At 50.3% G+C, this 57,671-nt stretch carries 45 protein-coding genes and 1 tRNA gene (2 of these 46 cut by a window edge); 25 read left to right on the forward strand and 21 right to left on the reverse strand.

Annotation, left to right across the window (positions count from 1 at the left end; all coding sequences use genetic code 11):
* The 3 genes in view from ABD852_RS07040 to ABD852_RS07050 are tightly spaced (at most 15 nt apart) and all read left to right on the forward strand, a layout consistent with a single transcriptional unit that may run on beyond the window.
* Positions 1–1,836, forward strand: partial view of a SusC/RagA family TonB-linked outer membrane protein gene (locus tag ABD852_RS07040; protein WP_345027524.1) — the 3' portion only. The gene continues 1,089 nt to the left of window position 1, outside the view; only the last 1,836 of its 2,925 coding nucleotides appear in the window; its start codon lies beyond the left edge, outside the window; the stop codon is at positions 1,834–1,836.
* 11 nt (positions 1,837–1,847) lie between these two features.
* Complete coding sequence (locus ABD852_RS07045; RefSeq protein WP_345027525.1) at positions 1,848–3,662, forward strand: RagB/SusD family nutrient uptake outer membrane protein; 1,815 nt, start codon at positions 1,848–1,850, stop codon at positions 3,660–3,662.
* A gap of 15 nt (positions 3,663–3,677) precedes the next feature.
* The gene (locus tag ABD852_RS07050; RefSeq protein ID WP_345027526.1) at positions 3,678–4,646 is read left to right on the forward strand and encodes a DUF1735 domain-containing protein; all 969 of its coding nucleotides are present in this window, start codon (positions 3,678–3,680) and stop codon (positions 4,644–4,646) included.
* A gap of 78 nt (positions 4,647–4,724) precedes the next feature.
* Here ABD852_RS07050 and dnaK read toward each other — a convergent pair whose 3' ends face one another.
* Both dnaK and ABD852_RS07060 read right to left on the reverse strand, forming a co-directional pair.
* Positions 4,725–6,638 carry a molecular chaperone DnaK gene (gene dnaK / locus ABD852_RS07055; RefSeq protein WP_345027527.1) on the reverse strand — a complete coding sequence of 638 codons (1,914 nt, stop codon included), beginning with the start codon at positions 6,636–6,638 and terminating at the stop codon, positions 4,725–4,727.
* A gap of 224 nt (positions 6,639–6,862) precedes the next feature.
* A complete protein-coding gene (locus ABD852_RS07060) occupies positions 6,863–7,204 on the reverse strand; it encodes a hypothetical protein (protein WP_345027528.1) in 342 nt (113 codons plus the stop codon).
* 109 nt (positions 7,205–7,313) lie between these two features.
* Between ABD852_RS07060 and ABD852_RS07065 the strand changes: the two genes are divergently transcribed.
* Positions 7,314–7,862, forward strand: coding sequence for a TlpA family protein disulfide reductase (locus tag ABD852_RS07065; protein ID WP_345027529.1), 549 nt, complete (start codon positions 7,314–7,316; stop codon positions 7,860–7,862).
* On the opposite strand, the gene ABD852_RS07070 is transcribed toward ABD852_RS07065, so the two are convergent.
* Positions 7,850–10,630 carry a CHAT domain-containing protein gene (locus ABD852_RS07070; protein ID WP_345027530.1) on the reverse strand — a complete coding sequence of 927 codons (2,781 nt, stop codon included), beginning with the start codon at positions 10,628–10,630 and terminating at the stop codon, positions 7,850–7,852. The two genes, ABD852_RS07065 and ABD852_RS07070, sit on opposite strands and share 13 nt — an antisense overlap.
* Before the next feature lie 44 nt (positions 10,631–10,674).
* Here ABD852_RS07070 and ABD852_RS07075 point away from each other — a divergent pair, with 44 nt between their 5' ends.
* Complete coding sequence (locus ABD852_RS07075) at positions 10,675–11,334, forward strand: HAD family hydrolase (RefSeq protein WP_345027531.1); 660 nt, start codon at positions 10,675–10,677, stop codon at positions 11,332–11,334.
* Between the two features lie 30 nt (positions 11,335–11,364).
* Here ABD852_RS07075 and ABD852_RS07080 read toward each other — a convergent pair whose 3' ends face one another.
* Positions 11,365–12,627, reverse strand: coding sequence for an asparagine synthetase B (locus ABD852_RS07080; protein ID WP_345027581.1), 1,263 nt, complete (start codon positions 12,625–12,627; stop codon positions 11,365–11,367).
* A 170-nt stretch (positions 12,628–12,797) separates the two neighbouring features.
* Here ABD852_RS07080 and ABD852_RS07085 point away from each other — a divergent pair, with 170 nt between their 5' ends.
* The 7 genes from ABD852_RS07085 to ABD852_RS07115 all read left to right on the forward strand — a co-directional run bounded on the left by ABD852_RS07085 (position 12,798) and on the right by ABD852_RS07115 (position 20,658).
* On the forward strand, positions 12,798–14,045 hold the full coding sequence (locus ABD852_RS07085) for an ABC transporter permease (protein ID WP_345027532.1): 1,248 nt from the start codon (positions 12,798–12,800) through the stop codon (positions 14,043–14,045).
* Between the two features lie 148 nt (positions 14,046–14,193).
* Positions 14,194–14,277: transfer RNA gene (locus ABD852_RS07090), tRNA-Leu, on the forward strand.
* A gap of 626 nt (positions 14,278–14,903) precedes the next feature.
* On the forward strand, positions 14,904–15,125 hold the full coding sequence (locus ABD852_RS07095; RefSeq protein WP_345027533.1) for a helix-turn-helix domain-containing protein: 222 nt from the start codon (positions 14,904–14,906) through the stop codon (positions 15,123–15,125).
* Between the two features lie 3 nt (positions 15,126–15,128).
* Positions 15,129–17,849, forward strand: a complete 2,721-nt coding sequence (locus ABD852_RS07100) for an ATP-binding protein (protein WP_345027535.1) — start codon at positions 15,129–15,131, stop codon at positions 17,847–17,849.
* On the forward strand, positions 17,846–19,228 hold the full coding sequence (locus tag ABD852_RS07105; protein WP_345027536.1) for a hypothetical protein: 1,383 nt from the start codon (positions 17,846–17,848) through the stop codon (positions 19,226–19,228). Before ABD852_RS07100 ends, ABD852_RS07105 begins: the two co-directional genes overlap by 4 nt.
* Positions 19,209–20,240 (forward strand): DNA cytosine methyltransferase, encoded by a 1,032-nt coding sequence (locus ABD852_RS07110; protein ID WP_345027537.1) that lies wholly within the window; start codon positions 19,209–19,211, stop codon positions 20,238–20,240. The genes ABD852_RS07105 and ABD852_RS07110 overlap by 20 nt, the downstream gene beginning before the upstream one ends.
* Before the next feature lie 31 nt (positions 20,241–20,271).
* The gene (locus tag ABD852_RS07115; protein WP_345027538.1) at positions 20,272–20,658 is read left to right on the forward strand and encodes a very short patch repair endonuclease; all 387 of its coding nucleotides are present in this window, start codon (positions 20,272–20,274) and stop codon (positions 20,656–20,658) included.
* A gap of 132 nt (positions 20,659–20,790) precedes the next feature.
* On the opposite strand, the gene ABD852_RS07120 is transcribed toward ABD852_RS07115, so the two are convergent.
* Positions 20,791–21,186, reverse strand: a complete 396-nt coding sequence (locus ABD852_RS07120; protein WP_345027539.1) for a helix-turn-helix transcriptional regulator — start codon at positions 21,184–21,186, stop codon at positions 20,791–20,793.
* Positions 21,187–21,384: 198 nt separating this feature from the next.
* Between ABD852_RS07120 and ABD852_RS07125 the strand changes: the two genes are divergently transcribed.
* The 4 genes from ABD852_RS07125 (at position 21,385) to ABD852_RS07140 (ending at position 23,985) form a co-directional block, all read left to right on the forward strand.
* On the forward strand, positions 21,385–22,209 hold the full coding sequence (locus ABD852_RS07125; protein ID WP_345027540.1) for a hypothetical protein: 825 nt from the start codon (positions 21,385–21,387) through the stop codon (positions 22,207–22,209).
* A gap of 87 nt (positions 22,210–22,296) precedes the next feature.
* The gene (locus tag ABD852_RS07130; protein WP_345027541.1) at positions 22,297–22,554 is read left to right on the forward strand and encodes a UPF0175 family protein; all 258 of its coding nucleotides are present in this window, start codon (positions 22,297–22,299) and stop codon (positions 22,552–22,554) included.
* A 177-nt stretch (positions 22,555–22,731) separates the two neighbouring features.
* Entirely contained in the window at positions 22,732–23,025 is a 294-nt protein-coding gene (locus tag ABD852_RS07135; RefSeq protein WP_345027542.1) for a PIN domain-containing protein, read from the forward strand.
* Positions 23,026–23,568: 543 nt separating this feature from the next.
* Positions 23,569–23,985 (forward strand): hypothetical protein, encoded by a 417-nt coding sequence (locus ABD852_RS07140; protein ID WP_345027543.1) that lies wholly within the window; start codon positions 23,569–23,571, stop codon positions 23,983–23,985.
* Positions 23,986–24,005: 20 nt separating this feature from the next.
* On the opposite strand, the gene ABD852_RS07145 is transcribed toward ABD852_RS07140, so the two are convergent.
* Positions 24,006–25,745: a serine hydrolase domain-containing protein gene (locus tag ABD852_RS07145; protein WP_345027544.1), complete on the reverse strand. Its 1,740-nt coding sequence runs from the start codon at positions 25,743–25,745 to the stop codon at positions 24,006–24,008.
* A 469-nt stretch (positions 25,746–26,214) separates the two neighbouring features.
* Here ABD852_RS07145 and ABD852_RS07150 point away from each other — a divergent pair, with 469 nt between their 5' ends.
* Both ABD852_RS07150 and ABD852_RS07155 read left to right on the forward strand, forming a co-directional pair.
* Positions 26,215–27,240: a winged helix-turn-helix domain-containing protein gene (locus tag ABD852_RS07150; protein ID WP_345027545.1), complete on the forward strand. Its 1,026-nt coding sequence runs from the start codon at positions 26,215–26,217 to the stop codon at positions 27,238–27,240.
* A 394-nt stretch (positions 27,241–27,634) separates the two neighbouring features.
* Positions 27,635–29,275, forward strand: coding sequence for a hypothetical protein (locus ABD852_RS07155; RefSeq protein WP_345027546.1), 1,641 nt, complete (start codon positions 27,635–27,637; stop codon positions 29,273–29,275).
* A 34-nt stretch (positions 29,276–29,309) separates the two neighbouring features.
* Here the strand turns inward: ABD852_RS07155 and ABD852_RS07160 are convergent, their stop codons facing one another.
* On the reverse strand, positions 29,310–31,016 hold the full coding sequence (locus ABD852_RS07160; protein ID WP_345027547.1) for a hypothetical protein: 1,707 nt from the start codon (positions 31,014–31,016) through the stop codon (positions 29,310–29,312).
* Positions 31,017–31,244: 228 nt separating this feature from the next.
* On the opposite strand from ABD852_RS07160, the gene ABD852_RS07165 reads away from it, so the two are divergent.
* Entirely contained in the window at positions 31,245–31,490 is a 246-nt protein-coding gene (locus ABD852_RS07165; RefSeq protein WP_345027548.1) for a hypothetical protein, read from the forward strand.
* A gap of 1,081 nt (positions 31,491–32,571) precedes the next feature.
* Here the strand turns inward: ABD852_RS07165 and ABD852_RS07170 are convergent.
* Complete coding sequence (locus ABD852_RS07170) at positions 32,572–33,996, reverse strand: AAA family ATPase (protein ID WP_345027549.1); 1,425 nt, start codon at positions 33,994–33,996, stop codon at positions 32,572–32,574.
* Between the two features lie 316 nt (positions 33,997–34,312).
* On the opposite strand from ABD852_RS07170, the gene cmoA reads away from it, so the two are divergent.
* The 5 genes from cmoA to ABD852_RS07195 all read left to right on the forward strand — a co-directional run bounded on the left by cmoA (position 34,313) and on the right by ABD852_RS07195 (position 41,017).
* Positions 34,313–35,059, forward strand: coding sequence for a carboxy-S-adenosyl-L-methionine synthase CmoA (cmoA, locus tag ABD852_RS07175; RefSeq protein ID WP_345027552.1), 747 nt, complete (start codon positions 34,313–34,315; stop codon positions 35,057–35,059).
* The gene (locus ABD852_RS07180; RefSeq protein WP_345027553.1) at positions 35,056–35,778 is read left to right on the forward strand and encodes a methyltransferase family protein; all 723 of its coding nucleotides are present in this window, start codon (positions 35,056–35,058) and stop codon (positions 35,776–35,778) included. Before cmoA ends, ABD852_RS07180 begins: the two co-directional genes overlap by 4 nt.
* Before the next feature lie 101 nt (positions 35,779–35,879).
* The gene (locus ABD852_RS07185) at positions 35,880–37,262 is read left to right on the forward strand and encodes an alpha/beta hydrolase family protein (RefSeq protein ID WP_345027554.1); all 1,383 of its coding nucleotides are present in this window, start codon (positions 35,880–35,882) and stop codon (positions 37,260–37,262) included.
* Between the two features lie 130 nt (positions 37,263–37,392).
* Positions 37,393–40,365: a sensor histidine kinase gene (locus ABD852_RS07190; RefSeq protein ID WP_345027555.1), complete on the forward strand. Its 2,973-nt coding sequence runs from the start codon at positions 37,393–37,395 to the stop codon at positions 40,363–40,365.
* 31 nt (positions 40,366–40,396) lie between these two features.
* Complete coding sequence (locus tag ABD852_RS07195; protein WP_345027557.1) at positions 40,397–41,017, forward strand: response regulator; 621 nt, start codon at positions 40,397–40,399, stop codon at positions 41,015–41,017.
* 310 nt (positions 41,018–41,327) lie between these two features.
* On the opposite strand, the gene ABD852_RS07200 is transcribed toward ABD852_RS07195, so the two are convergent.
* From ABD852_RS07200 to ABD852_RS07210, 3 genes are all read right to left on the reverse strand, one after another.
* The gene (locus ABD852_RS07200; protein WP_345027558.1) at positions 41,328–41,573 is read right to left on the reverse strand and encodes a hypothetical protein; all 246 of its coding nucleotides are present in this window, start codon (positions 41,571–41,573) and stop codon (positions 41,328–41,330) included.
* Entirely contained in the window at positions 41,567–41,752 is a 186-nt protein-coding gene (locus tag ABD852_RS07205) for a hypothetical protein (RefSeq protein WP_345027559.1), read from the reverse strand. The genes ABD852_RS07200 and ABD852_RS07205 overlap by 7 nt, the downstream gene beginning before the upstream one ends.
* A gap of 113 nt (positions 41,753–41,865) precedes the next feature.
* Positions 41,866–43,602, reverse strand: a complete 1,737-nt coding sequence (locus ABD852_RS07210; RefSeq protein WP_345027561.1) for a tetratricopeptide repeat protein — start codon at positions 43,600–43,602, stop codon at positions 41,866–41,868.
* Positions 43,603–43,857: 255 nt separating this feature from the next.
* Between ABD852_RS07210 and ABD852_RS07215 the strand changes: the two genes are divergently transcribed.
* On the forward strand, positions 43,858–44,172 hold the full coding sequence (locus tag ABD852_RS07215; protein ID WP_345027562.1) for a rhodanese-like domain-containing protein: 315 nt from the start codon (positions 43,858–43,860) through the stop codon (positions 44,170–44,172).
* Positions 44,173–44,237: 65 nt separating this feature from the next.
* Here the strand turns inward: ABD852_RS07215 and ABD852_RS07220 are convergent, their stop codons facing one another.
* The 10 genes from ABD852_RS07220 to ABD852_RS07265 all read right to left on the reverse strand — a co-directional run.
* Positions 44,238–45,044, reverse strand: a complete 807-nt coding sequence (locus ABD852_RS07220) for an endonuclease/exonuclease/phosphatase family protein (protein WP_345027563.1) — start codon at positions 45,042–45,044, stop codon at positions 44,238–44,240.
* Between the two features lie 89 nt (positions 45,045–45,133).
* Positions 45,134–46,117 (reverse strand): Gfo/Idh/MocA family protein, encoded by a 984-nt coding sequence (locus tag ABD852_RS07225; RefSeq protein WP_345027564.1) that lies wholly within the window; start codon positions 46,115–46,117, stop codon positions 45,134–45,136.
* A gap of 92 nt (positions 46,118–46,209) precedes the next feature.
* A complete protein-coding gene (locus ABD852_RS07230; RefSeq protein ID WP_345027565.1) occupies positions 46,210–47,739 on the reverse strand; it encodes an ADP-ribosylglycohydrolase family protein in 1,530 nt (509 codons plus the stop codon).
* Between the two features lie 96 nt (positions 47,740–47,835).
* Positions 47,836–49,665, reverse strand: coding sequence for a RagB/SusD family nutrient uptake outer membrane protein (locus tag ABD852_RS07235; protein WP_345027566.1), 1,830 nt, complete (start codon positions 49,663–49,665; stop codon positions 47,836–47,838).
* A 44-nt stretch (positions 49,666–49,709) separates the two neighbouring features.
* Positions 49,710–53,240 carry a SusC/RagA family TonB-linked outer membrane protein gene (locus ABD852_RS07240; RefSeq protein WP_345027567.1) on the reverse strand — a complete coding sequence of 1,177 codons (3,531 nt, stop codon included), beginning with the start codon at positions 53,238–53,240 and terminating at the stop codon, positions 49,710–49,712.
* 197 nt (positions 53,241–53,437) lie between these two features.
* Positions 53,438–54,442 (reverse strand): FecR family protein, encoded by a 1,005-nt coding sequence (locus ABD852_RS07245; RefSeq protein ID WP_345027569.1) that lies wholly within the window; start codon positions 54,440–54,442, stop codon positions 53,438–53,440.
* 168 nt (positions 54,443–54,610) lie between these two features.
* Positions 54,611–55,207: an RNA polymerase sigma factor gene (locus ABD852_RS07250; RefSeq protein WP_345027570.1), complete on the reverse strand. Its 597-nt coding sequence runs from the start codon at positions 55,205–55,207 to the stop codon at positions 54,611–54,613.
* Between the two features lie 174 nt (positions 55,208–55,381).
* Positions 55,382–56,158, reverse strand: coding sequence for a glycosyltransferase (locus tag ABD852_RS07255; protein ID WP_345027571.1), 777 nt, complete (start codon positions 56,156–56,158; stop codon positions 55,382–55,384).
* The gene (locus ABD852_RS07260) at positions 56,142–57,110 is read right to left on the reverse strand and encodes a D-2-hydroxyacid dehydrogenase (protein WP_345027572.1); all 969 of its coding nucleotides are present in this window, start codon (positions 57,108–57,110) and stop codon (positions 56,142–56,144) included. The genes ABD852_RS07255 and ABD852_RS07260 overlap by 17 nt, the downstream gene beginning before the upstream one ends.
* Positions 57,083–57,671, reverse strand: the 3' portion of a protein-coding gene (locus ABD852_RS07265) for a hypothetical protein (RefSeq protein WP_345027573.1). It continues 230 nt past the right edge of the window; only the last 589 of its 819 coding nucleotides appear in the window; its start codon lies beyond the right edge, outside the window; it ends in the stop codon at positions 57,083–57,085. The genes ABD852_RS07260 and ABD852_RS07265 overlap by 28 nt, the downstream gene beginning before the upstream one ends.

Raw genomic sequence — 57,671 nt, forward strand, 5'->3', positions numbered from 1 at the left:
CTCGCTTTCCCGGTGTATGCCAAACAAGGTTCGGAGCTTACCGCCCCGGTTTACGGTGTATCCCAGTTGTTCACCTACAACCCGATCGGTAACCTGGTTAGCAATGGTCAATACACTGAAACCAGCCGAAATGCGGCCGCCAAACTCAATGTTCAGTATGATCTGTCGGGCCTGGCGCCGGGCCTGCGTTCCGAAACCAGCCTCAGTTTTGACCTCGTGAACCTGATCCGGATGGGGAGCGCCGAGCAATATGCAGCCTATACCGTCCGCCCGTTTAAAACCAGTACCGGGGCGGATACGGTCGCGCTGGCGGTGTATCAAAATGCTATCAACGATCCGCAAAGACGGAATCTTCACGACTATTATTACCAGCGTTTCATGGTTTATGAAAAGCTGGATTATGCCAAAACGTTTGGGCGGCATGACGTGTATGCCTCCGGGACCTACCTGCTTTTCCGGGTAGCCAAAGACGGGGTACTGGAGCCTCAGCGGTTCCAGAGCGGGGTATTTACCGGACGCTATACGTTTGATAAAAAATATACTGTTTCCGGAGTGCTTAACCTGACGGGCACCTATAGCTTCAGCAAGGAAAACCGTAATGGGGCGTTCCCTTCGATAGGTCTCGGATGGGTCGTAACCGAAGAGAATTTCTTCAAAAACCAGCGGTTGTTTGACTACCTGAAAGTGAGAGGCGAAGCAGGGATTCTTGGCTTTGAAAGCAACTACGCACCCTTCCATTACCGCGACCGCTGGACGACAAGCACTGGTACCGCATTTGGTCCCGGGCCAACCGGAAGATGGTTCGGAAGCACAACCGACGCCTCTCCCTATGTCACAGTCCCGGCACGTATCGGGAACCCGAACCTGACCTGGGAAAAACGGAAGGAAGTGAACCTGGGCGTGGAGGGAACGTTGCTGGACGGAAGACTGGGTTTTGAGATCAATTACTATAACAACCTTCGCCACGGGCAAATTACGCAGCTCCCTAATTCTCAACCTTTCATTGTGGGGGTTTCAACCAGCCTGCCCAGATACAACCACAACCAGACCCGGTATTTCGGGGTTGAATCTGCCTGGAAATTCAGCGGCGGGAAAAACGATTTTTCCTACACCATCGGCGCTAACTTTACTTTGCCGGGATCCAAAATTATTGAATCCGGTGACCCGGAATATCGCAATGCCTACCAATTCCGAAAGGGGAACCCGGTTGACGCCTACTGGGGGCACCGGTATCTCGGCAAGTTTACAAGCAACTCGGAAGCCAGCCAGGTCCCGCAGCTATATGATCAGCAGCTTGAAGCCGGGGATCTGAAATATGCCGACCTGAATAACGACGGGGTGGTTGACGAACAGGATATGACGGCCATAGGGCACCTGACACCGCGCCTGGTTTATGGCATACACGCAGACCTGAAGTACCGGAATTTCGGCCTTTATATTTTGGGGGGCGGCTGCGCGTTTTATGACATTCCCATGACCAATTCTTATTTCTGGAATGGCTGGGGCGACAACAATTACTCCAATTTTGTGAGAGATAATGTCGGTGGCGCCTATCCCAGGCTGACCTACGAGCGGGTAAACAATAATTTCGTCGCGTCTGATTTCTGGCTGATGAACGGCAATTACTTCAAGATCCAGAACGTGGAGCTGTCTTACGACTTTTCCGACGCCCAGGTAACGCGGATCGGGCTAGGCGGGCTGATGCTATTTGTGCGCGGCGCCAACCTGCTCACCATCTCTGGTGTGAAAGACGTGGACCCGGAATCGGTCAATTCCGGGTTGACGATGTACCCGCTGAACAAAACGCTGACTGCCGGACTGAAGTTAAGTTTCTAAAAGATTCCGAAATGAAAATATTAAAACCAGCCTATTGGCTCTTAGCCCTTCCCGTTTTCTTTTTTTCCTGCAAGGAGTTCCTCGAGCCTTATCCCAATAACGACCGCTCATCGGAAGATATCTGGAATTACCAGGAAAGCGTCCAGGGGTTGGTAGGAAGGGCCTATGATTTTATGTCGCGGGATTACGACACCTATGAAGGTTTTTACCTGGACGGAGCAACCGACGATGCGATCATCACCAATCCTACCCACCCGATGCGCAGGCTTGCTGCGGGGACCATTACTACGGGACAGGATCCTTTTCTTTACTTCTGGGACCGCAGCTACCAGGCAATTTTCCTGGTCAATCTTTTCCTGAAGGACGACCGCGGGTACAAGACTCGTTTCCTGATTGACAGCAAGAAGAATGATGTTTTGCGCCGGCGCCTCAAAGGAGAAGCCCTCGCTTTGCGGGCGTGGTATCAATGGGACCTCCTGAAAAAGTTTGGCGGCAAAAGCAGCGACGGCAGGCTGCTCGGTTTCCCTATTGTGACCCAGCCGCTGGATATCGCCGAAAAGACCAACTATGCGCGCAATACCTACGAGGAATGCGTAAAACAGATCATTGCCGACTGCGATTCGGCCTACCAGTACCTTTTGCTTGCCAACCGGGATTTCCTGGTAAAAGACCAGACCGACCTCCTTTACCTCGGCGGGCGGAACTGGGGCAGAATGGACGGGATCACCACCGTTGCCTTGAAAGCAGACGTATATCTCACGTGGGCCAGTCCCCGGTTTAACCCGCAGAACGACATTGCCAGGTGGGATTCTGCGGCGGTCAACGCCAAGCGCGTGATGGACTTTAAGCTCAGGATCGACGGCGGTGTGTCGGGCGGATTTAACCCGACGGCGGCTATCGACTGGTCGAATCCCAATTCGCCGGAAATCATCGTGGCCGGAAGGCTCATAGCAGCCGACGAGTCCGTTGAACGCCAGTTTTATCCCGGCGGTTTCCAGGGTTCGGGTGTGATGGGGGCCACGCAGGAGCTGGTTGATGAATTTCCGATGGCGAACGGTTTCCCGATTGACCATCCCAAGAGCGGGTTCAATCCCGAAAAGCCTTATGACGGCAGGGATCCGCGTTTTTACCATGCCATTTTCCATAACAATGCTACAGCGCGCCGGAACCATACGGGCGCTGTCATGTACACCTTTGAAAACTGGGAGAATGGCGGCAAAGACGCAGCAGGGGTAAACCTGACCAACAGCCTGAGCAATTACCACATCAAGAAATATATTTTTATGGGGTATAACCGCCTGGATGCCAGTGTGAACAGGCAGCCCCGTTCCGTGTTTTATTACCGCTGGACACACATGGCGCTGGCGTTTGCCGAAGCGGCGAACCAGGTGGTAGGGCCTTTGGATGAAGGGAGATACGGGATGTCGGCGGCTACCGCCCTGCAGTACCTGAGGGCGCGAAACTCGCAGGATGGCCGGCCGGGTATTTCGCCGCGTGTGCCCGCTGCGCCGGATCCGTACCTGGCAGAGACCGCGCAGAAAGGTAAGGAAGCATTTGACAAGCTGGCCCGTGCGGAACGCAGGATCGAGACCTGCTTCGAGGGGAAAAGGTTTTTTGATCTCAGGAGATGGTCGACCGACCTGACACCGCTGAATCCCACCATCCACGGCGTGCAGGTGACCAGGCAGAACGATACGACATTTGTTTACAAGAAGGTTCCGTTGGAACGACATTCATTCTCGTCGGCCTATTTGCCTATTCCCTACAGTGAAATGCTGAGGATGAGCAACCTGGCTCAGAATGAAGGTTGGAATGGCTGGAACTAAAAATAACTGACTATTATGAAAAATTGGGTGAAGTGCCTTTTGATGATCGCCGTTCCCGGCCTTGGCGGCTGCTATGACGATTATATCCAGGATTACGAGTACACGACCATTTATATGCCGTATCAGCACGACGTAAGGACTTTTGTGGTAGGCGAGGGGATGCGTATCAGGGTGGGAGCGGAATTAGGCGGGGTACGCGAAAACAAAGAAGCCAGGAATGCGAATTTCAAGATAGCGCCGGAACTGATTAACCGGGAGAATCTTCTTCTGATGCAGGCGAGTAGTTTTCCCTATATCAAGAATTCGATGCTGGCTGTGGATACTTTGCGCCTGATGCCTGCTAATTTCTACAGTCTCAGCAATGACAACACCATAGAAATCCTGCCGGGGAACCATACCGGGACCATTGAAATCAAGGCCGACTCGGCGGCATTCCTGGCCAATACCGGTACCTTGAAGCCGGCGTTTGCGATCCCGCTGGAGTTGACCAGCGTAGATGCAGACCGTGTGCTTGACGACAAAAAGACGGCAGTGATTGCGTTGAAATACGAAAATATGCTTTTTGGCAATTACCTGCATGGTGGTGTAACGACCGTAAAAGATCCTTCCGGCCAGGTGGTCTCAACGGCGGTTTACCGGACGAGCGTATCGCAGAATGCCAACGAAGTATGGTCGCTGGTGACCGAGTCGCCCCTGTCGCTCTCGGTAGCCCGCTACAGCAATGTGGCTTCTACCAAACCGGAACTATTGCTGACGCAGGAGGGGAACCGCATTCGCGTAGGAAGCGCTACGGGGGCAACCTTTCAGTATGAAGGCGACGGCGAAAGTACTTTTAATGGCGTCCGCAAGCTGCAGGATCGCCGGATATTTCTGAAATACAAGTTTCTGGACGCGGATGGAAATACCCATTTCGCAACCGATACGCTTACTTTCAGAAACCGCATTCGCGACGGCGTGAATGAGTGGCAGGGGAACGGGCAGTAGCATCAAAATCCGAAAGCAAAAGAAAAGCCTGGCATCCGTGAAGGAGCCAGGCTTTTTTTTGTCCGGGCGGGCCCGGTATTATTTTACTTCTTCAAAATTGACGTCGGTTACTTCGCCGTCGTTGTCAGGCGGAGTTCCGGGGTTGCCACCGGCGTTCTGGCTGTTCTGAGCGCCTTCAGCATTCTGAGTGGCTGCGTACAGCTCCTGGGAAGCGGCTTCCCAGGCAGCGTTCAGCTTCGCGAGACCAGCGTCGATCCCGGCCAGGTCTTTTGCCTGGTGGGCAGCTTTCAGCTCTGTCAAAGCGCTTTCAATGTTGGACTTATTGCCTTCAGAAAGCTTGTCCCCATATTCTTTCAACTGTTTTTCGGTTGAGAAGATGGTCGTGTCGGCAGCATTTACTTTCTCGATTTTCTCTTTCTCGAGCTTATCAGCTTCCTCGTTGGCTTTCGCTTCGTCGCGCATGCGTTTGATTTCATCTTCGGTCAAACCGCTGGAAGCTTCAATCCTGATTTTTTGTTCCTTGCCGGTACCTTTGTCTTTCGCAGAAACGTGCAAAATACCGTTTGCGTCGACGTCAAAGGTCACTTCGATCTGGGGAACCCCTCTCGGAGCGCTCGGGATACCATCCAGGTGGAATTTGCCAAGGGTCCTGTTATTGGAAGCCGTCGGTCTTTCTCCCTGTAGGATATGGATTTCCACGGAAGGCTGGTTGTCGGCCGCCGTAGAGAAAGTCTCTGTCTTTTTGCTGGGGATAGTAGTGTTGGACTCGATCAGTTTGGTAAACACACCGCCCATGGTTTCGATACCCAAAGACAGCGGAATTACGTCGAGAAGCAGCACATCTTTCACCTCACCGGTGAAAACCCCGCCCTGGATGGCCGCGCCCAAAGCTACTGCCTCATCAGGGTTAACGCTTTTGGAAGGTTTCTTACCGAAGAATTTTTCCACTTCTTCCTGAACCTTCGGGATCCTTGTAGAACCTCCTACCAGGATAACGTCGTCGATCTGGCTGGCCGAAAAACCGGAGTTTTTCAAAGCTTTTTTTACCGGCTCCATCATGCGCTGGAAAAGGCTGTCTGCCAATTGCTCAAATTTGGCGCGTGAGATGGTCCTTACCAGGTGTTTCGGAATGCCGTTCACCGGGAAGATATAAGGCAGGTTGATTTCGGTCTGTGAAGAGCTGGAAAGCTCGACTTTCGCTTTTTCAGCAGCTTCTTTCAGACGCTGGAGTGCCATCGGGTCATGACGCAGGTCTACGCCCTCGTCTTTTTTGAATTCGTCGGCAAGCCAGTCGATGATCACCTGGTCAAAGTCGTCCCCGCCAAGGTGCGTATCACCATCTGTAGATTTTACTTCAAATACACCGTCGCCCAATTCGAGGATGGAGATATCGAAGGTACCGCCCCCAAGGTCAAATACCGCTACTTTGACATCTTTATGAAGCTTGTCAAGACCGTAAGCCAGCGCTGCGGCCGTCGGCTCGTTGATGATCCTTTTTACTTCGAGACCGGCAATCTGGCCGGCTTCTTTGGTAGCCTGGCGTTCTGCGTCATTGAAGTAAGCCGGAACTGTAATTACCGCCTCTTTTACTTCCTGTCCCAGGTAGTCTTCCGCGGTTTGTTTCATTTTTTGAAGAATGAAAGCAGAGATTTCCTGTGGGGTATATTGACGGTCACCGATTTTTACCCGAACGGTATTGTTCGGGCCTTTCTCGACCTGGTATGCCGCGGTTTTGATTTCGTTACCTACTTCGTCAAACCGTTTTCCCATGAAACGTTTGATCGAGCTTATCGTATTCTGTGGGTTGGTAATCGCCTGGCGTTTTGCCGGTGCCCCAACTTTTCTTTCACCATTTCCATTGTCCATAAAAGCGACCACAGAAGGGGTGGTACGCGCTCCCTCGCTATTAGGTATAACGATAGGCTCATTTCCTTCAATGACCGCGACGCAAGAATTGGTGGTTCCTAAGTCAATGCCGATGATTTTTCCCATTGTGCTGTTATGATTCGTTTTATATTGATCGTTGTTAATCATTAGTGATATGGTCGTTTTAACTAAAAAGCCCATACCAGCGTGCTGGATAAAGAATTGTCCTGCCAGATTGTCAGAAGGGCCGTGACCGCGACAGCTTTCCACCGCCGGCGGGCATACATACTGTCGCAGATCCTGACAAAAAGAAAGGACGGGCGGTTTGTTTTTGGCGCAACGACGGAGGACTATCGCGGCGCTTCACTCAAAATGTAGCGGACGAAGGCAAACCATTTGCGTGTACCGAGGTACGAAAGGTTGCTTTGATTGTGATACGCTTCGCGTTCGAACGAGATATTAAAGTAGGCTTTCAGGTGGCTGCCGTAGAGAGCGAGCCTGACCAGGTATTCCAGGAAATAGAGGAGATAGAAGGGCAGAACGCCGAGTTCGAGCTGCTGGCGAAGGTGAATCTGCTCGTGGTTGACGAGTACTTTGCCCGGGTTGCTGGTCTTGACGAGGATAAACGGAAAGAGCGCCATCCCTTCCACATGCAGCCTCGGCGTCATGAGTATATACCCTTTAAAAGCCATTCCGGTTTCTGATGAATATCCGGTAAATGTAATGTTTTTTGAAAATAATCGGCTTAATTTTGTTGTTTAGCCATATTCGGAAATCTTGATACCCAAATAGTATAATTGAATGAAAAGCAAATCAGGTATTGTAACGGTGGTGGTGCTGGCGGCGTTTGCGGCTATAGTGCTCTATTTTACTTTTGGAGGAGAGGGCAGCGACCCGGTAACGGAGCCGCAGGCGGAAGCGCCGGCCGCGCAGCAGGTGAGTTCGGAACCCTACCTGACAGGTTTGACCGATCTCACCGGAAAGCCGGTTGATATGGAAAAAGACAAAGTTATTTTTCTCAACGTGTGGGCAACCTGGTGCGGCCCCTGTGTGATGGAAATGCCCGGGATTCAGAAGCTTTACGAGCGGTACAAATCGAACGATAAGGTGCGGTTCTATATCGTTTCCGATGAAGACGCTGAAACGATCAATCCTTTCGTAGCGCGCAAAGACTACCAGCTGCCCTTCTATATTTACCAGAACATGTATCCGCCCGTCCTGGACGGAAACGCCATTCCACGGAGCTATATCATTCACAAAGGGCGTGTTCTTACGCAGATGATCGGTGCGGCAGATTGGGATACTCCCGAAACTTACGCGGTTATTGACAAGGCGCTTCAGGATTCCTGAGTGTCTTCCGAGGGGCGTCGACGCCTTTTTTTCTGCACCACGAAAGTGGTATAAAGGGTAATCAGAAAGAGCACTATCCCGGCCGCAAGGCCGAGGTAAACCTCCTTGTCGGTGCTCACACGTGCCGCATTGCCCGTCAGGACCATGCCGGCCCATTCGCCGGGCGGCGTTTGCGGGTGCTTTTGCAGCCATTCCGCTTTGGTTTGCCGCAAAGCCATGTCAAGCGGGCGGCCCTCCAGCACATGCTGGTAGAATGCTTCCAGCCGGGCGAGACTGAGGTCACGGTTTCCTTTCCAGAGCGTGGTGATTACCGAGGCGACTCCAAACGCAGTCAGCTCACGGCTGATGCCGAAGGCCGCGTCCGGTTGCGGGTATTCTCCGTTTTGTTCGGGCGCTTCCGGTAAAACAAGGAGCTGCGTCCTGAATTTAGTATCCCGGAGGGCCGATAGCGGGAGCGCGGAGTCGGAGAAGGCAATGGTGGGTTCCGGTCCTTCAAAGCCGTACCGGGCAAACAATTGCACCACTTTAAAGCCGGGCGCCTCTTTTAAAAATTTGTCGGCGGTAGCCCCCGAACCGGTATACACGGTGGGAAGGAAGAATTTGCTTCCCAGGGCCTTGAGCGTCTCCGAAACGTTCACTACACGCTTGTTGCCGTTGTTATAACTGAATAGTTCCGGGCTCATGCCCAGGAAATTCCGGTGAAACGGAAAGGGGCCTTTGGGCCGAGACGCAACATATAGTTGTGCAGCCGAGTAGGTATAACTGAAGGCGTGCGTCCGGACCAGGAAGTCCGGGCTGGTTTCTGACCGGCTCAGAGCTTCCAAAGGGAGCAATGCGCCGGCTGGTGAAACGATCAGCCTGTTTAAGGGTGAAATGGCAAAGGGCGCCACCATCAGCCGGTAAAGGGCCCCGGATACCTTCAGAAACCGGCCGGAAGCCATGGTGCCGGGTCGAGCCAGCAGGTCGGCGTATTCTGATGCCAATTTCTGGAAATGAGCCGTAGAAAACTTTCGGAGGCTTAGCGTATGGCCGGTTACCAGGAGCCCGAATGAATTTTTGGGGCCTTCGAAATACGCCAGGTAGGCTCCTGTCGGCCCGAGGGGGGCGATGACTTCTTTCCGCAGCACCGCCAGATCCGGGATATCGCTGTCGTTGAGCTGTGCGGCATAATAGGGTGATTCCAGTACCAGCTCCCTGGCCAGGCGGCTACGCGTGTCGATCAGCTGCCGAAGCTTTTTGCTGAATGCCTGGTGATCTTCATATTGGTCCGCGGTCTGAACCAGGGTACGGTATTGTTTGATTTCCTGGTTGAGCTGCCTGTAATGCGACGGGACTATACCGCCCTCACCAGAAAGTTTTTCCGGCAGGCCGAGCTTGTCTTTCAGTAAAAGCGCCCTGTACTTCTCTATAAAATGCAGGGCCTGATCGTTGCGCTTGCCCAGATAACAGGTTTCCAGCGCATTCTGGTAGTGCTCACGGGTGGTTTGTTCCCAGGCCAGGCTGATCAGGCGGCTTTCGTTGTGCCAGGCGATGAGACTTGCGAGGCTGTCGGCAAGCAAGTAGGTTTGTAGCGCCTTGTCAGTAAGGTCGCTTCTCAGCCCGGGTTTTTCGGCGGTGGTCCGGATCGAATCCAGCCAGACATTCGCTTTGCCCACCACTGCGGAATAGAGCTGTAATTTTTCTGCGATAGTCCTGGTCTGGATGAGACCAGGGTTGTCGGTCACGTTTTTCGGGCAAAATTCCGTCACGAGACTTTCAATAGCAATCTGGTAAAAATGGAGTGCCTGCTGACGGTTTCCGGCCGCAGAACAGGCGTCGGCGAGCAGCTGGGCGGCTTCGGCTTTTCGGGTATAGAGCACACTGGTTTCCAATGCTTTCCGGAAATAAAACCGGGCTTTGGTGTAGTCGGGCTCAGGTTGGGAAAGCATGAGCCTGCCCAGTTTGCAGTAGGTATTGGCGGGCAGGTCGGAATTGACAGGCTGGTTTCCGATGAAAGCGATGGACATCAGGTAGCTGTCTTTTGCTTCCGGAATGCGGTTTTGCTGTTTCAGCAGCTCTGCTATTTCGTTCAGAAGCCGGCTCCTGGTTTCGGGGGCCGGCAGGGTCAGGCAAAGCCGGTGCGCCTTGTCGGCTGCCAGGGTAGAATTGTTGGGGTCATTCAGGGCAAAATAAGCACGGGCCTGGAGCAGGTAAAGTTTTACCAGCACCGGGACATCGCCGGCGTTGTGTGCAACAATTTCGCCGGTACCTGTTTCTGTCAGGCATTCCGAAAAACGCCGGGCTTCGTATTCGATTTCCCCGAGGAGGTAGTAGGCGTTTACTGCCTCAGGGGGCATTTTCTCTGTTTTTTGCGCCAGCACGAGGCAGTTGTTCAGGGCGATACGGGCTGCGTCGGGCTTCCCGCGCATTTTCTCGGCCGAAGCCAGGCTGAGGTAATTCCTTATATTGTGGGGCACCGCGCTTTTATTGCCCGGCAACCGGTTGATCCGGATGGCCTCCAGCAGGTACGCTCTGGCGGAATCCGGGCTGTGGAGCTTCAGATAGGTTTCGCCGATCACGCGGTTGGCCCTGGCATGGAGGGAGTCGTTCCGGAAACCGCAATCGGTCAGCTGGCTTTTGACACCCTGGAGATAGGGGAGGAGCCGTGCGTCCGACACGGGAAACATATTTCGGTCCAGCATGTCCCAGAATACCTTTTTGGGCAAACATTGAGCGGACAGAAGTGCGGGTAGAAATACGAGAAAAAGTGTGGCGACTTTTATAGTCATCTGCAAGTTTGCTGATTCGTCCTCAAAATAGGTAAATTTGTGCCATGTCAATTAAAATCGCCGCTATTTTCGATATGGATGGTGTCATTTGTCACACCAATCCGTACCATTCCGAAGCGTTCAGAATCTTCTTTTCGAGGAGAGGCTTCATTCCTACCGATGCAGAGTTTGCCGAGCATATGTTTGGAAAAAGCAACAGCTATATCCTTTCGCATTTTCTGAAGCGTACCATCAAAGGTGACGAGCTGAAAGCGCTTGAAGAAGAAAAGGAAGGGCTTTTCAGGGAGATTTACCGCGATAAAGTGACGCCTCTGCCGGGTCTTATCGATTTCTTCTATGACCTGAAAGCATGCGGATTCAAGCTGGGAGTTGCTACTTCGGCGCCGTTTGCCAACCTGGACATGATCCTCAAAGCGCTTGGCATCACCGGCCTGTTCGAGTCCATGCTGGCAAGCGAAGACGTAATTTACCACAAGCCTGATCCGGAAGTATACCTTAAATCCGCTTCCAACCTGGGGGTAAGCCCCGATTGCTGCGTTGTTTTTGAAGATTCGTTTTCGGGGATAACGGCGGCCACCGGCACAGGGGCAAAAGTGGTCGGCATTCTCACTTCGCATCAGCCGGCAGAATTGCCGCCCTGCCAGCTTTACGTGCCGGACTACACCACGCTAAACGGCGAAAAAATACTGGATTTGCTGAGCTGACCGGGGTTTTCCCTGACCTGCCTTTCCAGGTCAGGTTTTGAGTTTCTTTTTCTTGGCTGCCGGGAAAAGTATATTGTTCAGAATAAGCCGGTAACCTGCCGAATTCGGATGCAGGTTAAGGTCGGTTGGTTCTTCACCCACTTTGTGCTGGTAATCCTCCGGGTCGTGCCCGCCGTAGAAGGTAAAAAAGCCGCGTCCAAAGGTGCTGTGAATGTACCGGGCTTCTGAAACCGCCTTGTTTTCGGCAAGAATTACCACCTCAGGTTTGATATAGCGGCTTTTAAAGGCGGTAGTCTGGCCGAGGAACCCTTTGATCAGCGTGGTATGGTTCTGGGTGAGCATGGTCGGAATGGGGTCCCATTTGGCCGAAAACTGGAACAGGGTAAAGAAGTCATTGTTTTCGTGAAGGCCTCTTTCTTCGGGCTGGTTGTCAATATTGGAGAATTCTATCTCGTAAGCCGGGATAACGACCTGGAAATCGGTAAAGGCGAGGGTGGATTTGTAGTTGAGCTTCTGGTTGGCCGATTGGTCGGCGGGGTCGCCGTCGTACACGCTTTCCACGATATCGAGGCCTTCGGCGGCCAGGGAGACATCGAAGGTGTCGGTGGCGTTGCACATCGCAAACATATAGCCGCCTCCGGAAACAAATTCCGCTATTTTTTTAACCACGGCGAGCTTTAGCTGCGAGACCTTTGAAAAACCATGCTTGGCGGCGATCTCTTCGGCCACCCTTTTCTGCTCCCGGTACCAGGGGAAGTCCTTGAAGTGTATGAATTTCCCGAACTGGCCGGTAAAATCTTCATGGTGGAGGTGCAGCCAGTCGTATTCGGGGAGCTTGTCTTCCAGTACCTCGTCGTCGAAAATTTTGTCGTACGGGATTTCGGCGTAGGTCATCACCAGGGTGACGGCGTCGTCCCAGGGTTGCTTGGTTTTGGGCGTGTAGACGGCTATCCGGGGTGGTTTCTGCAGTTTTACTGCGTCCATATTGACATCGGGTGCGGTTACTTCGCCCAGGATACCGGCGGCATCGGCTTCGGAGATCACTTCGAACGAAACTCCTCTCACGGTCATTTCACGGGCGAAGGCCTGCTGGAAAGGCACCATAAAGCTGCCGCCGCGATAGTTGAGCAGCCAATCGATTTCCACGCCGTAGTCTTTAAGGATCCAGTAGGCTATCCCGTAAGACTTCAGGTGATTGCTTTGCTTCTCGTCCATCGGGATCAGCAGCCGATTGGCAAACAGCGGCTGGGAAAATGACAAAAAAATGATAAACGGAATAATAAGACGGATCATCGGTTTGACTCTTTCGCGCTTCATTTGCAGTTTTACGCTCATAAATCCGAAGCTGGGTTATGGATGCCTTATGTGTCGCCCTTAAATAAGGACCGGAGGTTTAAAATGAACGTTGAAAGTAGGGAATTTATTGGTGGCGAAGGCGGTTCGCCCAAAAAATATCAGAAGGTATGAACCATATAGAAAACGTTCGGGAGGGGATCAGGTCCATTCAGGGCAATGTGTTGAGGACCGTACTGACGGCTATGATCATTGCGATCGGTATTACCTCGCTGGTGGGGATACTGACGGCGGTGGACGGGATCCAGAAATCGGTAAATGCTACTTTTGCCGAGTTGGGGTCCAATACTTTTACCATTGTCAATAATTTTGATCCATGGTCGCGGAACCGGGGGCGCAGTGCCAAGATTAACCCGCCGATTACCTACCGGCAGGCCACGCTGTTTGCCGCTAAGTTCAAGGAGAAATACGATGCAAAAGTGTCGGTGTTTGCCAATGTCAGCGGTGCGGTAGAGGTGAAATTTGCGTCGAAGAAGACCAATCCGAACATCAATGTGATTGGGGTGGACGAAGATTACCTGCCGATCAACGGGTATAAAATCGGCGCCGGGAGGAATGTGAACAAGTCGGATCTCGAAAATTCCATGAACGTGGCGGTGCTCGGCCAGGAGCTGGCCCGCAACCTGTTCGGCGATGCGGATCCGGTCGGCTCGTATATTTCATTCCTGGGGGGGCGGTTCCAGGTAGTGGGCATGCTGGATAAGAAAGGCGAGCTGGGCGGCGGAACCGGGCCGGACCGGGTTTTGCTGGTGCCGCTTACCACGGGTCGCGCGCTGGCCCCTAACCGTGCGCTGACCTACACGATTACGGCGTCGCCGCCCGATGTATTCGAGGGCGAGACGATCCTGGCGGAAGCCGCCGGGCTGATGCGCAATATCCGGAACGACCAGATCGGCCAGGATGACTCTTTCCTGATCGAGCGTGCCGATGCCCTGGCAAAGAACTTTGAAGAAATTACGGGTTACCTCCGGATAGGGGGATTCGTTATTGGGCTCATTACCCTGTTGGGAGCTTCCATTGCCTTGATGAACATCATGATGGTTTCGGTAACGGAGCGAACGCGCGAGATCGGGATACGGAAGTCGTTGGGAGCTACCCCGCGCGTGATCCGCTTTCAATTCCTGAGCGAGGCCGTCATTATCTGTTTGCTGGGCGGTCTCGGCGGACTTCTCCTCGGGTTGGTGATCGGGAACCTGTTGTCGACGGTAGTCAGCCAGGGGACATCGGGCTTTGTATTCCCGTGGCTCTGGATGATACTGGGTATGGTGGTCTGCGTGATTGTCGGGATATTGTCGGGGGTGTACCCGGCGATCAAGGCTTCGAAGCTGGATCCGATAGAGGCGCTGCGGTATGAGTGAGTTGGGGAGGTGTGAGGATAGCGGTTTTTTTAATCGTGATATGAGTTTTAATCAAAAGTGGCTGTTTTGATTAATTTTTTAATCATCAGCAATTGCACAGAATGTTTTTCTCACTACTTTTGCAGTCCCAATGCGCAAGCATTCAGGAGCCCAGGTGGCGGAATCGGTAGACGCGCTGGTCTCAAACACCTGTGGCCGCAAGGCCGTGCCGGTTCGACTCCGGCCCTGGGTACTGAAATCCCCTGTAAATCGTTGATTTGCAGGGGATTTGCTTTTGGTGGGTGGCTAAAAGGGTGGCCCCATATTTTTCGTTGTTTACTCATGTCAGGCATAGGTAGCCCCGACCGGACTGCGGGTGTCCGCGTTTTTGTCGTATAGCACGGTGCAGCTACTTGGCCGCGAAGAATTGCCTATTTACTGAATGTAGACAGGTAGGATCTTTCAAAGCAGCACAAAGCTGGTCCGCTAACCAAAACTTTATAAAAGAGCTTGCTCTCCCGCCCTTGGCTTACGACTTTGAAAATCGTTGTCGTGTAGGATAAATGTGTTGTTTCTCTTTGGATTTGGAGATTTCGTCGTTCAGTCTGTTGTTAGCACTATGGAGAAGCTCAACCTAGAGGTCCATAATGCCTAATAGGTTGTTCATGGCGTTGAAATTTTCCAGTTGCGTGTAGGCGATGGGTTCCGAGACTGATCTAATGTATGTTCTACTAATTTTTAAAATTTTATTTTTCTAAACTATAATTTAGAAAATGTTGACTAAAGTATCTATAGATTGGATTCTATGCAAATATTTGTTTAGCTTTTCTAAACTGTATATAAATAACTCTAAATTTAGGTCTTGAAAATCGAAAATCGATGATGACGGAACTTGGAGTATATTTGGCAAAAAAATCTGCGAGTAAAGCGGAGATTGCCAAGAAAACCGGTATTAGTAAATCTAGGATCAGCGAACTAACGCTTAATCCCTCTACCCAGCTAAGGGTAAGGGAACTTTATTTGATAGCCCTGGCAATTGATGCGAATCCCGGTGAAGTTTTAAAAGAAGTTTGCAAAGACCTAAAACTGGCGCAAAAGTAAAATATGGAATACAGAAACTGCCTCATACTGACTCAATATCGTGAAGGAGGTCAATACAATGATTTCATAGGCAAGTTCTATCATTTTCCCACAAGCGATAAAGAAAATTACTTAAAGCAATTTGAATCACTACCTGCTGAAGTTGTTTACTACGAACCTGATGAAAATGGGAGAGGAGAGTTCTACGGTTATGGACATATAACAAAACCTCCTTTTGAAGACAAACGCGAACCCGGCTATTATTTTGTCGAAATCTTAGATTATAAGCCTTTTGCTAGACCAGTACCTTTCAAGAACGAGAAAGGAGAAATATTGGAAAAACTTTATAACTCCGAATACTACAATTATAATAACGCAGTCCGACGCATTGTACCGGACTTCCTTGATGCCCTTTGCTTAGATGGAAGAATCCAATTATACTTTAAAGCGGATGCACACCTTATAAAGGTGCTCGGAGAGCAACTCATCGGATCGGAAAAGGTGGGTATTCTTGAACTTGTTAAAAATGGCATTGATGCCGGGGCAAGTTATTGTAGAGTTAGGATAGAAAAAGTAGAAGGCATTAAATCTGTGGGGCCCGAGGAGTATGAATTTTCAGAGTTTGAAGGTCCTATTATTGTAATCGAAGACAACGGTGCCGGAATGAATCGTGAAGTTATTGAAAAGGGTTGGCTTCGACCTGCTTCCACAATAAAAACAAACATCAAAGAGAAGCTAAAAGAAGAGAGAAGAAAAGCGGAAGCATCGGGGAAATTAGGGACTTACAACGCTCTGATTGACCAGCTAAAAAAAGAACATAGGGGTAGAATTCCATTGGGAGAAAAAGGTGTCGGTCGTTTTGCTACACACCGACTCGGTCGGAACCTTCTTATTAAGAGTAAGCCCGCATCTTCCCAGTTTGAATATGTTCTAAAGATCAATTGGGATGCGTTCGACAAAGTTTCCGATACAATAGTTGATTTGGATTCGATTGGTGTTGAACTCACGCGTCAGCCACCTAGTCGCGACTACGGCGAAACCAACTCCGGTACGCAAATAATCATTTATGGTGGCAGAGAAGGGTTTGAGTGGGATGAAAAGAAAATTCGCGATATTAATAAGTCCATTCTACGCCTAAATTCCCCTAACCCGAACCCCGTAAGGATAAAAACCTCTTTTCGGGCTTTTGTAGAATGCCCGCAGCTACCCGATTTGGAGGACAAAGAAATATACGCGAGTTTCACGCCTAATTTCAGCCTGGAAGCACTTGTTAACGGAGAGGGTGTTATTGAGGATTACACGTTAAAGTTCTCTCCTCCCAAATCGGTGCCGCTTTCGGAGGAGACGTGGACGGACAGGAATTACGACCTAAAAGTCTCGTCTCCCTATTGGCGCAATGAGAACGGAGAAATTAGGAACCCTGCATGCGGTGGGTTCTACATCCACCTCGATGCCTGGTACAGAAAGTCACCTTGGATTGACGGGCCGGAGACTCGAGAGATGATTTCTTATTTAGACGAATACGGAGGTATATCGATTTACCGAGACGATATTATAATTTTCCCAGCAGAATCCGGTACTAAAAATGATTGGTTGAATCTGTCCAAACGTCATATAAAGCAGGGATTTCGAATCTCATACTATAATATCATTGGAAACATTGAAATAGAACAATCCGAGAATATCGACCTTGTGGATAAGACCAATCGCGAGGGAATGATAGAAAATTTGGCATATAATGATCTTGCTAAACTTGCTGAAACCATCATTCAGAACATTCTTGAGACACGCTATATTGCTAAGCGTGATGAGCATACCGATCTTACCAAAGGGTTAATTAGAGATCCTAAAACCTTAAGTTCCATTGCCAAGCAGAATTCTGTTATTTTGGATGGAATACAAAAAAATTATCCCATTGAGGAAGACCCTTGGAGAATCCTTCACGAACTAGGGGAAACAGTTGATGAAAGGAGGGGGGGATTAGTTAATATAGACTCTTCTATCAAGAATTTGAAAAAGAGCATTGATTTAATCGAAGATGTTCAGGAGCGAATGGCAGAACATGCTGGATTTGGCATAGCTGCTGCTGTATCTATCCATGAAATAACTAAAATTACTGCTAACTTCTATAATGGAATCAGTCAGTTGATTAAGTCAGGTCAGGCAGATAAAGTTCAACTCGAAGACCTGAAAAATGCTTCGGATTCGCTTAAGTCCGAACTCAAGAGACTAAGTCCGTTGAGAGCAATCCGTAATGAAAATCGTAGAGAGTTTACGATTGCCCAATCGATCAAGTATGCTCATGGTGTATTCAATAGAAAGATGAAACAGGAAAGTATTGAGTTCGAATTCGATTCACAAGAAGACTTTTCGCTCTATGCGAGATATTCCACACTAAATCAAGTTTTAGGGAATCTTTTTGATAATAGTATTTATTGGATTTTGGCTTCGGGAAAGAAGCCTAGAAAAATAAAAATTCAACTTAATAACCGTCACCGGACGTTGATTTTTTCTGACTCAGGAACAGGAGTTGACCGTGCAATTAAACCATATATCTTTCAACCCGGGTACAGTATGAAAATTCCTCCAAGTGGCTTGGGGCTGTATATATGTAAGGCATATATGCATTCTATGGGAGGTGATATTCATGAAACAACGGATAGAGAGCGGTTGAGTGGTCTTGAAGGAGCACAGTTTACTATTGAGTTTAGTGGAGTCCCCAAATCAAAAGAACAAGCACAATGAAAAGAAAGATATGCGTCATTGATGATTCTCTGCCTACATCAGACTACCCTGACTTCATCGATGAAACACAACTTCTCCACCAGTCGATTTTGAAATACTTGTGTCATCAACATGAAAGTTGGCCGGAGGAACCTCTTAGAGGGCTTCTGCTTGAAATATTCAAAAATCACAATAACTGGACAATTAGCGGCTTTCTAAATCCAGATTTTTATTTTAACCATGTGGGGGAAGAAATCTATAGCCCAGAAGTAATAATATTTGATTGGGACTATGCTACAACATCGGTTGGTACCGAAGAACATCTTCTGAATATTTTGCAATCCACCTATTCAGTTGTTGGTATTTATACAGGTGCAGATAAAAAAGATGAGATAGAGAGCATTTTGGCTCAACAGAAGTTTACACCGTATATGGAGAGTCGAATCCGCATGGTTGAGAAAGGGGATATTGATTCTGTTTCCAAAATACTAACTGAGGTTAACTTACGCTTCGATAGTCACTTTTCATTCAAGTTAGGACAAGAACTGAAATTTAATGCAGTCAAAGCATTAGATTCAATATTGGTAGATATTGGGGAAATGTCTTTTGATGAGTTCATCTGGACGTTTGGTCATGAAAGAGATGAGAATGAGCGATCTATCAGTATAAATGAATTCATAGAGATATTATCTGAAAAGTTCAGAAATAATCTAGCGAATGCCCATTGGTCGGAAACGACATTCGAAAGTTCAGCACCGGCAAAAGTAACTGAGGAATTGGTTAGAAAGTTATGGTCTTATCGTTTGTATAAATTTCCCAATGATGATTTGGTTCGCGTTGGTGATATCATCTCAAAAGTTGGCGATAACAATGACGAAAAATTTCTTGTGATTTCTTCCGACTGCCATATGAGCCAATTGTGGAAGAAGAATTTTGGATCTCTAACGCTAATTCCACTTTTTGCAAATACTAAAACAAGCAGATCTTTCATAGATAAATTGCTTACCGCTCAAAAGCGCGGCTATATTCGTCAAGCAAAGGCGTCATCAATAACAAACTTATCGGCATTTGACTCTTTAACATTGATAACCAGTATTCCTTCAAAGGATGCGGAGGGAAAAGCGGAGTTTATAGACTACGTGGCTTTTCCTCGTTCGGTTTTTTCCATTGATGTACCGAAACCTGCTAAATTAGAAGAGCATCAGGTCAGACTTCAGGCGCTTCACTATTCACATATTGAAGGTTACACTGGTAAGGGGAGGTTGAGTCTCAACGAACCATTTCGGAGTCCGTTAATACAATACTGTGTTAATGCAGTTACTGGGTACGGTGCCCCTGACTACCCCGATGAACTTCAAACTTCAATTCAAAAGAGATTTGATGGAAACTTTACGGCTTAATTCTATAGACTTGTTTGCCGGTGCGGGTGGTTTAACTGTAGGAATGCACATGGCCGGATTTGAAACAAGAGCGGCTGTAGAAATAGAGTCAGCCGCAGTAAAAGCATATGAATTGAATCACCCTAATTCAAAAGTATTTCCGAAGAATATTCGCGATATTAATGTTAATGATATTCGGGAAATTTTAGGAGATGAACCATTGCACCTGCTTGCTGGCTGCCCGCCCTGTCAAGGCTTTTCCTCCATGCGAAGACTCAACAAAAGACAAAGCGTTAGAGACGACCGAAATAGTCTTGTATTGGAATTTCTGCGGTTTGTAAAGGAGCTGAAACCGTTAACTATCATGATGGAAAACGTTCCTGGATTGGTCAATTATTATCTGTTTAGACAGGTAGTAAAGGAACTCAGAGAATTAGGTTATAGCCCAAAAGTAGAAGTGGTTGACGTGAAGGACTATGGTGTTCCGCAAAGGCGTAAACGCTTGGTAATGGTGGGTTCATTGTTAGGTGATTTGGAAGTTGCTAAAGTAGATGTGCCGAAAGCTACCGTTAGAAAAGCTATAGGTAGCCTACCTAGTGTGAATGAGACAACCGATTCCGCCCATAAAATTGTAGCCAATCATATTCCACGCATTCAGGAAATGATTGCCAAAATACCCAAAGACGGTGGAAGTAGGAGAGACTTACCGCAACATTACGTTTTGGAGTGCCACAAAAAGGAGAATGTAGGTTTTCATGATGTCTATGGACGATTGAAATGGGACGATTATTCTTCAACCATTACAGGTGGTTGCTTAAATCCGTCAAAAGGTCGATTTTTACACCCAGAAGAAAATCGTTGTATTACTGCTCGTGAAGCTTCATTGTTACAGACATTCCCCGAAGACTACCAGTTCCCGGCAGATATTACAAAAACTGCTGTCGCGCTTTTGATTGGGAATGCACTACCACCAAAGTTTAGCTATTTTCAGTCTTTAAATATAAAAAGACATATTCAAAAGTATCTTGGCTGATATATTTACAAAGGAAAAACGTAGCCGAATTATGGCTGCCGTAAAGAATAGGAATACAAAACCTGAGGTTTGTGTCAGGAAGGCATTATTTAAAATTGGACTAAGGTATAGGGTCAATGTGAAAAAGCTTCCTGGATCGCCTGATATAGTTCTCCCCAAATATAAAACTGCAATTTTTGTCCATGGGTGCTATTGGCATGGACATAAAAATTGTAAAAAACAGATTAAGCCAAATACGAACAAGGACTTTTGGGATAACAAAATTCAAAAGAACAAATCACGAGATAAGGAAGTCCAAAGCGAGCTTTCCAAGTTAAATTGGAAGGTATTGATAGTTTGGGAATGTGAGTTAAGAAATAGTAGGTCTTTTAATATTACAATAGATAAGATTGTAAATGAAATTGTATCTATCAAATAGCTAACCCGTTGGGGGCATTGCTATCCTCATTTCTGTGGTGACGAAGAACTAGGAGCCATTACGTGGAGGCTAAGTGCTTACAGAAAAGCGAAGGAAGAGAGTCAAATAAACCTCTATTTCCGAGTATTTATATTAATTTTTATCCAATCCCTTCTGCAACAACTCGACCTTCTCCCTTTCCGACTGAAGCAACCGTTCGTACAGCTTTTTGTTTTCATCTAGCGCTTCTATCCATTTTTCAACCGGGTTGAAGGTGCATTGGAAGTTAAAAGCACTTTGGTCATAGAAGGTATTAATGTTGTTGACGACGGATTCTTCGTCAAAATTTTTTATTGCTTCGGGGCTTACTTTCAGGATTTTCGCTACCTGGTCCAAAATATCCTGTTCGATTGCTTCTTTTTGTTCTAGCAGGGAAACCCGTTTCTGGCTCCAGTCCTCTCCCAACTCCCACGCGAGGGCCTCTTGCTTGATTTGCAGCCTTTCCCGAAATCGCTTGATATTCCTTCCATGATGTATGGTCTTGCTCATAATGCAGATATGATATAAACACTCAAATATAAGATTTTAGCGGCTTGTTTGGGAGTATGGTGCTGTTTCCTGAATAAAACATACCGGGCGGGGATGCAATAGAAATTTGAGAGCCAGGAATTTCTGTATTGTCAACGCCTAGATATCCCGATCATGCGATATACTACTTCTGATCCTAAATTTCAAGATCCTATCTGGATGTCTCCCGAAGAAGTGACTGAGCCAGCAAAATTTATTTCTGATTTTTGCCGTTCCTGGGATCTGTCAGACTGCCGCTTCTATTTATGGCAGATGCTTAGCAACTCTATTGCTTCCGACTCTCAGCTCATAGGGGCGTCTTCCGGTAGCCAGGTTTATTTTTTCGAAAACATCGTGACGATGATTGAAGCGGTCTACCTGGTAAACCGAATGTTGGAAACTGCTGCGGACAGGTCGCCGGGCAAGGGAGAAGAAGTGGTTAAGGAGCCCGTCGGTATAGGTTCTGAAGGCTTGTTTGTATACCGGGATGAGGAGAGCGAGCGGAATAGCTCGTCTGTTCCGGCCAGCCTGAACGGCATTGAGTCTGAGCTGTCGTTATTTTTTGACTCCTACAAACCTGAGGATTTTGCAGTCCGGTGGCGGACGATCCTGGAAGCGTATTCCGCTCAGGACTATTATAAACAAGGTAGTCCTTCGGATGTGCTGTACGCTATAGAGAGATTAACAGATCTGATCAAAGCTGCTCAAGAGATTTTCCGTCAGCTTACCGGGGAGTCTCCGTCGTATAACGGCCCGGAAGCAACAGCGACACTAGGAAACGCTTATTCTGTTATCCGGCAGTTCTTCGAAATGAGAGGTCTTGATGATTGGGAAAGATGCTTGAGGCACGTTCTATTTTTTGCCCTCAGCACAGACGATCCGGATGAGGGAGTGTGTAAGGAGGACACGTTGTGGTTGTATAATGTGGTTTATGAGTTGGTGAAGGGTTGTTGGATGGTGAGGGAGGTGCGCCCTCTGAGTAGCAGGCCTCTGACGCTTGTATAAAGGTAAAATTATCCGGCGCTGTAAGTAGCAGGTGTCTTTCGACTATTTTATGTAAATTTGTTTCTATCGTCAAAATTCAAGGAAGTAATGGCGGCAACTATCGAAATATCGTATCCCGAATCTCTGGCCCTGTCTTTAAAAATGGGAAGCAAGGAGTTTGAAAAGGAGATTAAAACGCTGTCTTTGGTGAAGCTCTATGAGTTGGGAAAGGTTTCTTCCGGCGCCGCTGCCGGCTTATTGGGCCTGACGAGGCTGGAATTCCTTGAATCCCTGGCGGAGTATCGTGTTTCTTTCTTGCAGCCCGAGAGCGACGAAGATTTGGTTTCCGATTTTAGCAATGCGTAAGGTTGTATCGAATACCACCCCGCTGTTGTCGCTACTGAAAATCGACAAGTTGTAGTTGCTTAAAGCGTTGTACGACACCGTTACTATACCGGAGGCCGTTTTCCGCGAGGAGAGGCTGGTCGGGATTGGACTTACTATACTGATTTATCGAAGGCCGATTGAATTGAGATTCGGAACGTGGGGAATCCTGCTTCGTTAGATTATTTCTTCGATCTTGACCGGGGAGAAGCGGAGGTTTTAGTGTTGGCGCGTGAGATTAGCGCTGATCTGGTAATCCTGGATGAAAATCTGGGAAGACGCTACGCGCAGCAACTGGGATTGATGCTTACCGGCACTATCGGCGTGCTTTTGAAAGCGAAACAAATAGAACTTATTCCCTCCGTAAAAGCGCTGCTGATAGAGCTTCGTGGGAAAGGGGTTTGGCTGTCGAACTCCTTGATGGATCATGTTGCGAAGCTGGCTAACGAATAGGGGAGGGCAATGTAATGAGTTTTGACTTCCTTCAGCTAGTCTGTTTAGGTTCTGCCTATTATAATCTTTCATTTGAACAACCCAGATCCCTTCTTGACAAATTTGGCACAAAGGAATGGGTTGTATATAATCCCTTAGACGAAAACAGTGTATATAGCGATACAGAGTGGCTTCTTCCTACTGAACAAGCAGAGCCAAGTCAAGGATGGTACGCTTCAGGAAATACAGGACACTTACATTGGAAATATTTTTTATTTGATTAGATAAAGACAACGAATCGATAACACAATAATGCTTCCATAAGTTTTCATCGGAACTTTAAGAATCGATCAAATTGTACTATAAAAATTGATGAAATATTTTAGCGAACCCATATTTTACTTTTATATTTAGCTTAAATATTTAACTACTCTGACTTCCTTGTGAACTATATCACAGAGTGGAATATTTAGAATGAAGCAATGAAAATTATCATCTGATATTTACCTCCTGAACTCTTCACATCTTTTAAATATTACTAGGTCAACTTAAATGCCTGAATCCATGAAAAATCTTCAACTATCAACTTTTTATTTATTCATTTCTATTTTTATAACATCATTTTTTTGCTGCCATGAGCCGCGCGTGAAAGACAATCGAGCATACTCATATATTGAAATAATAGGGAGAGAAAAATGTCACATAGACCCACTGAAAAATGCATGGTTGATCGATTTGAAATCTGGTGATAAAATCGGAATAGAAATCATGATTGAAGGTGTCACATACAAAAACGTTGTAAAAACAGATTATGATCTCGAAAATGCATATAGGGATTCATCTATGAAATACAGTATTTCATACATTTCTCAAGTTACATATACAGTTGATTGCGACCTGTCTCCAGGCAACGTTTCCCCCAGTGAGTCAAACAAGATTCCAGTGCTAGAAATTATATCACTATCATTTTCAGGAGTTTAAATTGTATATTCCAGTCTTTATCATTTTTCAACGAGATCGCAATCCGTAACCAAGCCGTCGGAGGTCAGGTGGACGAGTATATAGGTGTCCGGCTGGTTGGACTTCAGTCGGTAAGTTACTATTTCGCTTACGTCGCTTTCATGGCGTTGAATTCCGCGGTCTGCCACTTTCTCTGAATGAATAAAAGTTAGTGATTTGAGAGTTTCCGGCTCTCGCATTCCGCCGGCGAAATCGCGTTTTGCTCCTAAAGTGAGGCCTGATGCTTCTTCTAATACCTGACCACCTTTTATCGTGGCCCGCAAAGCAGTCGTGATTTTGAGTGTGCGTGCCGGGTTTGGATCGGCATTGGTTTTATGGGTATCGGCAAGCGGCCCTATACGCGGTATGCTTCGCTCATAGCCCTGATCATTGTCCTGAAGCGTGAAGCCCGTCACAGTTCCATTAGCGTCGGTAGTGAAGGTCACTGAAACATTCCGGTCAGCCGACATAAATTTATTCTTAGCAACGGGCACGAATTCTTCATCAGCAAAACCATCTTCAATCGTAAAAAGTCGCTGATTGTTGGCTTCAAAAGTGACAATTCGATTGTTAAATAATTCATACCGACCTTTGAAAGCCTCTAAAGTTTTAGGATCCACATCGACCGCTGCTGGTTTAGTCTTTACAGGAAACCCGTCCCAGTGGTAGTAGTCAGCAATAAAATCAACAATCCTGCCCATCATATGCGAGTTATCATTCGCATTAATCATGATCACAACGCCTTGTCCTTTGTCCACACTAGCGGTAAGTAAAGCATCAAAACCCTCGTCGCGCCCATTATGACCGAAGCGGAGCGTGGTGCTGTCACCCTGCAAAAAAACACCGAGTCCGTCCCTGTTTTTCTGATCTGTCAACATTTGGCGCGTCATGGACTGAGATAGTACACTTCCTGATTTTCCGGCATAAGCATTCTGAATGCTAATTGCGAACCGAGCCAGATCGGACGCCGTTGTCCACAATCCGGCTGCTGCCATCTCAGGATAAATGTGCCAGCGACCTTCCACCAGGCTTCGATTGTTGTAATGACCGGTTGCCGTTAAGTTTGCCAGTTCCGGAGGTAAGGGTTGCTGGTAGCTGCTATTTTTCATACCAAGAGGGGCAAGCACATTGTTTTTCATGAATTCCGGAAAAGCAGCGCCGGTCACATCCACCATCAATTGTTGCATGACGGTATAGCCGCCACCCGAATACCGCCAACGGGAGCCCGGAACAAAGTCTACGCGAACCGGGGGAGTATTGGCCGGGGCTGTCCCGTCCAGAATCTGAATGACCGAAGGGATTTTCGCGCCCACAGCGTATCCCGGGAATCCGTGTACTGTAAGACCGGTAGTGTGACTGAGTATCCCGCGCAGTGTAACCTTTTTGTCGTTTGTAAATTCATTATCAGGAACCTTCCAGCTTTGAAGTTTTACGTTAATGTTCTCATCCAGAGAAAGTTTGTCCTGTTCAACCAGATACAGAGCGCCCATGGCCGCAACCGATTTACTAACCGAGCCTGCCTGAAATAAGGTGTTCGTTGTGACAGGGACCTTTCCACCCTTATCAATAAATCCATATGATTGAGTCTTCAGGATTTTGCCGTCCTGGATGACGGCCAGGGACAAACCAGGAATACCCCGCTTCTGCATTTGACTCCGGATGAAATCGTCCAGGTCATCCGCTTGTACGTGACATACGATTAATAGAAAGGAAAGGATCAGAAGGATGCGTTGGTTTTTCATGGATCGTTTGGTAGGCGTGATCATTTATGTCAAATGTTCAATTAAGAATTGTCAGGGAACCTGGATTTTAACATCCTCCAGCTCCCGGTATGACATAAATCACGTTGCCTGAAACAGGCAGGTTGAAGACCTTATCCCGAATGGCAGGAAGTAAAAGCCGCCATGTTTTTCCCTTGTCCGGAGATCTGTAAATACCCGCCGGGCGATCACAATGCAGGGATTCGCCTCGCTTCTGGAGGGTGTCCGGGACCGGGGTTGACTGCGAAAATTCCAAAGCCTGATCAAAGGTAGATGAGAGCGGAAAAAGGAGCAAAAAAGCAAGGTTATGGATTTTCATGACTAAAATGGTTGGGTGAAATAATAGAGTAAAATTGTTTTTAACTTCACACATCCAAATGTAGGAACCCGGTTAGCAGCTCTTGTAAATCGACTGTAAAATCTTGTTTGTCAATTGTAAAAAGAAATGTAAATGCGTGTAAAATCTGCTTTTGCCGGCTCTTTCGTTAGTCTGTTGGTGCGTTCTGGAGTTGCTGTGGTACTGCTTGCTGTCTTTTTTATCGCCTCTTCTTTTACGGAGCACGCCAATCGCGACTTACGGGCAAAGGAGGTGAACCTGTTGATTCGTCAAACCGGCCATCGGCTGCTGTTGCAGGCAGGTGATTCAACCTCACGCGTATTGCCCGTTACGGAGATTAAAGATGGCACGTTTCTGCTCAGGTTTGAAAATGAATTCGTTTTTGACCACGACTCGCTCATGGCACTTTCACAGCGCTTACTTCCTAAAAAACAGTTTCCTTCCGGTTACACTGTTACCGTACATGATTGCAAGAGAGGGAGCATTGTTTACGGTTTCCAGATAAGTAATACCTCCCCGGACATTCTGGCTTGTAAGGGCAGAAGTCAGTCTCCGGGATGTTACACAATAGAATTTGCGTTTCCGGATTTTTATGAAAATCTAAAACAGCAGAAAGCCGACATCGACCAGCCGGTTGAACCAGTTAACGCGGATACTCAGGACGTCAATCAAAAAAATATCAAATCAAAAGTGCCAGCCTTTGACTATTCATTGAGCAGCGTAGCCTATGCCTTTATTATAGTGCTATTGGGTATTGCCTTGGTAATTGGGCGTCCCGGAAGATTTTTAAAACCGTTGTCAGGGAAAAATCAAAATCAGGCTGTAGTAAAAGAGTCTGATCCGGAGTTGGCTGCCCTCGGAAAATTTCTGTTCAACGTGAAAGGACAGCACTTGATTCTGGAGAGCGAGGTGGTTAGTCTTACAGATAAGGAATGCAAGGTGCTGGAATTGCTCCACAGAAATTTCGGTGAATTGATCCCCCGCGAAACACTGATGCAGGAAGTCTGGATCAATGAGGGCGTTTTCACCGGTCGCAGCCTGGATGTGTTTGTGTCAAAACTTCGAAAAAAACTAAGCCATGATCCCGGGCTGAGGATAACGAATGTTCACGGGAAGGGGTATAAGCTGGAAATGCCTTAACGACAGATTGTTAAAAATCATATGCCTTATACTCCACACTATTTTCAAGGTGATTTTTAGCAGAGGCTACTGATTGTTGGTCGTTGTGCAACAGGCTAATCAGTCTTTTTTTTCCCTTGTCACGTCTTTGCTCTTTGTTGCAGAGAAGATAATGGATCGCAGGGTAAGGCTTTTTCCAGTGGGCAGGTAACCGTGGGGTGTCCTATTTTGAAAAAAAAATGGGCCTTCTTCTCGATTTCGGCTGAAGAGATTTTCGATAGCGCGATCGCTATTTGGAGATTTTGGTGGAATGATTTATTTTCATGCTGGCAATACCCAATTTCCGGGCGGATAATTTTCATTAGACCTATTCCCAAAATGGCCTGATACACACTAAACTAACAGGGATTTCCGAATGGCTGCCATGACTAATTATTCGCGTTTTGGGAAAGAGGTCGGTGGGGTACAGGAGGAGCCCTTGTATTACGACCTGTCTTCTTTGATTCAGTGGTTTCGCAAAGCAATGCCTTTGAAAAGCACGTTTGTCCGGCCTGAAAAGATATGGCGTATTTTTCCGGTTTATTTGATGGTAGTTTGCTTTATTACTCCAGCCTTCTCTCAGGTACTTTCCGATACGGCTATCGTCAAAGCTTCTCTTAAAAAATTAACCGGTGGAAAAACCCTGACAGGTTTTCGCCTGGAGGTTGACCATAAAACGCCGCGTGAAACCCCTTTGGCGTACCGGCAACCTGATCCGATGCTTAATTTCCTGGATTCCTTGATGAAGGCAGCTCCCGATTCAATAAAGCAGGAAGGAGTGAAGGTTATGGAAGATATGAGGCGGCAACTGTATCAAGGCAAAATAGATTTGGAGACCGGCAAACATATTTCTTTTTTTGCCAGTTGGGCCGCCCGGAAGGTGACCCAAATTACCATTCAGCCCAATCGTTCGAAAGGCAAAACCGATACAAGTCGTGCGGTGTATGATTTCAGCCACCCTTACCGGTTTCAGTCCGTGTTAAAATATAACCCGGTTTGGCTGCTGCAATACATGCTCACAGATACAGCCAGGGTTAATTATACCGGTACAACACAGATAAATGCAAGAAAGCAGCACATTGTCCAGACGAGGATGGGCACCAGGTGGGTAGAGGTAATGATAGATTCCGAGAGTTGGCTGCCGTCAGGCATCGTAGTGCCCCATGTGGATGAGGATCCACTGATCGGGCGAGGACCGGTCCTCTACAAAGAAATCTGGCTATACTCGGATTATAAAAACGTGAACGGCTTTTTGCTCCCTATGTCTGTGGAGGAAATATTTACCAGGCAGGATTTTACCACCCGAAGGAGCCTGAGTTGGAGAGATCTCAATGGTACATTTCCGGATAAGACCTTTGAACCGGAGCCGGCACCCTGGGCGAAACTAAAATATAGCTTTGTTAAGCTGGCGGACAACCTGTTTGTGATGGAGGAATCCGGCGGGTTCTTTAACCGGCGCTTTCTTATCCGGCTTAAGCCCGATAGCCAAATCGATCTTTTCCTGACGCTTGATTACAGAAAGGAAGTAAATGCCAGGGTCATCGATGCAGTGCGCGCGCATTTCCCGGGATTAAAGATAACGCGTATTTTTTGTCTGCACAGGCTGCTGCGGGTTACGGAGCTCGCAGCGTTTTTTGATACAGGAGCAACGGTCTACGCTCCCAAGGATCAGGACGAACGGCATCGGAAGCTTTTACAGGAAGACTCTCTTGGGAATGTCAGGCTGGCTGCCAAAAGCCTGGTGCCCTTTGAGCTTCCCTATGAAAACGATGGGGTCAATGGGCTCGTTTATTTTCAAAATAGCGGCGCGGTAGTTTATTATCTACCAGCCGAGAAGTTAATTTATTTGAATGGTGGGACTTTTGGCAAGCCTTCTCCGGACGAAATCAAACTGCACCAGCTCCTACGGTCTGAGGGAACCCGGGTAGAGAAAATTGTTTACTCCAGCTACGATCCCGGCGGAACTCCTCCGCCAACAGATTTTCCGGAGTTTGAAAAGCGGATTAAAGCACAATAGGTGCTAAAACGCAAGCTATCGGTAGGCTAATTAACTATTCCATAAATACCGATCCAATCGGCTTTTCCGTAGCGTGAGAAAAAGCCTCCAGCACACGGGGCGTCAGCTCGCCGGCCTCACCAGGGCGTCCGGAAGCTTCGAGGCTGAGCTTAAGTCCGGTGAGCGACCAGCCGTTCCCGGGGTTTTTGGCCAGGTCGGCCCGGTAGACGGCTTCAGCGCGACGCGCCTGGCCCTCGCGTAGAAGATAGGCGCCGAGAAATTGCCTGGATGGCAAAGGCCAGTCTTTGGGTTCGGTATAAATCAGCTGGTCTTCCAGTTGTACCGCCTTTTCTAAACTGGCCAGCGCTGCCGCCGGTTTTTTCTGTGCATACAGGAGAATGCCTTCCAGGAGTTTTTCGGCGATCCGGGCACTTTGCAATGATGAGTTAAAGGGGATACGACGGGTTTCGAGGGCCGGGTCCAGCAGCTTTTCCCGCAGGCTCTTCAGGTGCCCGGCGGCTGTGCTGAGGTCGTTTGTGTAGACGCTTGCAACTCCCTTTGCAAAATCGGATAGCAGCCCGGCGTATGACCAATCCTGCCTGATCTGCGTAGTATCATTTAGTATTTCAGACCATTTGCCCATCCGGACGTTAGCCAGTACAGGCAGCATAAACAGGTACTGGTGATAGGTGTTTTCGGGAGAAGGCGTTACACTGGCCCTTGTCAGTCCTGCGTAGCGAAGGGCGTCCGGGTAGAGGCCGCCTGTGAATGCGCAGTAGGTCTGTACGGCAAAATAATGGAAGGAGCGCCTGTTTAATCCCAGGTGCTTCGCGTATTCGTCGTAAACCCGCAGGTTGCTGTCGGCGCGAATGTTTACCTCCACCCCCAGGGGGTATAACCCGATCCTTTCGTATTGGTGGCTGGACATATGGACCATGTGCGCCACGCCGGGCATGAGGTCTTTGAGGCGGTGCGCGCTTTCCAGGGCTACCTGTGGTTGCCGTGAGGCTTCGGTGAGGTGAATGTGGTAGTGTAAAGCGGCGGGATGGTCCGGATTGCGGCGGATGACGTCGTTGGTGTACGCAACCAGCTCCTGTGTCCATGGTTGGGGAGCGCCGCCGGTCGTCCAGAAATCCCAAGGATGTAGCAGCATGACCGCATCGACATACAGGATTTTGGCTTCATCGTCTGTCTCCACTATTTTTTTCAGCGCTTCTGCATAAGCGCGGTTGAGCGCCGGCCGGTCCTGGTCAGTGGGGTCTTCGGAGTAGCGCCGGTTCATTGCCCCGATCAGCCGGAGTTCATTGGCCGGAGATTTTACTGCCTTCCGGTTCATTTTTGCCAGGATCTCCGTGAGTCCGGCCGGCTTTTGATAAAGGTGAGCGCCATTATAAGAGGGACCCATTGACAACGCCTGCCCCCAGTAAGCCATGGCATTGTCAGGATCGAATCGTGCCGATTCTTTGAAAGATGCGACCGCTTCCGGGAAGTGATACCCGTAATACAGGCTCAACCCCTGGTCGAAAAAGTATTGAGAGCTGTCAGAATCGGTAGCGACTGCGTATGAATGGTTACCCCAGCCCGGAAGTGCCGTGACGTATCGTCCTTCTTCTGAGCGCGTAACATCGGTGACGGAAGCCCCGCAAACGGGGATGGCGGCGGTCAAGGACTCAGGATCCGCCGGTTGGACAGGCTGGAACCATCTGGTGCCTGTTAACATCAGAACGAAGTATGCGGATAAGGGCAGCAGGATAATGTTCATTCGGTTGACCGTTAGTTCTTTATCTTTTCAGGATAGGTAAATATAACGAAAAACAACCCGGACTCTGCATGTCGGGACCCTGGATCTTATAGAGGTCATCTGCCTCCCTTTTTTCTTTTATCTTCATTGTGGATAGAACCGATATATACTTCCGCGCTCTTGCCACAGTCGTGGCTGGGAAGACTCTTTGAGAAAGATTTTTTTTTGCGAAAACACCTAGGAATAGAAATGACAAATAGATGTTGTCAATGGAAGTCAATGGTAGCCGGAGGCTACCGCCCGGACGGTCATCCTGAAGCGGAGCGCAGCGGAGTCGAAGGATCTCCTGTTGCAAGAAAAAAGCCCTCTGAAAGGGATTGGGTGCAGGGACCGGGAGATCCCTCCGCTGCGGTCGGGATGACCTCCGGTTGGAGTGGCGCCATCCATCGTGTTGTCAATGGTAGGCGGAGGCTATCACCCGGACGGTCATCCTGAAGCGGAGCGCAGCGGAGTCGAAGGATCTCCTGTTGCAAGAAAAAAGCCCGTTGAAAGGGATTGGGTGCAGGGATCGGGAGATCCCTCCGCTGCGGTCGGGATGACCTCCGGTTGGAGTGACGCCATCCATCGTGTTGTCAATGGTAGCCGGAGGCTATCACCCGGACGGTCATCCTGAAGCGGAGCGCAGCGGAGTCGAAGGATCTCCTGTTGCAAGAAAAAAAGCCCTCTGAAAGGGATTGGGTACTGGGAGCGGGAGATCCCTCCGCTGCGGTCGGGATGACCCTCCGGTTGGAGTGGCGCCATCCATCGTGTTGCCAATGGTAGCGGAGCGCAGCGGAGTCGAAGATCTCCTGTTGTTACTAAGAAGCCTGGCGGAATAGATTGAGTGCAGGGAAAGGGAGATTCCTCGGCTACGCTCGGAATGACCCATCCGGTTAGAGTGACCATCCGGCAGGAGCGACGATCCTGACTATTGTCAATGGTAGCCGGAATACTACGATTCTATTGGCCGATCCGCCAAACGATAACTCGTGCTTCTTCCACCTCTTTCTTTGTCTTACTTATTTAGCCATGCTTTACAGTAATATCGAGCAAGGCTAGGAGCAATAGAGAAGCCAAAACAAAAGGGAAGAAAGAAAAGAACCTGGACCTGCGGGATTGTGATCGGGAGGGGATAAGTGCGATGATGATAGTTATTAATGCCGCAGATAAAAGTAAGACACCAAGGACGTAGGCAAATGGAATAGTTATATGCCTTACCTGATTCATATTTATCCAGGAATTAATAGCTAGGGGAGCTACTAATAGCACATTTACTGTCCATATCCATCGAGGTGCTTTCATTGTTTATAACGGATTGTGTTGGAGCGTAATATAGGTATGTAAAAAGAAGACCCGTGAGCAGATCTAACGGGATGCAACACGGGTACTGTTAATACGAAGGTAAGGGATTTTATGTTTTTTATACAAGAAAAAAGAGCAAGAAGACGACAGCGAGCGAAGTGGAATACTTTTGGCGTAAATGAAAAACTTCACTTACGCCAAAAGTCGCTTTCTGAATGTTGGCTGTGGGCCGCACCTAAAACAGATCCTGCATGGTCACTTCGCTGTCGACATACTGAGCGGAATGCTCGTTAGGCTTAAGTCCGAAAGTGGTGACGAGCGTTGTAAAGATTGTTTTGTTGGTTTTCAGCGCGCTTTTATAGGCCATTACCTTATGTTGCAGCTCTTTGGCGTATTTGGCGGAAATCGTAAACGGGCTTTCCGAGAATTTCATCTCACATAAATTGATGCAGCGGTCTGCGCGGTCGATCACTAGGTCGACCTGTGCGCCCTCATTTTTGTCGTACCAGGCTGATTCTTCAGAATAAACATTCCCGATCTGCAAGGCCATTTTAATTTTATGCACATGCTTAAGGCATAGGTTTTCGAAAGCGTATCCGCTCCAGGAGCGCCACGTGCTTCTGCTGCTGAGCAATGCCCAGGTGCCGGCGCCCGAACTGCGCGTTTTCTCGATAAATTTCAGGTAGAACAAAGAATATTCGTCGGTAAGTCTGAAAACGGCATCCTTGGCCTTTTTATCCAGGGGCAGGTAAGAGGCAATAAAGCCGCTTTCTTCCAGCTCATGGAGTACCCCGGAAAGATATCCTCCGCTTGTCAGTTTCGTTGCGGCTACAATTTCATTCCTTGTAAGCCCTTTTCGCTGGCCGGCAAGTGCCCTGATAATCGCGATATGGACATGGGCGTTGGTGTAAAGCGATACATACAGTTTGTCGAACTCCTGGCGGAGCATTCCCTGCGGCGAAAAGCACAGGTCGTCTATGTTTTGCATGGCGCTCTTCCCCTGTTTTATCTGGTCGAGGTAGTGCGGAACGCCCCCCATTACCATGTACAGCTGCACAATCTGGTAGTGATCCAGCTTTATCTGTTTCTTTCTCAGGAACTCCCCGGTTTCGGCGAGTGTAAAGGGCATGAGTTTGATTTGGCGCGTAATCCGGTTGTGTAGTCCGCCTTTGTTGAATATGATCTTGTTAATCATCCAGGAGGCGGCTGAGCCGCAAATGACTACCCCGATGTCCGGGCGCCGGGAGCACCAGCTGTTCCAGAAGTAGTCGAACGCACTCAGGAAGCCGGAATGCATCGTATCGAGCCAGGGGAGCTCATCGAAGAATATTATTTTTTTTTCTTTTTGAGGAAGCTGCTCGAGGTAAAGGCTGAGCATGGAGAAGGCTTCCGGCCAGCTATCCGGAGTTTTCGGCGGAATTCCCGACACTATACGCTTGCTCAATGCCTTGGCAAAGTTGAACAATTGGGTATCCATGGCCGCATGCTGGCTACCGGAAAGCTCGAAACACAGTTGCTTTTGGTAATAGGTCCTTATAAGGAAGGTTTTACCGATGCGCCGACGACCGTAAACGGCAATCAACTCAGCCTTTTTTGAAAGTAGCGCTTCATTCAGAATCGCCATTTCCGCTTCCCTGCCCGCTATTTGTGTGTCTTTCATAAATGGTTGATAAATAGTAGTTTGTGTTGAAGTGTCGCCAAATATAAGTAAAATTGACTACTTTTGGCGTAAATGAAAAACTTTAGATGCGCCAAAAGTTTGTTTTTTGTAATAGTTTTGGCGTATCTGAATAGCGCCCTGCCGCATCTCGCCCCCGCCCGGCCGGGCGGCAAGGTGCGGCAGGTTCGGGACCGGTTGGTGCGCCCCGCAGGTTACCGGTGGCGTATGTTAATTTTACACTTTTGAGTTAGGTTGATCGTTAGGAGAGGGAGGAGGGAATCTTTATTATAAAAGATAACTACGACAACACGACAACATGACTTTTTCAAAGAACGGGCAGGACGCTGTTTTCAGCGAGGAAATTACCAAACCTGCCGATTTCAAATTCAACAAAAGCGTTGTAAGCGTCTTCGACGACATGGTTAACCGTTCGGTCCCGTTTTACGGGGAGATCCAGCGCATGATCGCCGAACTGGCCGCTGACTTTGTTCAGAAAGGTACCGACGTCTACGATCTCGGATGCTCTACCGGTACGACCCTGATCGGCCTTGATTCCCTGGTAAGCGGGGATATCCGCTTTATCGGGCTGGATGAAGCGCCTGAAATGCTGGAAAAATGCAAAAGGAAGCTAACCGAAGCGGGGATCAGGCGACCCTATGAGCTGAGAGTAGCCGACCTTCAGCAAAATCCCGAAATATCGAATGCTTCGGTAGTGGTGATGTGCCTTACGCTGCAGTTCATACGCCCGATATACCGGGAGAAGCTGCTGAAGCGGATTTTCGACGGGCTTGTACCGGGAGGGGTTTTTATTCTCGTCGAAAAAGTCCTGGCCGAGGACAGTTTTTACAACCGGGGTTTTATCAAGTATTACTACGATTACAAAAGGAGGAATCATTACAGCGAACTGGAAATATCACAAAAGCGGGAAGCGTTGGAGAACGTACTTGTCCCTTACAAATTGTCTGAAAATTCACTCTTGCTGCGCGAAACAGGCTTTGTGAATCATGAGACTTTTTTTAAATGGTATAATTTTTCCGGTATTATAGCCCAGAAACTTCAATGATTGCGATAGGTAATTTTTTCTTCAAATACAGGAACAACCTGTTCATTTTCCTGTATCTCCTGTTGTTTGTTCCTTCTCCGGAACTGTTTACTGCGAACGCCTTCGGCCCGAATTATTACCTGATACCGCTTGTGTCGGGCCTGTTGACGACTTTCGCGGGAGAAATCCTGCGCGGGATGACTATCGGCCTTGCCTACATCATCAGGGGCGGGCGCGATAAAAAGGTCTACGCGGAAAAACTGGTTACGGAAGGGCTGTTCAACCATTGCCGCAACCCGCTGTACGTCGGGAACATCCTGATGCTGGCCGGTGTCGGGATATTGTCCAACTCTTTGTTGTACGTGGTGATTGTCCTGCCGCTTTTTCTTTTCATCTACCAGGCAATTGTATTGGCAGAGGAGAATTTTCTGAGAAACAAATTCGGTCAGCAATTCGATGAGTACACGCAAAAAGTCAACCGCTGGCTGATCGACTTCCGCGGACTCGGCAAAACGCTCAATAGTATGGAATTTAACTATCGGCGCTGGCTTCTCAAGGAGTACAATACCCTGTTTGTATGGCTGCTGGGAATAACCGCATTGATCGGCTATAAGTATGCTTTTCTCTTTGAAAGCGGAAATGCCCGCAACGGGATAATGACAGGCGCCGTCCTTATCTTCCTCGGCTTTTACCTGGCGGTCCGCTACCTGAAAAAGACCGGCCGGTGGGCCAATACCTGAAGAGGCAAGACCGCCTCTTCCCGGTGGAATTCCCGGATTTTTCCTTATTATTGACCATTATACTTTCAGTCAAGCCTGGACTTAATCTCACCACTCTTCTTATGAAGCAATTCTTATTTGTCACACTGGGGCTGCTTGCGGCCTTTTCGGCACAGTCACAGGAAATTGCCGGACAATGGTTCGGCTCTTTAACCGTTCAGGGAGTTCAAATGCGACTGGTGTTTAACATTACCCAATCGGCCTCGGGTTATTCGGCCACCCTGGATAGCCCCGACCAGGGTGCAAAGGGGATCCCCGTGTCGTCAACCACCTATAACAAACCGGTGCTAAAGCTGAGCGCCGATGCGCTGCAGCTTACCTATACCGGAGAATTGAAAGGAGATAGCATCATAGGTACCTTCCGGCAGGGAGGGTTTTCACTACCAATGAACCTGGGCCGGAAAGAAGTAGAGAAAAAAGCGGTTAGCAGACCACAGGAACCATCAAAACCCTATCCGTACCGCTCTGAGGACGTGCATTTTGAAAACGCCAAAGCCGGTGTTACGCTGGCGGGCACCCTGACGCTGCCCGGAGAAGAGGGCGTCTTCCCGGCAGTGATCCTGATATCGGGTAGCGGGCCGCAAAACCGGGATGAGGAATTGATGGGCCATAAGCCGTTCCTGGTCTTATCGGATTACCTGACCAGAAATGGTATTGCCGTGCTGCGGTATGATGACCGGGGCACGGCGGGATCAACCGGGGATTTCAAAACCGCGACTTCGCTGGATTTTGCAACGGATGTGGAAGCGGCTCTTTCTTTTTTGCATTCCAGGAAGGAAATCAACCGGCAAAAAATAGGTTTGGTAGGCCATAGCGAAGGTGGTTTAATAGCCCCGCTTATCGCCCAAAAGTCTGGAGACGTCAGCTACGTGGTTTTGCTGGCAGCCCCGGGTTTGCGCGGCGATGAACTGCTGCTGATGCAGACCGAGCTGATCGGAAAGTCTTCGGGCGTGAGCGATGCTGAGTTGCAAAAGGCAAAGGAGCTCAATAAAAAGGCCTTTGCCATTGTTACCGGAACGCCGCAACCGGATGCCGCAAAAGAAGCGTTGGCCGGTTATTTTAAAAGTAATTTACAGGGCAGGCCTGCCGGCATGTCTGAAGAAGCGTATGTCAAGGCCCAGGTTGACCAGCTCACAAGCCCGTGGCTGACTTTTTTCCTGCGCCACGACCCTGCCCCCGTGTTGGAGCAGGTGCGGTGCCCGGTCCTGGCGCTTAACGGAGAAATGGACTTACAGGTACCGGCCGGCGCCAACCTGGAAGCCATCCGGAAAGCGTTGGAAAAAGGAGGAAACCGAAATGTAACCGCCAGGGCGCTTCCCGGTTTAAACCATCTTTTCCAGGAATGCAAAACCGGTTCTCCGAATGAATACGCCACAATTGAACAAACTTTCTCGCCGGCTGCGCTGAGCGCTGTCACCACCTGGATTCAGCAACAGACGAAATGAGCAATAGCGGGTACGCGGGTGCTGCCTGAAGAGAATGCGTATTACTTTCTGAATTTTCTGTTTTGCCGGCCCCGGCAGTCCGACGGATTTTCCTACTTTTATCCCGGATACAACGAAAATTGGAAAACGGATGATTTCTTCCCGCTTTGCGGCACAGCATCGGGCGGTTATAGGGGTGCTGATAGGGTGGTTGGTTTTCTGGTACAATCCTGTCTGTGGCCAGGATTATACCATCGCAAAACTGAGGCTCTTCCCGGATCGCGACGAGGTACTGATCAAAGATGTGACAAGAGATAGCCTCGGCTTTATCTGGTTTCTTACCAACGGCGAAATTTACCGGTATGACGGGTACCGGTCGCTTGATATCCTCAAAACGATAGCAGACAAACGGCACACCGACGAAATGCCGCAGCGTATCCTGGTTGACTGCTGGAATCGGCTCTGGATGGTCGGGAACACCAACCTCAGCTACCTTGACCTGAAAACCTGGAAAGTCCACAACGTGGCGCCGGATTTTTTACCCCCCGTGCCGGACCGGGCGGTGTACTGGATGGCACAGATGTCGGACCAAACGGTCATGATTGCCTACGAAAACGGGCATATCCTGCTTATTAACGGCGACCGCTTCACGAGAATCGACAAGCTGAACGGACCCGGCCTGAACCGGAACAAAATTTTTCCAAGAGCCGCTACCTGGTGGAAAGGAAAATACTGGGTTGGCACAACAGCCGGAACTTTGCTGTCGATCGATCCGCAGCGTGGTTACGAAACAGAGTACCGCGATTTGCCCGGGATTCACAACGTGATTATGAGCATGATCCCGCAGGGCGACGACCTGATATTGGATGTATACCAACAGGGAGTCTTCCGGTACCAGCCGGTGAACGGCGTTGAAAAGGCCGCTTTCGATGGGCTGACGATTTCTTCCGATATATTCAATTTGCTGAAACAGGGAGGTGAAATTCATGTCTATGCGGACAACGAATCTGCCTCCGTTCTTGATACCAACCTCCGGGTTGTGCAGCGTTTGCAGATCCCTTCCCGACATCGCTTCAGGACGGCATCGGTCCACATTACCGGGAATGAAGTACTGCTCGGAAACGAAGAGGGAATTTTTGTGGTTTACCCTAAAACAAGCGGGCTTTCTGAACTGATCCCGGTAAATCCGGGGGCTAATAAAAGTACCCGGGGAATTTACGTCTACCCGGACGGGGCTATCTTTTATGGCACCTACAACGGAGCCGGCTACATTGATGCTACCGGGAAGGTGACTACGCTGCAAGCGCTACGCCACGCCTACGTGATGCTCCCGATGAATGATAATGAGCTGCTGGTGGGTACGGAGGGGGGCTTCCTGAAAGTATTCGACCGGAAAGAACGCCGGATCAGGCCGCTTGACTATACGCTCTCCGATGTGGCTCAAAAGCTGTATGCTTTTAACCTGCCCGACTATGTCTTGAGCCTCGCCGAAACCGATACCGACTATCTTATCGGCAGCACCGCCGGTCTTTGGCTATTGGACAAGAAAACCCGCCGGCTCAACCGCGTAGAAACCAACAGCAGCGTCACCAGGCTATCTGATCTCCAGGTCCGTCACATCCGCGTGATCAACAAACAGCATATGCTGCTTAGTACCAACCTGGGGCTTTTTGAGCTAAACAAAAAAGAACTAATAAAACGATATCCCCAATCCGGCAATCTCGGTATTTATAAATCCGAAGCGGTGGGCGATACGCTCTGGCTGGCCACCCAGGGCAAGGGACTCGTTGCGATTGACCGTGGAGGAAGGGAACAACATGTGTTTTCCACGGCGGGAGGGCTAAGCAACAACCTGGTTTACAGCCTGGTTTATGCCAATGGCATTCTGGTGGTGGGCACGGCCGATGGACTGAACCTCATCCGTAATGGCCGGGTACGACGTATCGGAACGGGAGAGGGCCTGCACCAGTCGGAATTCAATTCGGGCGCCGCGTTCTGGGACCAAACCCGGCAGCGGGTCTATGTCGGCGGCCTGATGGGTTACACGAAGCTGGATATGACGCAAATGTGGTTTGGGGATAGCCCCGAACTGGCGAGTTATGTAACCGAAATCCATACTTCTACCCGGAATGCGGGCGGGAAATCGACCGACTACACCTGGCCCTATCGCGGTGAACGTACGCTGGTGCTGGAGCCCGGCCAAAGCCTGACCGGGTTATATGCCGGCACCCCCGGAAACTACCGCGCCGATGCCAAGCTCAGGTATGCCCTCAATCAGGGGGATTGGGAACCGCTGGGGCTGGGGCAGTTCATTTCGCTCATTGAGCCTTCTCCGGGCAGTTACCGGCTGCGGCTCGAAACACGGGGCAATGGTATCCAGACCCGGGAAAAGGAATACGCTATTGTGAAAAGCCCCTTCTTTTATGAGACCTGGTGGTTTACCGCGCTGATCGTGTTATTGGCTATGGGACTTGTGTTGCTGTGGTACCGCAGCCGACTCCGTAAAATAAGCCGGGAGCAGGCCATACGTAACCGTATCGCAGCGGATTTGCATGATGAAGTCGGCAGTTCGCTTACCCGCATTTTCTTCCAGGCAAATACGCTCGCCGCGGGTTCGGCCGAAAATGCCGGAAAGCAACTGAAGCAAATCTCCGACACCAGCAAGCACGCCCTGTTGACTATGAGCGATATGGTATGGTCTATTGATTCCCGTTTCGACACCACGAAAGACCTCGTCATCCGAATGAAGGATTACGTGTATCGCCTGCGGGAGGAACTCGACTTTTCTTATCGGTTTGAGGAACCGGAGAACTCGGAATCGGGCGTTCTCTCACAGGCCGTACGCCAAAATCTTTTCCTGATTTTTAAGGAAGCGCTCACCAATGCGATTAAATACAGCAACGGTTCGGAAATTGTGATTTCACTACAACTGGGCGCGTTGATCCGGTTGACGGTGGCCAACCGTTACGAGGGGAAGCAGAACGGTGTAGCAGGCCGTCAGGGCGGGCGCGGGTTGGAAAACATGGAGCAGCGGGCTGAGAAAGTCGGCGGGACCCTTTCCATTACCGATGAAGGCGGTCACTTCCGGCTTATTTTTACGCTCCCACCCAAAAGGGGGGTCTGAACTGACCGGATCAAAAGCTACTTTTGCCGATATGATACGCCTGGGAATTATTGAAGACGACAACGAAATCCGCAGCATGCTTGAGCAGTATTTCTCGGGACAGCCTGGTTTTTCGGTTCTGCTGTCGGCGTCATCGGTAGAGGCCTTTTTTACGCTGTGGGGCGACGGGATTTACCTGGATATCATTCTTTCGGACATCGGCCTGCCCGGCGAGTCCGGGATCAAAGGGATATCGCGGATCAAGAAGCGCGCGCCCAAATGCCAGGTGATTATGCTGACGGTGTATGATGATGCCAACCGCGTTTTCCAGGCTTTGTGCAGCGGGGCCTCGGGTTATCTTTTGAAGCAGACACCACTTGCAAAAATCAGGGAGGCAGTTTTATCACTGCACGAGGGGGGAGCGCCTATGTCGCCCGGAATTGCCCGAATGGTGGTAGAATACTTCAACCCCAAAAGCTCCCGGGAGCTATCGGAAAAGCTGACACCCCGGGAAGCCCAGATTGTTTCGGCAATCGAGGAGGGGCTTACCAATAAGGAAGTGGCGATCCGGCTGGATATATCGCTGGAAACGGTCAAATACCACATTAAAAATATCTACGAAAAGCTGGAGGTAAACAGCCGCCATGCACTCATTAGCCGCAAGTACAGATAATGTGTTATTGGAGGAAGTAGTCAATATTAACCGGTGATAGGCGGAAGGGGACATCGTGAGCGGAGTCAAAGCGAGGTCATCCCGACCGCAGCGGAGGGATCTCCCGCTCCCTGCACCTAATCCATTTCAGAAGACTTTTTTATAGCAACAGGAGATCCTTCAGTTCCACTGCGTTCCATTCAGGATGACCATCCGGCAGATGCGCTACCATTGACAACAACAGGTTTGGCGCCGCACCAACCGGAGGGTCATCCCGACCGCAGCGGAGGGATCTCCCGGTCCCCGTACCCAATCCTTTCAGAGGACTTTTTTATAGCAACAGGAGATCCTTCGACTCCGCTGCGCTCCGCTTCAGGATGACCGTCCGGCAGATGCGCCTACCATTGACGACAACAGGTTTGAAGCCGCTCCACCCGGAGGTCATCCCGACCGCAGTGGAGGGATCTCCCGGTCCCCGTACCCAATCCCTTTTAGAGGACTTTTTTCTTGCAACAGGAGATCCTTCGACTCCGCTGCGCTCCGCTTCAGGATGACCGTCCGGCAGATGCGCTACCATTGACGACAACAGGTTTGGCGCCGCACCAACCGGAGGGTCATCCCGACCGCAGCGGAGGGATCTCCCGGTCCCCGTACCCAATCCCTTTTAGAGGACTTTTTTCTTGCAACAGGAGATCCTTCGACTCCGCTGCGCTCCGCTTCAGGATGACCGTCCGGGTGGTAGCCTCCGGCTACCATTGACTTCCATTAACAACATCTATTTGTCATTTCTATTCCAAGGTATTTTGGTAAAAAACTTCTTTCTCGGGGTGACTGGGTAGCAGAAACGGGGAACCTCCTTTCCACACTACTTATTCACCTATACCGGATAACCCGTTGATTTTGGTATCCGCAAATCGCCAGGATTCATCAAAAGCCTTTTTGACTACCGCAGCTTCGCCGTTTTTCTTCTGGGCGAGCAGCGCCTTATAGAGGCCAGCCAATGCCCAGCCATTTTTCTTCCAGTGTAGTAAATCCTGCCGGTAGACGCGTTCGGCTTCGGCGTTTCTGCCGGTCTTGAGCAGAACCTCGCCCAGGTGGTGCCGTACCGAAAAAAACCAATCGGGCGGCTCGTTGTAGTTCAGGTTGTCTTCTACCCGAACGGCTTCAGTGAGCAGTACTATGGCTTTGTCGGGCTGGTTTTTCTGCGCAGCAATACCGGCAGAAAGTACTTTGGAGGCGATCCTGACGAGATCTGCGGTCGTGTTGATGTTCCAGATCGTCAGGTGCTGAAGGGTGGTATCGGCCGACAGGATCGCCAGGGAGTCCATTTCAGTTTGGGCCGATGCCAGATCGCGCCGGCCGACGGCGGCCATACCCCGGGCATAGTGCCAGACCGCGTTCGGGTATACCAGGTCGCGGTCTGGTTTCGGGAGCGCGGCAAGCTGATCCCACATGGCCAGCTTTACCGCCACGTAATACGGGATGGAGTAGTAGTGCTGCAGAGTACCCCAACCCTGTATACGCATTATGGACTGCGCGGTATGCTGCTGTACCTTGAGCGCGGCCTGCCAGGCCAGTCCGGAGTTTCCCTCCAGGGTAGCTGTGGCAGCCAGGAAATGATAGTTGTGAGGGAAATACGTAAGCGGGTATACCCCCTGAGCATGGCAGGTTGTGGTATAGCTGCTATCGGCTGCTACTGCCCGCAGGTTGGCCAGCGAGCCCAGGTGATAGTCGCCGGTATTGATATAAATATGGGAGGGCATGTGGAGCAGGTGCCCGGAGCCGCGTACGAGCGTATCTAACAAACCTGCTGAAGCCAGGGCTTTCTCAGGCGTTGCAGAGGCTTCCATGGCATGGATATAAAGGTGGTGGGCGCCGGGATGTCGCGGGTTCTTTTTGAGCAGGTCTTCCAGCACTGCTACCAGCGGCGGGGTCCAAGGTTTTGGGGCCTTGGTCTGTTTTTCATAAAGGTCCCAGGGGTGCTGGTCCATCAGCGACTCTGCGTATAATGCGCCCACGTCCGGGTCATCCGGGAACTGCGCATAAACTTTTTTCATGGCATTGGCGTAGGCGGCATCCAATAACGACCTGTCGGCAGGCGGCTCCCCGACGTAGCGCTCCATAAGGGCCGCGATTAAAGCTTTTTCCTTCGGCGTCGCATGAGTTGCGAGCCGCCTGGCTGTATTGGCTGATTTCCACGCCCGCAGAAAATTTCCATCTTCCATACCGCCATTGTAATTGGGGCCGAGCACATAGGCAAATCCCCAATGCGCCATGGCACAGGTAGAGTCAAGCCTGATGGCCTCATAGAAAGAACGCGCTGCTTCTGCGTGGTTGAATCCATAGGCCAGCATGAGGCCCTGGTTGAAGTAGGCCTGGACTTCTGGACGGGTGGTAGTAATCCTGAAATCCAGTCCACTCAGCCCGTCCAGCATCGGGGCCTTTTTGCCGGAATGGTACCAGGCAGTGTCAGAGGTAGCAGGAGTAGCGCAAACGGCGATCGCGTTGCCATCAGAACTGGCACCAGTTTCCTGACCGCCCCGTTCCCTGAAACAGGCTGACATCAGGAATGCAGAGCATGCAACGTAAAAAAGGCTAAGCCTCATAGTAGTAGATGGTTGGTACGGGATATACTGCCGGTCCGCTCAGTGGCGTTGAAACAAATATAGATTGTTTTGTGTCTGATTATGAGAAAGTTGTATGTTTTTTACTGACCGGTCGGACCGGATCCGGCCTTACAGGCATAGAACGAGAACCGGGTAGGACCTATAATATGGAGTAATGTCACGCTGTGTAACATTAGTAGCGGATCAGGGCGGGTTGAATCTGTAAATTTGCTTCAACAAAAACCAGTTAAAGACATGTTTAGTTTTTTGAAAAAGTTGTTCGCCTCGCCGGATCAGGCGCTTCTTAAAGAAGCTGTCCGAGAAGGGGCTCTTTTAGTTGACGTCAGGAGCCCGGGAGAATTCGCGTCAGGGAGTGTAAAGGGAGCGGTTAATATCCCGCTCGGCAGCATTGAAAAGGAAATAGACCGGTTTAAAGGTAAGCGTAGCGTGGTGGTGTTTTGCGCAAGCGGTGCGAGAAGCGGAAGCGCCAGGAAAGTGTTGGAGCGAAACGGGATTCAGAATGTGCTGAACGGCGGAACCTGGCGAAAAGTCGGGGCGGTCGTGGCCTGAGTAATTGAAAAAGGTTAAATAAGCCTATTGCTGCGACTCAAATTGCAGGTTTTGCGGAGGGTTTCTTATTTTTTTCTTTCCAGTTCCACAACCAGCGGAAGGTGATCGGACGCATGGTGTTCAGCTACGACATCATAACGCCTTACCCGCATTTTTTTTAACGCAGCGGGGTTCAGCATTACGTAGTCAAGCGTGCGTTGCGGCTGATCGGCGGGAAAGGTGGGCGCGCAGTCCGAACAAAGGAAGGCCACTTCTTTTTCCAATGTTCTGATGACTTCGTGATTGCGCTGCATATTGAGATCCGCCCCGAAAATGACGGGCATTTTCTTCTTCTTTTCCAGGATTTCATTTACCCGCAAAACCTGGAGCAGGCGGTCCTCGTTCTTCATGTGGTCGAGATGGGCCGTCATAAACCCGATTTTCATCCCGAGCGCTTTTACCACCACCAGGCCGCAGCCCCTGATTTCGCCGTCTGATCCCGGAGAAACGGGGAGCCTGTAGCTTTCTGCCGACCTGATGGGGAAGCGCGACAGTATGGCAACACCATAGTCGCCGCCGCTCCGGTCAACCGCTTTCACAAAATGGGCATGCATCCCGGTCAAACGGGCCAGCTCAAGGGCCTGGTGCGAATTTTTTCCCGATCTTTCGGTATAGGCATCTACCTCCTGCAGTGCCACCAGGTCGGGGGCTTGGCGGTTGATAACGTCCGCAATACCTTTCAAATCTGTATAACCCCATCCTTTTGCAGGCGGACTGGCAATCCGGATGTTGTAAGACATCACCTTCAGCGTTTTGGGCATGCCGCCGCCTGCCTGCGCACCGAGGTCCGCAACCGACAGGGCTAACACCGCCAGCATTACTATTGTTTTCATTTTTAAAAAAGTAATAAAAGCAAGCGGCGAAGCACAACCTCACCGCTCACCGCTCACACCTCACACCTCACACCTCAAGACTCACCCCTCTATATCTTAACCATTGCGCCGTTTTTCCTGCGGCTTTTATCGGCTGCTTCCATAAACGCAAACATTTCCAGTGTATCGGCGGGGGCTACCGGCGGTGTTCCGGTATCGAAAAACCGGACGATCTGGCGAACGAGCTGGTTGTAAGCCGCGTCTGAAAAAGGCCCCAGCGGAGCTGTCCCTTTTTCTCCGAATGCTGTTCCGGCGATGCCCACCGGCCATTTCCTGATGCCGCGGACGGTACCAATCCTACCGTCTTTCCAGACACCGGTAGTCACGTCTGCTTCGTCGGTGTAAAGCCTGGAAACTTTCTCACATCCCGGCCCCATCACCGCATAGAGCATTTCCAGGCCATGAATGGCGTACCACGCCATGTCCAGGTGCTCCTTTTCCAATTCTGCAGGCGTAAAGACATCGGCTCCTATCACGCGGCCAATGCTGCCGCCGGCGACTTTGAGGACATTGGGGTCAAATCTAAGTGAAGAGCTGGAGAAGAAAGGGACCGCGTTTTTCTCGGAAGCAGCCAAAATGGCTTTTGCCCCTTCCAGGGATACCGATAGTGGCTTATCAATGAAAACGCGTTTTTTTGCTTCAAACACTGCCCGGGCTTGCGCCAGATGCGACTGTCCGTGAATAGTTTCGAGCAATACGGCATCACATTCGCTTAAAAGCGCGTCCATGCTGTTTACCAATTTTACTCCGAGCCTGGTGAGTGCTTCTGAAATGGACGGCGACAGTTTCAGCACATCCTTATTGGTAGGCGGATGATAGGCTACTGTGACGCGGTATCCCAGGCCGTCCGCTCCGAGCGCGTTGATCATCCTGGCAAAAGCTTCGCTGTGAGAGGTATCCAGACCGATGATCCCGATGCGTTTGCCTGTTGGTACACCCTCTGAATAGGTCCAGGCCGGGGTGGCGCCGGCGAGGCCGATTCCCAGCGCCGCGGCTGCTTTGATAAATGACCTTCTGTTTTGTGAATTATCCATTTTTACTGACTCTGATTTCGTAGGTTATTGAGGCAATTTCGGTAGAATAAGCCGGTAAAGGAAGTATTGGCGGGCGCCCCGGCCGGTTGATGTTAGTCATGCCTGATGCCTTCCCGGGGTTTGTTACTGTAAATCAGGCAGTCAACGGCGTGCAGCTGATAGTCTTTTTTCGGGTCGGTAATTTTGATTTCCACCCGGTGCCTGCCGCTTTCCAGCCGGTAGCGCCAGAAAAGTTCGGTACGACTCTTTTTCGGGTCTGTCGGGAAATTGGCCTCTTCGACTTTTTTACCATCCACAAAAAGCGCCGCACGTAGAACGTCGTGGGGCGTATCGGGAGACTTCCTGCTTACATAGCCACGGATTACGAAGCCAATGCCTTCGACCTCAAGTTGAAAGTTCTCTCCGAATGTCTGTCCGATTTTCTTTATTTCTGAAGGATAGTGACCTCCGAAATTCTCCTCGAAGGGTACCGTTTTTGCCTTTTGTACAGGAATTCGGACCGTATTGCCGTCAATTCGGCCGCCCTGGTCGGTGATATTGGCCAACGCATGCCGAAAACCCAGCTCGTATACTTTCTCCAGTGAAAGGTCCGTAAAGCTGAAGCTGCGTTTTTCCGCCTTTTTCAGTGGAGTGAGCCAGTATTCCGGAATTCCGGAATACCCTTTCATGACACCCAGTACGCCCGCGGCGGTAGCGGGGTTACAGTCCGAATCCTGGCCGAGGCGCGTTGAAATTTCCAGTGTTCTGGTAAAATCTCCCCGGCCGTACAGCAGACCGGCCACAACATAGGCAGCGTTGATTTTAGCGTCGATATTCAAAGGGTGAAACACGCCGTTAGGACACCCCGTATCTTCGCTCCACTTTTTCTGGATTTCAAACCAGGTTTGTTTCCAGTCGTTCGGATTGGCTTTGTACCAGGCAATTACATCCGAAACGCACCGGTGAAATTTGCTTTGCGGAGGAATGGCGGCAAGTGCCTCGGTTACAACCGTCAATACGTCATCATGTAAAAAAGCATGGGCATAGAGATTGGCAACATATACACCGCCGTAGAGCCCGTCGCCGGAATTCATGAGCCGTCCCAACCTGTCGGAGATTTTTGTGGCTGCCCGGGGCATCCCCGGGCTCATCAGCCCGGCGAAATCAGCCTCTATCTGGAAATCAATGTCATCGGCATGGGGGTTATTGAGCCAATGCCCGGCCTTTTCCGCCGGGAGGCCCTGCTGCAAATTGTACCGCCCGGCCTGGTTGGCGTGCCACAACTCGTATTGTTTACCGGCGAAGGCAACTGCAAATGAATCGAGCGGGGCGTTGATGCCGAGCCGTTCAAATACTTCCACAAATGTGAGGTCCACGTAAACGTCGTCATACAGCCCGGGGAAAACCGTCATGGCCTCATTGACGTAATCGTCATGCCAGCGAATTCGCTCGTAGTCCTGGATATAGGTACCCTGGTAAACGAATTCCGACGGCCATCCGAAGGTTACGCCTATGGTTTGTCCTGCCCAGCCGCCTTTAATTTTGTTTAACAATTCGTCCCGGCCGATGGACCGGAAGTTTTGTGAAAAAATTTCGGCACAGGAAAAAATCAGTGCCAGCAGTATAGGTAATTTCTTGTTCATCAGTAATGTACGGGGTTGTGGACAAACTTCCCGTCCTGCTGCCAGGTACGGAAAGTTTGCCTGCGGGGAAATTACTTTTCCCGCTTGAGTGTGTGATTATTTCCAGAGGGGGTGCTGCACCAGGTTCGGATTCACCAGAATGTCCTGGTTGCTGACTGGTTTGTAATAGTATTTTTCAGGGAAACTGAAAATGCCGTTCTGCGCTTTAATGCGGATAAACCCTTTGTCGCCTTCTGTCAGCTCAAATGGCGAGGCATTCAGTTTGTATTCAAAAATTTCAACACCCGGAAACTGTTCGCGCACTTTGTCGAACCCTTCGCCGTTTTGCGATATGTAAAATTCGGGTACGCCATCTCCGGAGATGTCTACCGCACCGAGCTGGCTGATATAGCTACCCAGGGGAGCCACTGCTGCGAGCTGTCCTGCCTTCCAGCGCCTGAGGTCGTTCAGCCGGAGGCCTTCACAGGCCAATTCAACCCGGCGTTCGCGGCGAATCTCCAGGATGGCGCCTTTCTGAGGAGAGGTGACATTGGTATATTTGGCCGCTAACCTCGGGTCGGTGCTTGCAAGCCATTCGCTCAGCACGGGCGCGGGCATGCCCACGCGGTCGCGCAGGGGTTTGATGGCCTGGTCAAGGTCTGCTTGGGTGAGCTCACCCAATTCGGCTTTTGCCTCGGCGTAGTTGAGGTAGATCTCTGCCAGCCGGTAGACAGGATTGTCTGTATGGCCTCTTCCGCCGCCGAGATCGATCTGGTCGGCGTCGGTGGGGTAGGACTTCACCTGGGGGTAACCACCTATGTTCCAGTTAGGGTAGGCGATTTTGGGGTTGCCAGGCATTTTGAAGCCGGGTTGCATAAAGGTTTGATTGAGCCGCGGATCCCTGTTTTTGAATACTTCCCAGTACGCCATTGTCCGGTAGCCCGCAATTTCCTGGAAAGGTACGGCCTCCCCGGCTGCCGTCAGTGCAAGGTAGTCTTCCAGGAGGTCGCGCGACAAACCGTGGTTCTCATTGAAAACAGTTTTTTTCAGATTGGTAATACCTTCGGCCAGGCTGTACTCCCTGATGAGAATCATTTCGGGGTTCGACGCCAGAGATTCGCTGTTGAACATCGCTTCATAGGCCCGTTTCCGCTCTCCGGCCGCATTGGTCCTGAAAATTGAAAATACGTTGGCGTCAATGAGCTGTCGCGAAGCATCCCTTGAAATTTCAAGAAAACGGTTGCCGTCGGCCAGGCCCAGTTCCGTGCGGTACTTCCTGGTGGTGCCTTCTTCCAGCGCAATACGTGACAGGGCGGCTAATGCCGCATATTTGGTAAGCCTGACCTTTGAAGTTTTTCCGTCAACGGAGGGCTTGATATGGTCAACCGCAAATTTCAGATCAGCCAGGACCGAGTCGACAACAACGGCACGCGGATCCTGCTTTTTGTACAGCAGGTCGGTATCGGTGGTTTTCAGGGTACGGCCATACCAGGGTACGTCAGAATACTGGCGTACCAGCTCATAGTAGTGAAGTGCCCTGAAAAAGCGGCCAATTCCGACAAAATGGTTGATATCCGCCGCGGAACCCGTGGTCTGGTGGGTACGTTCCAGCATAAAATTGATGGTACGCAAACGGTTCCAGTGCCCTGACCATTGTTCAACATTGTCCGGGTTTACTACACCGCGCATGAGCTTATAGGCGTACTCATTGTCAATTGCGGTGGCTACCACGTTATCGGACCCACGGTCGTTTACCGGGTCGACCAGGTAGGTATAAAACTGGTTGGAATATATTTCGAGGTCATTGGGGGTGGCGAAGAAAGCATCGGCCGTGATTTCGGTTTCCGGGAGGACGTTCAGGAAAGCGTCATCGCAGGCTGCCAGCGAGATCGAAGCCAGCACTGTCGTTGCCAGTGCATTGTTCCGAAAAAACTTATTAACATTCATAACAGTATTTTTACAGGTTGCATAGGAGTGCAACTCATTAAATTTTAGAAAGTTACGTTTAGGCCGAAAGAGTAGACACGCTGCAGCGAGTAAGCAATTCCGCCCCCATTGGTGCCGCGGCCGGCGAGCTCGGGATCAACCTGGTAAAACCGGGGCAGCTTGCTCCAGGTGAACAAATTGTCACCACTGGCAAACAGGCGCACGCGGCTGAGACCGACGGTTTTGGTAAGGTGAGCCGGCAGTACATAACCGATTGACATATTTTTCAGGCGCATATAGGCTGCATTTTGCAGGTAGCGGGTTTGCTCCACCGCCATTTCGCGGCCGGCTGTACCCGCAATGGCCGGTTTGAGGCGCGGGTAAAATGCGTCGGTGCGCTCGGGTGTCCAGTGGTTGTCGCGCATATGGGGTGTGAGGTGTGTCCACTGCACAGCATAATAGCTGAAGAATTCGTAATCAACGTTCATCCCCGAATAGGTGGGATAGAAGTTGCGTTTCCCGATTCCCTGGAAGAATAGGCTGAGGTCAAAGCCTTTCCACTCGCCGAAGAGGTTCAATCCGAATGCATAGCGCGGTTCTGTATTTCCGATAACCGAATAATCTCCGTGATCTTTCAGCGTCCATTGCCCCCTGTCAACCTTTCCGTCGCCGTTGAGGTCAGCGAATTTCAGGTCGCCCACTTCCAGCGGATAGGCGTTGGACGATACCTGCGATTGATTGGCGTGCGCATCCAGTTCGGCCTGGGATTGAAAGTAGCCTTCCGTGGTAAGGCCCCAGATTTCCCCGATCCTTTTACCGACATAAAAATCGTTCAGGGTGCCTGTGGCATTCTCGAACCTGGTGATTTCAGACCGGTTGTCGGAGAGCACCAGGTTGGCGCCGTAGCGGAGGTCGCTGTTATCCAGTTTGATGCGGTCCCGCCAGCCTACGTTTATTTCCCAACCGCGGGTACGGAGGTCTGCCGCGTTTTCGCTGGGCGCCGTAGCCCCGAGTACGGCCGGGTAAGTCCTCGCTTTGGTGAGCATATCTTTTGTATCCCTGATGTATACATCGCCTGAGAAGGTAAGCTTATCGCTCAGGAAGCTCAGGTCGAGGCCCAGGTTGCGGGTAATGACGCGTTCCCAGGTATAGTTGCCTGATATTAATCCCGGCGCAGCGATGGTCATAGGCCTCGTGCCGTCGAGCATGGCGTTAAGCCTCGAAAAGCCCATGGTGGGCAGGTAGCCGAATACGCCGGTGGCCTGGTTGGCAAGCTGGCCATAGGATGCACGCAATTTCACGTGGCTGACTGTGGGTTCCAGAAAGCGCATGAACGATTCGTTCGACAATACCCACGCCGCAGAAGCGGAGGGGTTAAATACAAACCGGCTACCTTTCGGAAAACGTGAAGACCCGTCGTAACGACCGTTAAGTTCAAGGATATATTTGTCGTTAAAGATGTACCCGAGGCGGGCAAATCCGCTGCGCATTGCCCATTTGGTTACACTTTCCTGGAGTGAGATGGTCCCGGTTGCGAGTTGCGGTGTGGGGAAGGTGGGCGTAACCAGGCCGGTCCGGTCCAGGAACAGGTATTGGTTGCGGAACGACTCCTGGCTGTACCCGGCCATTGCGCTGATGTTGTGTTTCCGGGCAAAGGTTTTGTTAAAATTGGCATAGGCGTCCATGTAGATCTGGGTTCTGGGCGCTGTAGCCCTGGCGGCCGTATTGTTGCTGCCCCAGATGTACGGAAGACTCGGACCCCGCTTGTACGGGAGTGAAAAATCCCCGTACTGGTTGGACATGGTGTTGTTGGTATAGGCGAAATTCCCCTGGAGATCCAAGACATCTTTGAGCACGCTGATTTTGGTATTCATTGAAGTCTGGAAAAGGTTGTTCGTAGTGGTAGCCTCGCCGCCGTCGATGAGTTTTCCGACGCTTTGAACTCCCCCGGACGACCAGGTGCCTTCCGGATTTTTAACGGCCTCATAGCTCCCCATGGTTTGAGAGAAGAATAGGAAAGAGTCACCGAAAGCACTAGGGCGGGCGTAACTGTTCCGCATAAAGCTGGTATTGTTACCGACCGTCCACCAGTCGGTGACCTTGAAGTCCAGCTTGCTTCTGATGTTGTAGCGGTTAAAATCTTCGCGGGCCGGCTTCAGGATACCGTCCTCGTACTGGAAATTCCCGGAGAGAAGGTAGTTGACGCGATCGGTTCTGCCCGATACTTCAATACCGTGCTGGGTAGAAAAGGCATGCTTGCCGAAGATTTCATTGTACCAGTTCGTACTTTCGAAGTAGGTCCATGAACCGCCGAATTCCATGAATTTGGGCAGCGAAGGGTCTTGTCTCACTTTTAAGGCATATTCGAGCACATGTGCTCCGAATTGATAGTCGCCCATCTGGTTGGAGTACCAGAAATTGGTATAGGGGTCTTCTACAATTTCGGGCCGGAAAGTAGGCTGCTTGAATACGAAATTGTTGTTGTAGGTAATTTGCGGTTTTTCAGTCTTCCCCGATTTGGTCTTTACCAGGATCACTCCGAACGCAGCCCGGGAGCCATAAATAGCAGCCGAAGCGGCATCTTTCAGAACGCTTACGTTTTCGATGTCCTGGGGGTTCAGGTTATTAAGGGCGGCGGCGTCCATAATAATACCGTCGATCACTACCATGGGGCCTTCATTGCCATTAATGGAGTTGTAGCCGCGAATGTTATAGCTGGGCGAGGAATCCGCCCGGCCATTGCCGACATTGACGGTGAGGTTGGCTACGGTTCCCTGCAGCGCCTGGCCCACATTCATTACCGGCCGGTTTGCGACCAGTTCTTTGGGGGCGGTAGCAACGGCTCCTGAAATGTTTTTTCGTTGCTGGCTGCCGTAGCCGACTACCACGAGCTCTTCCAGCGTCTTTTGGTCCACGCTAAGGGAGACATCGACCCGGGTCCGGTTACCTATGGGTATCTCCTGTGGTATATAGCCAACGAAAGAGAAGATGAGTACCGCCTTTTCATCGGGGATTTCTATATTGAAACTGCCGTCTGTACCGGAAATAACGCCATGGTTGGTTCCTTTCAGTATAATGTTCACACCGGGCAGACCTTCACCTTTTTCGTCGGTAACCTTGCCGGATATGATGGGGCCGGCAGCGGGCTCACTGGTAGTTACTTCCGTAATTTCTTGATTTTCTGCCACCTGCCGTCCGTTTGGGATGGTCTTTTTGGTGATGTATACAATATTTCCCGAGCCTGTATACGTTAGCTGCAGCGCACCTAGCGTGCGGTCCAGGATCTCCGATACGGGGTAAGTCCCTTTTGCCAGTGTGAAGCGGGTGGTCGCGTCTACCTGGTTTTCCATAAATGCGAACCTTAACTGGGTTTGCTTCTCGATTTTCCGGAACATTTCCCGGACTGATTCGTTTTTCAGGCCCATCGAGACTTTCACCCCGGCAATGGACTGTCCGCCGGAGCTATGCGCCATCAGCAGATGGGCACAGGTAAAGAGAATGAACAAATAGGACAACCCAACACGCATAGCAAATTTGAGCTCGGATTGATAGGAGGAAAGCACATACCTTCCCCAATCGATAAAAATTTTATACATTTATCAGACGTTTTTATGAAACCCAATGATTAAAAACGATACCCGCTGATTTTGCCAAATCGAGAGGTATGAAGCCATCCGGTTGCCGCCGGCTGGCTTTTTTGATTTTTGATAGTCCTTTATGTTTTTGTCATATTTCCCGGTTAGAAAAAAGTGTTATTAAATTCAGGGAGTTGTGTCGTGTACCCGCCGCCTGATCAGGAGCAGCTCCCGCCCTCGACGGTTACCTGCGAACCATGGGTTTTATAAGTGGCGCCCATCAGCTCCGAAAGGATTTTCATCACCACGTCGAGGTTTTCATCATTCAGGAAAGACGCCGTTACACGACATTCCAATACTTCCGGGTTTGAGAAGAGCAGCTCCACGCCGTACCGCGCTTCGATCAGTGTCTTGATTTCTGCCAGGTCTATGTTGTCAAAAACCAGGCAGGCATCCTTCCATGCCAGCTCTTCAGCGCTTTTTACTATTTCAGATTTATAAACCTCGGTTTCCGAATTGACGGTGAGCTTCTCCTCGGGTTTCAGCTGTTTAAAAACACCTTTTTTTCCGCTTACTTCGACCAGTCCGCGGGTAACAGTCACCACCACCTGCCCTGATTGCCTTTTGACGTTAAAGGCGGTGCCCAGGACTTTCGTTGTAACTGACCCCGTGACCACACTGAAGGAGCTTTCCGGGCGGTGTTTGACATCAAAAAAAGCTTCGCCGTTAAGAAAGACCTCCCGTTGCCCTGTTTTAAAAGCCCCGGTTGAATAGCTAAGCTCACTTCCTTCGTTCATCAGGACGCTGCTGCCATCCGGGAGCTTGGCAAATTGTTTTCCTTTTAGTACAATTTGTTCGTCAATGGCGTCAGGTTGGCGGTGTGTGACGGCTAAATTCTCACGGTTTTCCCGGTCTGTGGCAAACCAGGCAGCGAGCGCCACCGCCACGACGGCTGCAGCCGCCCAGCCGATCCATCGACGCGGGCGGGATTTTGCTTCTGCAGGCCGGTTACCCAGTATGTTGGCGATAATTTCACGGTGGACAGGCAGCGGTAGCACTTCCCGTTTGTGATTGCCTGAAAAATCTTTGTCGACCCAGGCTTTGAAACGTTCGCCAAAGCCGTTTTCCACCAGCCTGTGGATCTCTTCTTTCTCAGGGCCGGTTGCTTTTCCAGCCAGATACAACTCCATAAGCCGATCAAATTCCTTGTTTTCCTGAGTCATCAGCCGTTGTTTGGTATAAAAGGTAAATACAGGGAGAAAAGCTCCTCTTTATTTACAGTCCGGAAAACGAGGAGGAGGGGGCAAAAAAAAGTAACTTTTTTTTCAGGAACGGTCGTAGGGAGGCCTACCGGCAGGACAGAGGACGACCGGGCTGCGGCAGGAGGTGAATCAGCGGATTCCGAGAAATACAAGGATGGCCAAAAGCGGCTCGGCAGATAAAAATGGTTCGAGCCTCATCCGGATGAAGCGGAGGCTACGTTTCATGTGCGCTTTGACGGCAAGGGGCGACAGGTTCATTCTGTGGGCGATATCCTGGTGACTCAAACCGTCTTCCTTCGCCAGCCGGAAAATTTCACGCTGCAGATCGGGCAGGCTTTCAAGCGTCCTGGTGAGCACTACCTGGTACTCCCGGTCGCGAAGCAAACGTTCTGTTGAGTTTTCGGCATAGTCACGCCGGAGAAGCTCCTGTTGAAGTTCCTCAAAAGCAGACTTCATGCGGAAGACGTCATACACCTGCTTCCTGACCATACCTTGTAAGTAGGCTTCCAGGTTCAGCACCCCGGTCAGTTTTTCCCGACGCAGCCATATGTCCATAAAAACGTCCTGGACTACCTCCTGGGCGGATTCTTCCGAGCCGAGAAACCGTAGGGAGGTGCTGTATACCCTGGGACTGAAATGGTTGAAAACGCGGGCAAACGCAGATTCGCTTCCGCCGGCTAACTCCCGTAAGATTTCTTTTTCGTCTTTTAATGGGTTTTTCGACATGAACTGGAAAACGAACGCAGCACCTACTCACATGAGACTGCAAAACTATAAATCACGTCGCTTAAATACAATTCCGGTAGTGCTGTTCATGAAAACTTCACAGGTTGATTAGCAGCGTTTTCCGGTGGGCAAACCAGTGGATATAACGTTTTCCGGTAGCCGTACCGGTCAGGATCAGGGGTTATTTTCCGGCGTCTTATGAAGTGGCGTATATTCGGTTATTTCACTGTTCCACCACTTTTCGATATCGGCTGCAGTCGTTTCAACAGGAAGAAAAAGGGTCCTGAAGAATGCTTTTGCCACTTGCAGGCGTTTTTTGAACGTATAGGAAGTTTCGTTTTCCGGATTCCGCGTTCTTATGAAGGGTACCGAGCCGGTTTTCAGGCGGAAGCGGGCGATCAATCCCATCAGGTAGGGGCGATGGGGGAGGAAGTCCGCGAACGCGCTGCAGCTTTGTTTTCTCATAACCAGGTACAATCCGGCTTGCCTGGGAATTCTTCCTGCAGAAAAGAGGAAAACCACCGACTTGAAAAGAAAAGAGCTCAGGTGCCGCGCCGGGGACTCGTAGGTACCGGACCGGGCCGCGAAAACCACATCAATGCCGGTCGATAGCCCCCCGAGCAGGGCAGGCAGAAGCTCGGGGGAATCCTGCAGGTCGGCGTCCATAGTGGCCACAAGCGGGCAGGAGGCGGCTTTTATCCCGCAGAGCAGGGCGGTGCTCTGGCCCTTGTTCGTGTTTAAGGAGAGGATACGAAACGGAATGACAGGTGGTAATTGACGCAAAAGGGCAAGTGACTGGTCGGGGGAGGCATCGTTGACGTAAATTATCTCCCCGGCGCCTATCTCATTCAGTACCGCGCCTAGCCTCGTATGGAGCTCGGTCAGGGTGGCGGCGCTCCTGTATACCGGGATCACTACACTGATGGCTGTCGGGTCAGTATCCGCGCGCATAATCTACCTGGTGAAGTAACGGCTGTCCGCCGATGTAGCGGGCCAGGTTGTTTTCAAAAAGCGCAAACCACTTGAAATTGGGGCCTTCAAGACTGCGCGCTACATGGGGGCTGACGATAATCTCGGGGATTGTCCAGATCGGGTGTGCGGATGGGAGCGGCTCCTGTTCGAAAACATCAAGGGCAGCCCCGGCAATGAAGCGGTTCCGGACCAGGTCCGCCAGCGCGTCATCGTCAAGCGTACCGCCGCGGCCTATGTTGACTACGAAGGCGGTTGCGGGTAATTTCTCCAGTTGTGGCCGTCCGACCAACCGCATGGTGCCGGCAGTTTTGGGAAGGCAGAGCACCAGTAAGTCTGTAAGCGGAAGCTGTTCCTCCCAGCTGTTGCGGCCGAAAATTTTAATTTCCCCGTCTTCGCTGTCGTGGGATTGGTTCCTGACCGCCGAAACGCGCCCTCCGAATGCCGTCAGGTACCCGGCTATTTTTTGGGCCAGGCTGCCCCAGCCCAGAATGAGACATCGGCTACCCTCGAAATCGCGGAGCCGGTGCCGCTGCCAGGAGTGCCTGAGCTGTTCGTCGCGCAGCAGGTGCAGCGAGCGGAAAAGGGATAGTACCAGTCCGAGGGCGTGCAGCGCCATCTCGTTGTCATAAACGCCCCTGGCGCAGGTGAGGACAATGCCTTTTTGCGACAGCAGGTCTTTTTGTGCCAGGATCAGATCGACACCGACGGAATTGGATTGCATCCATTTCAGCTGCCTGGCGAATGGCAGCGACTGGGTAAAATACCGGTTGCCGAGGACAATTTCAGCCTCCGGCATCAGCCGGATCGCTTCGTTTTCGCTGGTTGCTACCCGGAACTCGTAGCCGGGAGCTATACTTCTCAGCCGGTCGAGGTGATCTTCCGGCGGGTTGTACATAAGCAAAATTATGCCCTGTGCGGATGATTCTCCCATTGCCTGATCTCATTACAAAGCATTTGAAAGTCGGCCTCAGCGACTTCCGGCGCAGTGTTCCGGGCTGCTTTATAGGCTTCGCGGATTGCGTTTATGATTTCACTTACCTCAAACCTCCGGCAGTCGCTCACGAAAGTGCGCCGGAGAAAGCTGAAGTTTACGGAAAGCTGCGCGTACGCTTTGATGAGCTCGTGGCTTGTAATGGGTTTGCCGCCGGCAGGGTGGGTGACACCGCCCAGCCCGAGCGGCTGGCTGAAATGGCGCCTGATATTGGCTACCGTACCGTCTGTCATAGGATAGAACAGATTGGGAGTGGCCTGCTGGATGTGCAAGTCGTTCAGTCCGACATAGACCCGGTTCAGGGGTAGTTCCGAAAGCGCGGCCAGGCAATCGAGGGCGGCGGTAGTCTCGATCAGGATACTTACTGCGACCGCGTTGCCGCAATGGTCGAGCAGCGCTTTTACCTGCCCGGCCGACGTTACCATCGGGAGAAAAATTTCATCGGCTCCCCCTTTTACCGCCAGGTCTGCCTCGCGGAAGGTCTGGTCACCGTTGAAGCCG

It is taken from the genome of Ravibacter arvi (genome assembly GCF_039540405.1).
GTDB classification, from domain to species: domain Bacteria; phylum Bacteroidota; class Bacteroidia; order Cytophagales; family Spirosomataceae; genus Ravibacter; species Ravibacter arvi.

Bases quoted from the DNA above. Each gene is read 5' to 3' on its own strand.
- ABD852_RS07045 (WP_345027525.1), top strand. From the start codon at position 1,848: ATGAAAATATTAAAACCAGCCTATTGGCTCTTAGCCCTTCCCGTTTTC.
- ABD852_RS07050 (WP_345027526.1), top strand. From the start codon at position 3,678: ATGAAAAATTGGGTGAAGTGCCTTTTGATGATCGCCGTTCCCGGCCTT.
- dnaK (WP_345027527.1), bottom strand. From the start codon at position 6,638: ATGGGAAAAATCATCGGCATTGACTTAGGAACCACCAATTCTTGCGTC.
- ABD852_RS07060 (WP_345027528.1), bottom strand. From the start codon at position 7,204: ATGGCTTTTAAAGGGTATATACTCATGACGCCGAGGCTGCATGTGGAA.
- ABD852_RS07065 (WP_345027529.1), top strand. From the start codon at position 7,314: ATGAAAAGCAAATCAGGTATTGTAACGGTGGTGGTGCTGGCGGCGTTT.
- ABD852_RS07070 (WP_345027530.1), bottom strand. From the start codon at position 10,630: ATGACTATAAAAGTCGCCACACTTTTTCTCGTATTTCTACCCGCACTT.
- ABD852_RS07075 (WP_345027531.1), top strand. From the start codon at position 10,675: ATGTCAATTAAAATCGCCGCTATTTTCGATATGGATGGTGTCATTTGT.
- ABD852_RS07080 (WP_345027581.1), bottom strand. From the start codon at position 12,627: ATGATCCGTCTTATTATTCCGTTTATCATTTTTTTGTCATTTTCCCAG.
- ABD852_RS07085 (WP_345027532.1), top strand. From the start codon at position 12,798: ATGAACCATATAGAAAACGTTCGGGAGGGGATCAGGTCCATTCAGGGC.
- ABD852_RS07095 (WP_345027533.1), top strand. From the start codon at position 14,904: ATGATGACGGAACTTGGAGTATATTTGGCAAAAAAATCTGCGAGTAAA.
- ABD852_RS07100 (WP_345027535.1), top strand. From the start codon at position 15,129: ATGGAATACAGAAACTGCCTCATACTGACTCAATATCGTGAAGGAGGT.
- ABD852_RS07105 (WP_345027536.1), top strand. From the start codon at position 17,846: ATGAAAAGAAAGATATGCGTCATTGATGATTCTCTGCCTACATCAGAC.
- ABD852_RS07110 (WP_345027537.1), top strand. From the start codon at position 19,209: ATGGAAACTTTACGGCTTAATTCTATAGACTTGTTTGCCGGTGCGGGT.
- ABD852_RS07115 (WP_345027538.1), top strand. From the start codon at position 20,272: ATGGCTGCCGTAAAGAATAGGAATACAAAACCTGAGGTTTGTGTCAGG.
- ABD852_RS07120 (WP_345027539.1), bottom strand. From the start codon at position 21,186: ATGAGCAAGACCATACATCATGGAAGGAATATCAAGCGATTTCGGGAA.
- ABD852_RS07125 (WP_345027540.1), top strand. From the start codon at position 21,385: ATGTCTCCCGAAGAAGTGACTGAGCCAGCAAAATTTATTTCTGATTTT.
- ABD852_RS07130 (WP_345027541.1), top strand. From the start codon at position 22,297: ATGGCGGCAACTATCGAAATATCGTATCCCGAATCTCTGGCCCTGTCT.
- ABD852_RS07140 (WP_345027543.1), top strand. From the start codon at position 23,569: ATGAAAAATCTTCAACTATCAACTTTTTATTTATTCATTTCTATTTTT.
- ABD852_RS07145 (WP_345027544.1), bottom strand. From the start codon at position 25,745: ATGAAAAACCAACGCATCCTTCTGATCCTTTCCTTTCTATTAATCGTA.
- ABD852_RS07150 (WP_345027545.1), top strand. From the start codon at position 26,215: ATGCGTGTAAAATCTGCTTTTGCCGGCTCTTTCGTTAGTCTGTTGGTG.
- ABD852_RS07155 (WP_345027546.1), top strand. From the start codon at position 27,635: ATGGCTGCCATGACTAATTATTCGCGTTTTGGGAAAGAGGTCGGTGGG.
- ABD852_RS07160 (WP_345027547.1), bottom strand. From the start codon at position 31,016: ATGAACATTATCCTGCTGCCCTTATCCGCATACTTCGTTCTGATGTTA.
- ABD852_RS07165 (WP_345027548.1), top strand. From the start codon at position 31,245: ATGACAAATAGATGTTGTCAATGGAAGTCAATGGTAGCCGGAGGCTAC.
- ABD852_RS07170 (WP_345027549.1), bottom strand. From the start codon at position 33,996: ATGAAAGACACACAAATAGCGGGCAGGGAAGCGGAAATGGCGATTCTG.
- cmoA (WP_345027552.1), top strand. From the start codon at position 34,313: ATGACTTTTTCAAAGAACGGGCAGGACGCTGTTTTCAGCGAGGAAATT.
- ABD852_RS07180 (WP_345027553.1), top strand. From the start codon at position 35,056: ATGATTGCGATAGGTAATTTTTTCTTCAAATACAGGAACAACCTGTTC.
- ABD852_RS07185 (WP_345027554.1), top strand. From the start codon at position 35,880: ATGAAGCAATTCTTATTTGTCACACTGGGGCTGCTTGCGGCCTTTTCG.
- ABD852_RS07190 (WP_345027555.1), top strand. From the start codon at position 37,393: ATGATTTCTTCCCGCTTTGCGGCACAGCATCGGGCGGTTATAGGGGTG.
- ABD852_RS07195 (WP_345027557.1), top strand. From the start codon at position 40,397: ATGATACGCCTGGGAATTATTGAAGACGACAACGAAATCCGCAGCATG.
- ABD852_RS07200 (WP_345027558.1), bottom strand. From the start codon at position 41,573: ATGGTAGCGCATCTGCCGGACGGTCATCCTGAAGCGGAGCGCAGCGGA.
- ABD852_RS07205 (WP_345027559.1), bottom strand. From the start codon at position 41,752: ATGGTAGCCGGAGGCTACCACCCGGACGGTCATCCTGAAGCGGAGCGC.
- ABD852_RS07210 (WP_345027561.1), bottom strand. From the start codon at position 43,602: ATGAGGCTTAGCCTTTTTTACGTTGCATGCTCTGCATTCCTGATGTCA.
- ABD852_RS07215 (WP_345027562.1), top strand. From the start codon at position 43,858: ATGTTTAGTTTTTTGAAAAAGTTGTTCGCCTCGCCGGATCAGGCGCTT.
- ABD852_RS07220 (WP_345027563.1), bottom strand. From the start codon at position 45,044: ATGAAAACAATAGTAATGCTGGCGGTGTTAGCCCTGTCGGTTGCGGAC.
- ABD852_RS07225 (WP_345027564.1), bottom strand. From the start codon at position 46,117: ATGGATAATTCACAAAACAGAAGGTCATTTATCAAAGCAGCCGCGGCG.
- ABD852_RS07230 (WP_345027565.1), bottom strand. From the start codon at position 47,739: ATGAACAAGAAATTACCTATACTGCTGGCACTGATTTTTTCCTGTGCC.
- ABD852_RS07235 (WP_345027566.1), bottom strand. From the start codon at position 49,665: ATGAATGTTAATAAGTTTTTTCGGAACAATGCACTGGCAACGACAGTG.
- ABD852_RS07240 (WP_345027567.1), bottom strand. From the start codon at position 53,240: ATGTATAAAATTTTTATCGATTGGGGAAGGTATGTGCTTTCCTCCTAT.
- ABD852_RS07245 (WP_345027569.1), bottom strand. From the start codon at position 54,442: ATGACTCAGGAAAACAAGGAATTTGATCGGCTTATGGAGTTGTATCTG.
- ABD852_RS07250 (WP_345027570.1), bottom strand. From the start codon at position 55,207: ATGTCGAAAAACCCATTAAAAGACGAAAAAGAAATCTTACGGGAGTTA.
- ABD852_RS07255 (WP_345027571.1), bottom strand. From the start codon at position 56,158: ATGCGCGCGGATACTGACCCGACAGCCATCAGTGTAGTGATCCCGGTA.
- ABD852_RS07260 (WP_345027572.1), bottom strand. From the start codon at position 57,110: ATGGGAGAATCATCCGCACAGGGCATAATTTTGCTTATGTACAACCCG.